48 protein-coding genes and 1 pseudogene (1 of these 49 running past the window's edge) are annotated in these 57,671 nt (G+C 69.3%); 19 read left to right on the top strand and 30 right to left on the bottom strand.

The features are described 5' to 3' along the window. The 5 genes from ABZV40_RS08705 to ABZV40_RS08685 form a co-directional block, all read right to left on the bottom strand. Positions 1-121 carry the 5' end (the start) of a MoxR family ATPase gene (locus ABZV40_RS08705; protein ID WP_355437637.1) on the bottom strand. Its footprint begins 1,070 nt before the window's first position, so 121 of the gene's 1,191 nt are visible here — the first part of the coding sequence; the start codon lies at positions 119-121; its stop codon lies off the left edge, out of view. A 118-nt stretch (positions 122-239) separates the two neighbouring features. Beyond that, entirely contained in the window at positions 240-1,463 is a 1,224-nt protein-coding gene (locus ABZV40_RS08700) for a hypothetical protein (protein ID WP_355437635.1), read from the bottom strand. Between the two features lie 86 nt (positions 1,464-1,549). Then, positions 1,550-1,705, bottom strand: coding sequence for a DUF397 domain-containing protein (locus tag ABZV40_RS08695; protein WP_355437633.1), 156 nt, complete (start codon positions 1,703-1,705; stop codon positions 1,550-1,552). Positions 1,706-1,718: 13 nt separating this feature from the next. Beyond that, the gene (locus ABZV40_RS08690) at positions 1,719-2,537 is read right to left on the bottom strand and encodes a helix-turn-helix transcriptional regulator (protein WP_355437631.1); all 819 of its coding nucleotides are present in this window, start codon (positions 2,535-2,537) and stop codon (positions 1,719-1,721) included. 83 nt (positions 2,538-2,620) lie between these two features. Then, positions 2,621-3,385 (bottom strand): hypothetical protein, encoded by a 765-nt coding sequence (locus tag ABZV40_RS08685; protein WP_355437629.1) that lies wholly within the window; start codon positions 3,383-3,385, stop codon positions 2,621-2,623. Positions 3,386-3,627: 242 nt separating this feature from the next. Between ABZV40_RS08685 and ABZV40_RS08680 the strand changes: the two genes are divergently transcribed. The 5 genes from ABZV40_RS08680 (at position 3,628) to ABZV40_RS08660 (ending at position 10,123) form a co-directional block, all read left to right on the top strand. Next, positions 3,628-5,667, top strand: coding sequence for a hypothetical protein (locus ABZV40_RS08680; protein ID WP_355437627.1), 2,040 nt, complete (start codon positions 3,628-3,630; stop codon positions 5,665-5,667). 73 nt (positions 5,668-5,740) lie between these two features. Continuing rightward, a complete protein-coding gene (locus ABZV40_RS08675; RefSeq protein ID WP_355437625.1) occupies positions 5,741-6,295 on the top strand; it encodes an EF-hand domain-containing protein in 555 nt (184 codons plus the stop codon). Between the two features lies 1 nt (position 6,296). Beyond that, complete coding sequence (locus ABZV40_RS08670; protein WP_355437623.1) at positions 6,297-7,013, top strand: GNAT family N-acetyltransferase; 717 nt, start codon at positions 6,297-6,299, stop codon at positions 7,011-7,013. A 155-nt stretch (positions 7,014-7,168) separates the two neighbouring features. Then, positions 7,169-9,547 carry an excinuclease ABC subunit UvrA gene (locus ABZV40_RS08665; protein WP_355437621.1) on the top strand — a complete coding sequence of 793 codons (2,379 nt, stop codon included), beginning with the start codon at positions 7,169-7,171 and terminating at the stop codon, positions 9,545-9,547. An 18-nt stretch (positions 9,548-9,565) separates the two neighbouring features. Beyond that, a complete protein-coding gene (locus tag ABZV40_RS08660; RefSeq protein ID WP_355437619.1) occupies positions 9,566-10,123 on the top strand; it encodes an EF-hand domain-containing protein in 558 nt (185 codons plus the stop codon). Here ABZV40_RS08660 and ABZV40_RS08655 read toward each other — a convergent pair. Next, on the bottom strand, positions 10,066-10,668 hold the full coding sequence (locus tag ABZV40_RS08655; RefSeq protein WP_355437618.1) for a DUF1062 domain-containing protein: 603 nt from the start codon (positions 10,666-10,668) through the stop codon (positions 10,066-10,068). The genes ABZV40_RS08660 and ABZV40_RS08655 overlap by 58 nt on opposite strands. A 228-nt stretch (positions 10,669-10,896) precedes the next feature. Between ABZV40_RS08655 and ABZV40_RS08650 the strand changes: the two genes are divergently transcribed. The 3 genes from ABZV40_RS08650 (at position 10,897) to ABZV40_RS08640 (ending at position 17,018) form a co-directional block, all read left to right on the top strand. Further along, positions 10,897-12,423 carry a PucR family transcriptional regulator ligand-binding domain-containing protein gene (locus ABZV40_RS08650; protein ID WP_355437616.1) on the top strand — a complete coding sequence of 509 codons (1,527 nt, stop codon included), beginning with the start codon at positions 10,897-10,899 and terminating at the stop codon, positions 12,421-12,423. Between the two features lie 126 nt (positions 12,424-12,549). Further along, a complete protein-coding gene (locus ABZV40_RS08645) occupies positions 12,550-13,038 on the top strand; it encodes an SET domain-containing protein-lysine N-methyltransferase (protein ID WP_355437614.1) in 489 nt (162 codons plus the stop codon). Further along, entirely contained in the window at positions 13,035-17,018 is a 3,984-nt protein-coding gene (locus ABZV40_RS08640) for an amino acid adenylation domain-containing protein (protein ID WP_355437612.1), read from the top strand. Before ABZV40_RS08645 ends, ABZV40_RS08640 begins: the two co-directional genes overlap by 4 nt. A gap of 5 nt (positions 17,019-17,023) precedes the next feature. On the opposite strand, the gene ABZV40_RS08635 is transcribed toward ABZV40_RS08640, so the two are convergent. Next, the gene (locus tag ABZV40_RS08635) at positions 17,024-18,154 is read right to left on the bottom strand and encodes a Glu/Leu/Phe/Val dehydrogenase dimerization domain-containing protein (protein WP_355437610.1); all 1,131 of its coding nucleotides are present in this window, start codon (positions 18,152-18,154) and stop codon (positions 17,024-17,026) included. Between the two features lie 91 nt (positions 18,155-18,245). Here ABZV40_RS08635 and ABZV40_RS08630 point away from each other — a divergent pair, with 91 nt between their 5' ends. Next, the gene (locus tag ABZV40_RS08630) at positions 18,246-19,742 is read left to right on the top strand and encodes an APC family permease (protein ID WP_355437608.1); all 1,497 of its coding nucleotides are present in this window, start codon (positions 18,246-18,248) and stop codon (positions 19,740-19,742) included. On the opposite strand, the pseudogene rho reads toward ABZV40_RS08630, so the two are convergent. From rho to ABZV40_RS08600, 6 genes and pseudogenes are all read right to left on the bottom strand, one after another. Further along, positions 19,723-20,739 (bottom strand): annotated as a pseudogene (gene rho / locus ABZV40_RS08625) (transcription termination factor Rho); the annotation flags it as partial. The gene ABZV40_RS08630 and the pseudogene rho overlap by 20 nt on opposite strands. A 256-nt stretch (positions 20,740-20,995) precedes the next feature. Then, positions 20,996-21,559, bottom strand: a complete 564-nt coding sequence (locus ABZV40_RS08620; protein ID WP_355437606.1) for a DUF4360 domain-containing protein — start codon at positions 21,557-21,559, stop codon at positions 20,996-20,998. A gap of 46 nt (positions 21,560-21,605) precedes the next feature. Further along, positions 21,606-22,196: a hypothetical protein gene (locus ABZV40_RS08615; RefSeq protein ID WP_355437604.1), complete on the bottom strand. Its 591-nt coding sequence runs from the start codon at positions 22,194-22,196 to the stop codon at positions 21,606-21,608. A gap of 8 nt (positions 22,197-22,204) precedes the next feature. Then, the gene (locus ABZV40_RS08610) at positions 22,205-23,806 is read right to left on the bottom strand and encodes a 5-guanidino-2-oxopentanoate decarboxylase (protein ID WP_355437602.1); all 1,602 of its coding nucleotides are present in this window, start codon (positions 23,804-23,806) and stop codon (positions 22,205-22,207) included. A gap of 2 nt (positions 23,807-23,808) precedes the next feature. Continuing rightward, positions 23,809-25,857, bottom strand: a complete 2,049-nt coding sequence (locus tag ABZV40_RS08605) for an acetate--CoA ligase family protein (RefSeq protein ID WP_355437600.1) — start codon at positions 25,855-25,857, stop codon at positions 23,809-23,811. After that, positions 25,854-27,020, bottom strand: coding sequence for an acyl-CoA dehydrogenase family protein (locus ABZV40_RS08600; RefSeq protein ID WP_355437598.1), 1,167 nt, complete (start codon positions 27,018-27,020; stop codon positions 25,854-25,856). Before ABZV40_RS08600 ends, ABZV40_RS08605 begins: the two co-directional genes overlap by 4 nt. Before the next feature lie 292 nt (positions 27,021-27,312). On the opposite strand from ABZV40_RS08600, the gene ABZV40_RS08595 reads away from it, so the two are divergent. Continuing rightward, positions 27,313-30,549 (top strand): hypothetical protein, encoded by a 3,237-nt coding sequence (locus tag ABZV40_RS08595; protein WP_355437597.1) that lies wholly within the window; start codon positions 27,313-27,315, stop codon positions 30,547-30,549. Here the strand turns inward: ABZV40_RS08595 and ABZV40_RS08590 are convergent. The 9 genes from ABZV40_RS08590 to ABZV40_RS08550 all read right to left on the bottom strand — a co-directional run bounded on the left by ABZV40_RS08590 (position 30,528) and on the right by ABZV40_RS08550 (position 41,709). Next, entirely contained in the window at positions 30,528-33,338 is a 2,811-nt protein-coding gene (locus ABZV40_RS08590) for a M48 family metalloprotease (protein ID WP_355437595.1), read from the bottom strand. The two genes, ABZV40_RS08595 and ABZV40_RS08590, sit on opposite strands and share 22 nt — an antisense overlap. 64 nt (positions 33,339-33,402) lie before the next feature. After that, complete coding sequence (locus tag ABZV40_RS08585; RefSeq protein WP_355437593.1) at positions 33,403-33,774, bottom strand: GntR family transcriptional regulator; 372 nt, start codon at positions 33,772-33,774, stop codon at positions 33,403-33,405. Between the two features lie 153 nt (positions 33,775-33,927). After that, positions 33,928-34,299, bottom strand: coding sequence for a hotdog fold domain-containing protein (locus ABZV40_RS08580; RefSeq protein WP_355437591.1), 372 nt, complete (start codon positions 34,297-34,299; stop codon positions 33,928-33,930). Positions 34,300-34,325: 26 nt separating this feature from the next. Continuing rightward, positions 34,326-35,069 carry an OAM dimerization domain-containing protein gene (locus tag ABZV40_RS08575; RefSeq protein ID WP_355437589.1) on the bottom strand — a complete coding sequence of 248 codons (744 nt, stop codon included), beginning with the start codon at positions 35,067-35,069 and terminating at the stop codon, positions 34,326-34,328. After that, on the bottom strand, positions 35,066-36,634 hold the full coding sequence (locus ABZV40_RS08570) for a lysine 5,6-aminomutase subunit alpha (RefSeq protein WP_355437587.1): 1,569 nt from the start codon (positions 36,632-36,634) through the stop codon (positions 35,066-35,068). The genes ABZV40_RS08575 and ABZV40_RS08570 overlap by 4 nt, the downstream gene beginning before the upstream one ends. A gap of 4 nt (positions 36,635-36,638) precedes the next feature. Then, the gene (locus tag ABZV40_RS08565) at positions 36,639-38,186 is read right to left on the bottom strand and encodes an amidohydrolase (RefSeq protein ID WP_355437937.1); all 1,548 of its coding nucleotides are present in this window, start codon (positions 38,184-38,186) and stop codon (positions 36,639-36,641) included. Next, positions 38,179-39,189, bottom strand: coding sequence for an L-erythro-3,5-diaminohexanoate dehydrogenase (locus ABZV40_RS08560; RefSeq protein WP_355437585.1), 1,011 nt, complete (start codon positions 39,187-39,189; stop codon positions 38,179-38,181). The genes ABZV40_RS08565 and ABZV40_RS08560 overlap by 8 nt, the downstream gene beginning before the upstream one ends. A gap of 70 nt (positions 39,190-39,259) precedes the next feature. Continuing rightward, on the bottom strand, positions 39,260-40,753 hold the full coding sequence (locus ABZV40_RS08555) for an alpha-amylase family protein (protein ID WP_355437583.1): 1,494 nt from the start codon (positions 40,751-40,753) through the stop codon (positions 39,260-39,262). Next, entirely contained in the window at positions 40,750-41,709 is a 960-nt protein-coding gene (locus ABZV40_RS08550) for a TIGR03885 family FMN-dependent LLM class oxidoreductase (RefSeq protein ID WP_355437581.1), read from the bottom strand. The genes ABZV40_RS08555 and ABZV40_RS08550 overlap by 4 nt, the downstream gene beginning before the upstream one ends. A 115-nt stretch (positions 41,710-41,824) precedes the next feature. Between ABZV40_RS08550 and ABZV40_RS08545 the strand changes: the two genes are divergently transcribed. Beyond that, positions 41,825-42,220, top strand: a complete 396-nt coding sequence (locus tag ABZV40_RS08545) for an SsgA family sporulation/cell division regulator (protein WP_355437579.1) — start codon at positions 41,825-41,827, stop codon at positions 42,218-42,220. Positions 42,221-42,366: 146 nt separating this feature from the next. On the opposite strand, the gene ABZV40_RS08540 is transcribed toward ABZV40_RS08545, so the two are convergent. Both ABZV40_RS08540 and ABZV40_RS08535 read right to left on the bottom strand, forming a co-directional pair. Beyond that, complete coding sequence (locus tag ABZV40_RS08540; protein WP_355437577.1) at positions 42,367-42,927, bottom strand: GNAT family N-acetyltransferase; 561 nt, start codon at positions 42,925-42,927, stop codon at positions 42,367-42,369. Beyond that, positions 42,924-43,382: an FxsA family protein gene (locus tag ABZV40_RS08535; RefSeq protein ID WP_355437575.1), complete on the bottom strand. Its 459-nt coding sequence runs from the start codon at positions 43,380-43,382 to the stop codon at positions 42,924-42,926. Before ABZV40_RS08535 ends, ABZV40_RS08540 begins: the two co-directional genes overlap by 4 nt. Positions 43,383-43,512: 130 nt before the next feature. Here ABZV40_RS08535 and ABZV40_RS08530 point away from each other — a divergent pair, with 130 nt between their 5' ends. From ABZV40_RS08530 to ABZV40_RS08515, 4 genes are all read left to right on the top strand, one after another. Further along, on the top strand, positions 43,513-44,895 hold the full coding sequence (locus ABZV40_RS08530) for a lysine 2,3-aminomutase (protein WP_355437573.1): 1,383 nt from the start codon (positions 43,513-43,515) through the stop codon (positions 44,893-44,895). Between the two features lie 482 nt (positions 44,896-45,377). Further along, positions 45,378-46,187: a hypothetical protein gene (locus tag ABZV40_RS08525; protein ID WP_355437571.1), complete on the top strand. Its 810-nt coding sequence runs from the start codon at positions 45,378-45,380 to the stop codon at positions 46,185-46,187. Positions 46,188-46,196: 9 nt separating this feature from the next. Further along, positions 46,197-47,990 carry a hypothetical protein gene (locus ABZV40_RS08520; RefSeq protein WP_355437569.1) on the top strand — a complete coding sequence of 598 codons (1,794 nt, stop codon included), beginning with the start codon at positions 46,197-46,199 and terminating at the stop codon, positions 47,988-47,990. A gap of 394 nt (positions 47,991-48,384) precedes the next feature. Then, positions 48,385-49,140 carry a class I SAM-dependent methyltransferase gene (locus ABZV40_RS08515; RefSeq protein ID WP_355437567.1) on the top strand — a complete coding sequence of 252 codons (756 nt, stop codon included), beginning with the start codon at positions 48,385-48,387 and terminating at the stop codon, positions 49,138-49,140. A 144-nt stretch (positions 49,141-49,284) separates the two neighbouring features. Here the strand turns inward: ABZV40_RS08515 and arsM are convergent, their stop codons facing one another. Then, positions 49,285-50,181 carry an arsenite methyltransferase gene (arsM, locus tag ABZV40_RS08510; RefSeq protein ID WP_355437565.1) on the bottom strand — a complete coding sequence of 299 codons (897 nt, stop codon included), beginning with the start codon at positions 50,179-50,181 and terminating at the stop codon, positions 49,285-49,287. Positions 50,182-50,260: 79 nt separating this feature from the next. Between arsM and ABZV40_RS08505 the strand changes: the two genes are divergently transcribed. Beyond that, a complete protein-coding gene (locus ABZV40_RS08505; RefSeq protein WP_355437563.1) occupies positions 50,261-50,608 on the top strand; it encodes a metalloregulator ArsR/SmtB family transcription factor in 348 nt (115 codons plus the stop codon). On the opposite strand, the gene ABZV40_RS08500 is transcribed toward ABZV40_RS08505, so the two are convergent. The 3 genes from ABZV40_RS08500 to ABZV40_RS08490 are packed head-to-tail and all read right to left on the bottom strand — an operon-like array spanning position 50,598 to position 53,029. Further along, the gene (locus ABZV40_RS08500) at positions 50,598-51,572 is read right to left on the bottom strand and encodes an ArsO family NAD(P)H-dependent flavin-containing monooxygenase (RefSeq protein ID WP_355437561.1); all 975 of its coding nucleotides are present in this window, start codon (positions 51,570-51,572) and stop codon (positions 50,598-50,600) included. The two genes, ABZV40_RS08505 and ABZV40_RS08500, sit on opposite strands and share 11 nt — an antisense overlap. Then, positions 51,559-52,662: an ACR3 family arsenite efflux transporter gene (arsB, locus tag ABZV40_RS08495; RefSeq protein WP_355437559.1), complete on the bottom strand. Its 1,104-nt coding sequence runs from the start codon at positions 52,660-52,662 to the stop codon at positions 51,559-51,561. The genes ABZV40_RS08500 and arsB overlap by 14 nt, the downstream gene beginning before the upstream one ends. Positions 52,663-52,699: 37 nt before the next feature. After that, positions 52,700-53,029 (bottom strand): metalloregulator ArsR/SmtB family transcription factor, encoded by a 330-nt coding sequence (locus ABZV40_RS08490; RefSeq protein ID WP_355437557.1) that lies wholly within the window; start codon positions 53,027-53,029, stop codon positions 52,700-52,702. A gap of 204 nt (positions 53,030-53,233) precedes the next feature. On the opposite strand from ABZV40_RS08490, the gene ABZV40_RS08485 reads away from it, so the two are divergent. Beyond that, the gene (locus tag ABZV40_RS08485; RefSeq protein WP_355437555.1) at positions 53,234-53,653 is read left to right on the top strand and encodes a hypothetical protein; all 420 of its coding nucleotides are present in this window, start codon (positions 53,234-53,236) and stop codon (positions 53,651-53,653) included. Between the two features lie 63 nt (positions 53,654-53,716). Beyond that, positions 53,717-54,118: an arsenate reductase ArsC gene (locus tag ABZV40_RS08480; RefSeq protein ID WP_355437553.1), complete on the top strand. Its 402-nt coding sequence runs from the start codon at positions 53,717-53,719 to the stop codon at positions 54,116-54,118. On the opposite strand, the gene ABZV40_RS08475 is transcribed toward ABZV40_RS08480, so the two are convergent. Together ABZV40_RS08475 and ABZV40_RS08470 are read right to left on the bottom strand one after the other, a co-directional pair. Further along, positions 54,115-55,302 carry an MFS transporter gene (locus ABZV40_RS08475; protein WP_355437551.1) on the bottom strand — a complete coding sequence of 396 codons (1,188 nt, stop codon included), beginning with the start codon at positions 55,300-55,302 and terminating at the stop codon, positions 54,115-54,117. The two genes, ABZV40_RS08480 and ABZV40_RS08475, sit on opposite strands and share 4 nt — an antisense overlap. After that, entirely contained in the window at positions 55,292-56,614 is a 1,323-nt protein-coding gene (locus tag ABZV40_RS08470; protein ID WP_355437549.1) for an FAD-dependent oxidoreductase, read from the bottom strand. The genes ABZV40_RS08475 and ABZV40_RS08470 overlap by 11 nt, the downstream gene beginning before the upstream one ends. Before the next feature lie 99 nt (positions 56,615-56,713). Between ABZV40_RS08470 and ABZV40_RS08465 the strand changes: the two genes are divergently transcribed. Then, complete coding sequence (locus ABZV40_RS08465) at positions 56,714-57,550, top strand: GNAT family N-acetyltransferase (RefSeq protein WP_355437547.1); 837 nt, start codon at positions 56,714-56,716, stop codon at positions 57,548-57,550. Positions 57,551-57,671 lie beyond the last annotated feature (121 nt).

Below are 57,671 nucleotides of genomic sequence, written 5' to 3'. Positions count from 1 at the left end.
GGTCGGCGGACACGGCCAGGGTCAGGGCTTCGAGCTGGGTGTCGGTGCGTGGCTCGGTGGTGGTGTCGCCGAGCAGGGCGAGGAGGTCGGCGGCGGTGGCCAGTGGGCGCGCGGAAGTCATGTATGCGTTCACCTTGGGGTCGGGTCGGAGCGCTTGCGAGGTGGATGAAGGGCGCCTTCATCGACGTCAGGTGGATGAAGGCGCCCTTCATCCACCTGACGTCGTGAGCGCTCAGACGTCAGTAGAAGAGGGGTTGGCGCTGGCGAGTGCGTCGGCTCGGACGGCGAAAGTCCTTTGTGGACGGAGGAGGGCAGGTGCCGGCCAGTCCCGTGCGGTACAAGCCGTGCGCCACCTTGCGTTCCGCCGCCGTCTGCAGCTCGTCGCGCAACGCTCCCTCACGCAGGAGAGCGTCCGGTCCGAGCAGCTCTTCGACGACGGCTAGGGCACCGGCGGTGTCGCCGTGGTCGAGCCGGGCGCGCACGTCCACGAGGTTCTCCGGCTGCCGGTGTGCCAGGTCGATCTTCTGCAGGCACGGCAGCGGCGTACCGCCCAGCGCGGCCAGCAGCTCCTCGCGCCGGATCTCGGCGGGGTCGTGGTCCAGCGGGACGAGCACGCCGTTCACGATGCCGATCCGGTGCGTGGCGCCACGGCAGTCGACGAGACGCGAATCCGTTGCGGTGCCGGGACTTCGCGACGTTCCGGCCGCGAGCGCCGACGCGACCAGCGGGTGCAGGCGGTCGGCGTCGATCAACCCGGCGTGCAGCAGCTCGACGTCCGGCGGCAGCCAGGTCGACGCGTCCGGCAGCTCGACCGGGGCACCGGGCGCGTCCGGATTGAGGATCAGCCGGCGCCGGGCGCCGAGCCGCACGACGACGGGTGCGTCGGCGCGCAGCAGCACCGCCTCGGCCAGCCAGCGGATGGCGGGGTCGTCGTCCGGACTGCCGGACCGTTCGCGCAGCTCAGCGGTCCTGCGCGCGTCCCAGAGGTGGCGGTGCAGGTCGAGGCGGAAACGCCGGCTGGGATGCGGATGGGGATGCCCTCGCGCGCCCGACAGAGGGCTGGCCGGATCCCACAGCGCGAGGCTGATCCGCTGACCGGCGTCCGCCCACGCGGGCGGTGTGCGCGCCACGAGGTGCAGAGAGCCGTACCGGGCCAGGGACACGGTGAGGCCGGGGCGCAGCAGGCCGTCAGGGCTGATTCGCGGGAAGTGCCAGCGCAGCAGGTCGGGAGCGAGCTGACGGAGATCGGCGCGGACCATTGCCACGCACTCGCTGCCGTGGGTGCGTCCCACGGCACGCAGGTTCAGATCCACGTCGACCCGCGCGGCAGCGCAGGCCCCGGACCAGTCGCCCACCGCACGGCGGGCGGTCGCGGACTCGATCATCGACGTCGGCACGGCGAACGCGCGCACGTGCGACCAGAAAGTGAGGCGGGAGTGGTCGTTCGCGATCCGGTGGTGCATCAGCACTCACCTTTGGCGAACGAGACCCCCGATCTGCTCCAGGAGGTGATCATCGCCGCAACCGTAGCACCGAGCGCAAGTGCCTTTCAGGCGTTCACGAGGCGAAGGAAAGCCTCCCACGCCTTCGGGCTCACCGGCACGTGGGCGACGGGCGCCTTGGAGTCCCGGATGCCGATACCGCGCCCGACCTCGACGCAGTCCTGGTCGGTCGGGCTGTAGCTGCTCTTCCGCCACTCGGCCATCCGAGTCGCCTCCTCAGGACACGATGCTGGTGATCAACTCCCTCGATTCTTCCTTACCGAGCGCCGCCCGGTCCATGGCCTTCAACACATCCTGGTAGAGCCCGATCGATGCCTTGTCCTCGAGAAACAGTGCCGAGTTCAGGCTGCCCTGGTAGACGACCGGCTCGTACTTGTCGAACTTCAACAGGGTGAAGTCACCAGTGAGCGCACGACCGGCGGGCAGGATCCGAAGGCTGATGTAGGGCCGGACCAGCATTCGCAACAGCTCGTGCAGCTGCTCTGCCAGCACATCGGCACCACCTACCGGCGAATAGAGCACCGGCTCGTACACGTAGAAGACGAACTTCTTGTGTCCCGCCACGATGCCTCGCCGCTCTATGCGAGCCGCCACCCACTCCTCGATGTCCTCGTCCTTGACGAAAGGCGAGTCCTCAGCGGCGGCGCGCGCGTACGACTCGATCTGCAGAAGTCCGGGGAGGAACAGCGAACTCCAGATCACGATCTCCTTGGCGAGTCGCTCGTGCTGGATGAGCGTCCGAACATGTGGCGGCAGCACCGATTCGTAGAGCTGGAGCCAGCCTTTCTCCCGCGACTCCAGGAAGAGCCCCTTCAGGTACTGGAACTCGTCCGGCCCCACGCCACACACGCCCAGCAGGTACGTGAACTCCTCCAGGGAGGTGCCGCCCTTGCCGTTGACCAGATCCGACAGCTTGGCGTGCTCCCAGCCGAGCCGTCGGGCCAGCTCAGCCTCCTTCAGACCGGTCCGGGCGATCATGGCGCGGAGGCACTCGCCGAACTCGCGTCCCAGCACAGTGGACACTCTCTTTGGCATGCCAGGAAAGTAGACCCGCCGCTCCCCCGACCTCCATCATTTCGGGCCCAAAATGACCCGAAGGAAGCAGACGTAGAAGGCTTCTACGGAATTCCGGCCAGCTCGTCCGCGACCTTCGTGAACGAGTCCGGCTCGACCCGCAACGCCCCGCGGAACGGCTGTTGCATCCCGACGCACACCACACACACGAACGCCAACACCGCCGCCGTCACACACATCTGCAGCACGTGCCGCGTTCGCCCGGAAAACCCGATGAGCAACGGGAACACGATCATCCCGACGGCCCCGGCGATCGTCCCGAACAGCATCAGCCTGCCGGTGTTGTCGAGCCCGTCGGCCTGGTCCAGTCGCTGCCGCCGCAGGTCGGTGATCTCCCGCAGCCGCTCCAGGATCCGTTCCCGCGCGCTCTTCACCGAGTCCGGTGCCGAGGGCAGCGCCAGGATCTCCGCGTGCAGCGAGGTCAGCGCCGACGCCGTGCCGGGGTCGGACCCGCCCGCCGCCAGCCGCGGCCACTCGTCGTCCGCCACCAGTTTCGGGTACGACGTCAGCAGCTGACGGACGTGGTCGCGTTGCGGTTGCGGCAGCACGCCGGTCTGCCAGCAGGCGTCCGCGACGGCGGCGGCCTCGCGGGCGGCGTTGTCCTCGGCGGTGCCGTTCTCCTCCCAGACGATCACCACGTAGAACGCCAGCGCGACGATGAACAGACCGCTGATCACCGCGCCCAGGAAGCCGCGTGAGTCCGCGTCGCGGTCGTCGGCCTGTTCGTGCGCACGGGAGCGTCCGAGCAGAAGGCAAGCCACGGCGGTGACGACCACCGACGCGATGACAACAACAAGCGCGGTCCACATGGCGTCCATCTCCGCACAGGGAGGCCGGGTTTGACCATCAAGTCCACGCTTCCCGGCGGTTTCGCCGCCCGTCGAGAGCAACCGCGGTTGATCATGCCCACCAGCGGTCCACATGGGAGCGTTAACAAGAAGTCGTTGGACACGAACAGGAGAACCGCGGCGCGAAAGTCCTCAACGGAGAGTGAGGACGGCTTGATCACCGAGCGGTGACAAGGCGGTGGAAGCGTGTCAACCTGCGTCGCATGCGTGCACCGATCCTCATCGCCGTCGTGCTGCTGGTTCCGCTGTTCACGCCCGGCTCGCCGGTCGCCGCGGCCGAGGTGTGGCACACCCAGTTCGACGAGGCGGTGCGCGGGGACGTCACGGTCGTCGGCAACGCCGTCCTGACCTGTCCGACACCGGAACAGGCCGGACCGAACCCGAAGTACCCGCCGCAGTCCTGTGTGGACGCTCAGAACCGCCGGGGCCACGGTCCTTCGGCGCAGAACAACGGCCACCGCATGTCGTGGGCCGACGTCGACGGCGACCCGTCGACGTTCGACTCCTCGGCGGCGCAGCTCACCCTCCCCGACCACGCCACGATCGCCTACGCCAAGCTCGGCTGGGCGGGCAGTGCGACCTGCCGCGACGCGACGAACCCGCCCGGCAGGCCGCAGGACCCGGTCACCCTCAACGGCGTCAAGATCAGCCCGGACCGGTTCGCCCAGGACGCGCCGGACGGACTCTCCAGCACCGACAACGCGTTCTACAGCGCAGAAGCCGACGTGACCCGGTTGATCAGGAGCGGGGTCGTGACGGTCGGCAACGTCTGGGCGCCGCAGGGGTTCGACTGCTTCGGCGGCTGGTCGCTGACGGTCGTGTGGCAGGAGCCCTCCGCGCCGTTGCGGCACATCGCGGTGCACGGCGGCCATGTACGCCTTCCCACGAAACTGCCGACGCTGCGCACCCCGATCGCCCCCACGCATCCCGCGGGCGGAGTCGTCCGCGTCGGCATCACCGCCTACGAGGGCGACTGGGCCACCGACGGCGACCAGATGCTGGTCAACGACACGTCGATCGGCGGCCGGAACGCCTTCGTCTCCAACGCCCAGGGAGCGCTGCAACCCCACGTTCCCAACAACATGAGCGTCGACGCGCGCACGTTCACCCTCCCCGAGGATGCGCTGACATCCGGCACGAAGAGCGCGGAGCTGACGTTCCGGCGGGCCGAGGACGCCTACCTCGTGCAGAACATCGCCTGGTCGTTCCCGCTGCCCGAACTCGCCCTGACGACCGACCCCGAACACCCGGCCGCCCACTCCGGGGACACCGTCGCCCAGACGGCGACCGTCACCAACACCGGTGACGCCCCGGCGGCCGACGTGACGGTGTGCGGGCAGAAAATCGGCACCGTCGCCGCCAAAGCGAAAGCCTCCCGCACCTGCACGTCGCGAGCGGCCGACGCCGACTACCAGACGACCGTCTCCGCAAACGGCGCGAGCCTCGCCGGAGATCAGCTCGCCGCGCAGAAGACCGCAAAGGTCGACGTGCTGCATCCGTCATTGCGTGCGACCACAACAACCGAACCGATGACCGCTCTCCCGGGACAAGTTGTCAAATTCTCAACAACTGTGTCGAACACCGGCGACACGCCGTTGTTCAACCTCAATGCGCGCACGGCCACTAACGGCTGCACTCCGATGCAAGGCCAGTTGAACCCCGGCGCCACGTCCACTGTCGACTGCACCGCCCCCGCCGGCGACGAGTCCGGCACGCTGACCTCGACCGTCACCGCCGCCGACCGGATCGGCGGCCACGCGGAGGCGTCCGCTTCCGTGCAGGTCAGGGTGATCTACCCGCGGCTGACGATCGCCGCGGTGTGGTCGTCCGACCGCGCGGCGGACGGCGAGCAGGTCACGGTCACGACCACCGTCGGCAACCCCTCCGACCTGCCCGTCGACGACGTGAAGGTCGACGGCGAACCCGCGGCGTGCCACCGGGCGTTTCCCGTGCTGCAGGCCCGCGAGCGCGTCACCTACACGTGCCAGGTCACGGCTCCGGTGAATTCTCGGTTGACGGTGTCCAGCGCGGAGGCCGTGGGCGAAAGCGCTCTCGTCCGGATCGAGTCGCTGACCGTTGACGCTGCCCCGGTGGCGCCGCGGGCTGACGAACCGGCGCCTCCACGCCCGGTCGCAAACGTCGAACAGGTGTCGAAACCCGCCGTTGGTGGGGTGGCCGCGGTAATGGGCGTGATCGGCATGGTGATCGTCGCGAGCGCGTTTTCCGGACTCGGCAGGAGGTGAAGGCGGGAAACGATGCTTTGACATTGTGAAGTCAGGCGTGTTCCAGCGGCCCGGAATGCGGTAGAAGGACCACATGGAGATCACCGCCTTCCTGGATCGCAAGCTGGCTCGCCGGTTCCGGACGTACGACTGCGACGGCGACGGGTTCATCGGGCGCGATGACTTCACACAGGCGGCCGAGCGCACCATCAAGGCGTTCGGGTTGGCCGCCGACGCCCCCAAGGCCGTCCGGTTCCACGACACGTTGATCGAGCACTGGGAGCAGCTTTCTTCCGTCACCGGCCGGGACCACGACGGGCGCATCAGCCTGCGGGAGTACCAGCAGGCGTTCGCGGACGGGCTGCTGAAGACACCCGAGTCGTTCGAGGAGGGGTACGGGCCGTTCCTGGACGCGGCGATGGCGATCGCGGACTCCGACGGCGACGGGAAGCTGACCGTAGAGGAGCACATCACCTGGACGGGCGCGCTGTTGAACCTGTCGGAGAGCGATGCGCGCGTGATCCACGACATGCTGTCCGGCGAGGACGGACTGATGTCCACGGAGGCGTTGCTGGAGGCGATCCGGGAGTTCTACTTCTCCGAGGACCCGGCGAAGGCCGGCAACTGGCTGCTCGGGTCGTTGGACTGACGTGCTGCTCAGGACACTGCAGGAGTACGCGGCACGCGCCCAGCCGGCCGCGCACGTCGAGGAGGCCGGCGGCTGGTGGTTGCGGCACTCCCCCGGCGACGCCTGGTGGGTGAGCGCGGTGCTGCCGCACGACCGCGAGGACCGGGTCGCGCTCGCCGAGGAGTTCTGCGCCGAACGCGGCTCCGGGGTGCGGTTCCAGATCACGCCGGGGGTGTGCGCGGAAGACCTCGACGCGCGGCTCGACGGACGCGGCTACGAGCGCGGGCGCGCCATGTCGCTGCAGATCGCCTCGACGTCGGAGGTGCTGCGGCACGCCCACGCCGACGCGGGCGCGGTGACGACCAGGCCGACCGACGCGTGGCTCGCGGCGTGGCAGACGGTGACCAAGAGGGACGTCAGCGCCGAACGCGACCTGCTCAGCCGGGTCGAGCACCCGAGCGCCTACGCGTACGCCGAGGTCGACGGGCAGGTGGTGGCCGTCGGGCGGGCGGTGGCCGAGCAGGGCTGGGCCGGGGTGTTCGGGATGGCGACGTTGCCGCACGCACGGGGACAGGGCGCCGCACGGTCCGTGCTCGCCGCACTCGCCTCGTGGGCGGCCGCGCGCGAGGCGAACCACATGTACCTGCAGATGGAGAAGACGAACACGGCGGCGTTCCGGCTGTACGAGCGCACGGGGTTCCGCGAGGTCTGCACGTACCACTACCGCATCCGGGGCTGACCCCCTGGGTTGATCATGATGAAGGGCTCCTTCATCCACGTGGGGTCGATGAAGGGACCCTTCATCCCGAACTTGCACGCCGCGCAGGTTCGGCGTCCGCAACCGATCAGGAATCGAGAAGGCGGGACCGGGGGTGCGGAGTTAGGTTTTGCGCCATGACGCATGAGGCCGACACCCACGATCTGATCCGCGTGCAGGGCGCGCGGGTGAACAACCTGCGCGACGTCGACGTCGAGATCCCGAAGCGCCGCCTGACGGTCTTCACCGGCGTGTCCGGTTCCGGCAAGAGCTCGCTGGTGTTCGGCACGATCGCCGCGGAGTCGCAGCGCCTGATCAACGAGACCTACAGCGCGTTCGTCCAGGGTTTCATGCCGACCCTGCCGCGTCCCGAGGTGTACCTGCTGGAGGGCATCACCACGGCGATCCTGGTCGACCAGCAGCGGATGGGCGCCGACCCGCGCTCGACCGTCGGCACCGCGACCGACGTGAACGCGATGCTGCGGATCCTGTTCAGCCGTCTCGGCACCCCGCACATCGGTGGGCCGCAGGCGTTCTCGTTCAACGTCGCCTCGATCTCCGGCGCGGGTGCCGTGACGATCGAGAAGGCCGGCCAGAAGGTCAAGGAGCGCCGCGAGTTCTCGATCACGGGCGGCATGTGCCCCCGGTGCGAGGGCCGCGGCCAGGTCTCCGACATCGACCTCACCGAGGTCTACGACGAGTCCAAGTCGATCCTCGAGGGCGCGATCAAGGTGCCCGGCTACAACGTCGACAACCAGTGGACCGTGCAGACGTTCGCGCAGTCCGGGTTCATCGACCCGAACAAGCCGATCCGCAAGTACACCAAGAAGGAACTGCACGACTTCCTCTACCGGGACCCGGTCAAGATCAAGGTCAACGGCATCAACCTGACCTACGAGGGCCTGATCCCGAAGCTGCAGAAGTCCATGCTGTCCAAGGACCGCGAGGCGCTGCAGCCGCACATCCGCGCGTTCGTGGACCGCGCGGCGACGTTCGGCACCTGCCCCGACTGCGACGGCACGCGGCTCACCGAGGCCGCCAGGTCGTCCAAGATCAAGGGTGTGTCCATCTCGGACCTGTGCGACATGCAGATCACCGATCTCGCCGAGTGGATCCGCGGCCTGAAGGAGAAGTCCGTCGCGCCGCTGCTGGACAAGCTCGCGCACACGCTGGACTCGTTCGTGGAGATCGGCCTGGGCTACCTGTCGCTGAACCGTCCTGCCGGGACGCTGTCGGGCGGTGAGGCGCAGCGGGTGAAGATGATCCGGCACCTCGGGTCGGCGCTGACCGACGTGACGTACGTGTTCGACGAGCCCACGATCGGGCTGCACCCGCACGACATCGAGCGGATGAACAACCTGCTGCTGCGCTTGCGGGACAAGGGGAACACGGTCCTGGTCGTCGAGCACAAGCCGGAGACCATCGCGATCGCCGACCACATCGTCGACCTCGGTCCCGGTGCGGGCCGGGGCGGCGGCACGATCTGCTTCGAGGGGTCGCTCGAGGGGCTGCGCAAGAGCGGCACGGTGACCGGGCGTCACCTGGACGACCGGGCGGCGCTCAAGCCGTCGGTGCGCTCCCGCACCGGAGTGCTGGAGATCCGCGGTGCCAACAAGAACAACCTGCGCGACGTCGACGTCGACATCCCGCTCGGCGTGCTGACGGTGGTCACGGGTGTGGCCGGTTCCGGCAAGTCGTCGCTGATCCACCAGTCGATGCCGAAGGACTCCGGCGCGATCGTGGTCGACCAGACGCCGATCAAGGGATCGCGGCGGTCCAACCCCGCGACCTACACCGGCCTGCTGGAGCCGATCCGCAAGGCGTTCGCCAAGGCCAACGGCGTGAAACCCGCCCTGTTCAGCGCGAACTCCGAGGGCGCGTGCCCGAACTGCAACGGCGCGGGCGTGGTGTTCACCGACCTCGGCATCATGGCGACCATCGAGTCACCGTGCGACGTCTGCGAGGGCAAGCGGTTCGACCAGGCCGTGCTGGAGTTCAAGTTCGGCGGCAAGGACATCGCCGAGGTGCTGGCGATGCCGGTGGCCGAGGCGGTCGAGTTCTTCGGCTCCGGCGAGGCCAAGACCCCGGCCGCGCACGCGATCCTGGCGCGGCTGGCCGACGTCGGTCTCGGCTACCTCTCGCTGGGACAGCCGCTGACCACCTTGTCCGGTGGCGAGCGGCAACGGCTGAAGCTCGCCACGCACATGGCGGACAAGGGCGGCATCTACGTCCTCGACGAGCCCACGACCGGCCTGCACCTGGCCGACGTCGAACAGCTGCTCGGCCTGCTGGACCGGCTGGTCGACGCGGGCAAGTCGGTGATCGTGATCGAGCACCACCAGGCCGTGATGGCGCACGCCGACTGGATCATCGACCTCGGTCCCGGTGCCGGTCACGACGGCGGCAAGATCGTGTTCGAGGGCACGCCGGCCGACCTGGTGGCGGACCGGTCCACGCTGACCGGCGAGCACCTGGCCGACTACGTGGGTGCCCCGGCGCGCCGCCGGAAGCGCTGACCGGGTACCAAGTAGGGCATGGAGATCACGGCGTTCCTGGACCGCAAGCTCACCCGCAGGTTCGAGACCTACGACGTCGACCGGGACGGGTACGTCGAGCGGTCGGACTTCGAGCAGGCCGGTGCGCGCACCACCGCGGCGTTCGGGCTGAGCGACGACGACCTGCGGGCGAAGCGGTTCCACGAGCAGCAGCTGGGCGTGTGGGACCACCTCGTCGCCGTGACCGACACCAACGACGACGACCGGATCAGCCTCACCGAGTACAAGACGGCGTTCGCGCGGCGGCTGATCGGGCGGCCGGAGTCGTTCGACGACAACTACCTGCCGTTCCTCGACGCGCTGGTGGCCGTCGCCGACCACGACGGCGACGGCCACCTCGGCGTGGACGAGTACGTGCGGTGGAGCGAGGCGCTGGTGAACCTGCGCTCCACCGACGCACGCGCGGTGCACGCCCGGCTCGACCACGACGGCGACGGTCTGGTGAGCACCGACGACCTGCTCGCCGCGATCCGGGCCTACTACTTCTCCGAGGACCCGGACGGTCCGGGCGCGTGGCTGTTCGGGCCGCTGGACTGAAACGTGAAGTCCGCGCGGGCCCTGGCGTCCGGTGCCAGCGGCAGGCGGATCCGGCCAGAGTCGACCAGGCGTTTCACCGCCGGCCGGCTCAGGCCGAACCCCTCGGTGAGCAGCTTCTCGACCCTGATCGGCGCCGGCAGCTCGAACCGGACGAAGACGTCCAGCGGCTGGTCGGCCTTCTCGACGTCGTAGAACGACAGGTCGGTCTCCAGCTCCCACGTGCCGGTCCAGTCGAGCCGGGGCTGGGCGTGCACCAGCTCGCGCACGACAGCCGGGTCGTTGTGCTCGAACCGCACCAGCCGGTCGTGGTCGAGCGCGGACACGTGAACCCGTTCGTGGACGGGGATTTTCGACGTGCGGTCGCACCGCGCGCAGCCGACCAGCAGCCAGACGTCGAGCTGCTTGCCGTTGGCGTTGACGCGGATCTTGCCGGTCGCGTGGTGGCGGTCGGTCCGGCAGGAGACGCAGGTCCTGACGATGGCGGGCAGTCCGAGCTCGCGGACGACCCAGAGCGACTTGTTCTCGGCATGACGAAGAGAGCTCATGTGGTTCGGTGATTCCCCAGGAGTCAGAGGCGTGCGGAAGAACCCGCACCGTCCACACGGGTGCGGGTGAGCTGCTCACCGGGTCAGGACCACATGATCGTCACAATGGCCACCCGTCAAGTCGCCGTGCAACGCATTTTTCGAACGGATCGGGTGACCGGACCACGACAGGTGGCGGGGGTGGCCCCTCCGGTCGGCGGATGGTGTGCCGGGAGCGCGCGGAGCAGGGTGATCGTTTTCGACCTGCAGAGCACCGGGAGATCCGGCTTGGCAACGCTGCCCAGCATCCAGCAAGTCCTCGACCTGGAGGGCGTACGGCGGGGAGAGCCGGCGGTGCTGGCCGGCGCGCGGAACCTCGGCCGGACCGTGCGCTGGATGCACGTGGCCGACCGGCCGCGGTCCGGAGAGCTCCTGCTCGTCGTGGACGGCGCTCTGCCGCCGGACGGTGTGCGGTGGCTCGAAGACGTGGCCGCGACCGGCGTCGCGGGCGTCGTGATCGGGTGCGCGACCGTGCTGCCGGAAGCGGTGGTGCACGCGGCGCAGCGGCTGGAACTGCCGTTGGTGCGGTTGCAGCGTGAGATCCAGGTGCCCGGGGTGACCGAGGCCGTGCTCGCGCTCGTGGCGGAAGGCCGGCTCGCCGAGTCACGCCGGTGCGAGGAGATCCACCGGCGTTTCACCGAGCTCGCGCGGGCCGGTGCCGGCGCGCTGACCGTGGTGTCGCACGCGGCGGCCATGGCCAGGTGCCCGGTGGTGCTGGAGAACACCGCTCATCAGGTCATCGCGTTCGCACCGGCGGACGCGGACCCCGGCCTGATCGCCGGCTGGGAGCTGAGGTCCCGGCAGATCGCCGTGAGTGGCCAGACCGGTTGGGACAGCACGGGCTGGCTCGTCACCGGTGTCGGCGCCGGAGCGGTCGAATGGGGCCGGCTGCTGGTCAGGTGCCCCGAACCGGGTACCGCGCACGTGGTCCTCGCCGAGCGGGCCGCCGGTGTGATCGCGCTGGACCTGCTGGCGCACAAGGACGAGGACTCGCGGTCGCGGGCCCAGCAGGCGCTGTTGACGTCGCTGCTCACGGGCGACCTGCTGTCCGCGGAGTTCGCCGCCCGCGCACGGGCGCTGGGGGTGCCGCTCGACGAGTCGGTGCTGGTGGCCGTGGTGATCCGCGGCCTGGGCGACCGGGCCGGCGACCTCCTCCGGGACCTGGCGTGCCTGCACGCGGTCCTCGACGACGGTTCACTCGGTGTGCTGCTGGCCCTGCGACCGGACGACGACGTGCACGGACTTCTGGTGCGGCTGGCGGAGGCGGTGCGGCGACGGGCCCCGGTGATCGTCGCGGCCAGCGAGCCGGTGACATCGGTGAAGGACGCGCGCAAGGCGCTGGTGGAGGCACAACAGGTGGCCGCGGCCGCGAGCGGTGGCCGCTGGGACGCGCCGTACGTGAAGCTGCGCGACCTCGGGCTGCACGGGCTGATGTACCTCCTTCGCGACGACCCGCGCGTACAGGCTCACGTCGAACGGGAGCTGGGCCCGCTGCTCCGGCCGGGACACGCCGACCTGATCGCCACCCTGCGGTCCTATGTGGACAGCGGCGGCAACAAGACGGACGCGGCCGCGGCGACGAACCTGTCCAGACAGGCGCTGTACGACCGGCTGAAGCGGGTCGGCCAGCTGCTCGACGCCGACCTCGACTCGCCTCGGGTGCGGGCGTCGCTGCACGCGGCCCTCTGCGCCCACGACGCAATCGGGCATCCTTGACACAATGTCCATCCGAATACGAAATTCCACCGGATTGTCAATCGCTTCGCGCGGGTGAACCTTTAGCGACTCCACTCCGTACTACCCGGGTAGAGCCAGGCGGAAATCAACGATCCGGGAGTCCACGTGATTGTAGAAGAGCGCGTCAGTGTGCAGAGCGCGGTAGCCGTCGTCCGCGCTGACGGTGAGTACCGGCTGGTGGCGAACCGCCCGATCGCGGAGGGAGAGCTGCTGTTCACCGTCGAGGGCGAGCTGACGACCACCCCGACCCGCTACACCGTGCAGGTCGGCCGCGAGACCCACGTGGACGTTCCCGCCGAATACGACTTCGAGGCAATCCTCGACCGTTTCTACTGGCGCTTCATGAACCACAGCTGCGACCCGACGGTTTTCGTCCGGGGACGCGCGGTGATCAGCCTGAAACCAGTCGAATTCGGACAGGACATCACATTCAACTACAACACCACAGAATTCGACATGGCCGAGCCGTTCGCCTGCCGGTGCGGCAGCGAGGCGTGCACCGGCACTGTCCAGGGCTTCCGGCACCTGTCCGGTGAGGAGCGGCAGAGGCTGCGGCCGTGGCTCGCCGCCCACCTCTCCGCGGAAACGCGGTGACGGCCACCGCCCCGGCCACCGTACGGACCCCGACGGTCTCACTGGTCGACTTCTTCGACAGTGCAGCCAGCCAGTGGCCGGATGCCATCGCTGTGGACGTCCCACCTGCCAGTGGGCGTCCGCAACGCAGCCGGCTCACGTACGCGGAGCTGCAGCAGAAGTCCAGTGCCGTGGCAGGGGCCTTCGAGCGGATGGTCGGGCACGGGCGCGTCATCTCGATCATGCTGCCCCGCACGTCCGTCGCGCTTTACGTGACGCAGCTCGCCGTGCTGAGGGCGAAGTCCGCGCACGTGTGCCTGGACCCGGCGTTCCCGGACGACCAGGTCCGGCACATCCTCACCGACTCCGGTTCCCAGGTGCTCGTCACCAACGCGGAGGGGGCCGAGCGGGCGGCGCGGGTCGGCTTCCGCGGTGCCGTGATCAGGACCGACAGCCCGATGTCGAAGGCGCCCGTCGTCGACGCCCCGCCGGGGCCCGACGGCCTGGCCTACCTGATCTACACCTCGGGTACCACCGGCAAGCCCAAGGGCGTGATGGTCGGGCACGCCGGCATCGCCAACCTGATCAGTTCCGACCTGATGGAGTTCGGCCTCCGCCCTGGAGACCGGGTGGCCCAGGGCTCGTCGGCCGCGTACGACTCCTCGGTCGAGGAGATCTGGATGGCCCTGGCCTCCGGCGCCACCGTGGTGGTGATGGACGACGAGACGGTCCGGCTCGGCCCCGACGTGGTGCCGTGGCTGCGCAACGAGCGGGTCACCGTGTTCTGCCCACCACCGACCCTGTTGCGCGCGGCCGCCTGCCCCGACCCGCAGACCGCGCTGCCCGACCTGCGGCTGCTCTACGTCGGCGGTGAGGCGCTGCCCGACGACGTCGCCGAGCTGTGGTCACGTGGCCGGCGGATGGTCAACGGCTACGGCCCCACCGAGTGCACGGTCACCTGCCTGCGCCAGGACATCGTGGCGGGACAACCGATCGCCATCGGCCGCCCGGTGCCCGGCGCGCGGGCGTGGGTGCTCGACGAGCAGCTCAGACCGGTCGCTCCCGGACAGCGGGGCGAGCTGTGCATGTCGGGGGTCGGCCTGGCGATCGGCTACCTCAACAAGCCGGAGCTGACCGCCGAGAAGTTCCCCGACCACCCGGAGGCCGGCCGGATCTACCGCACCGGTGACCTCGTGCACGCGGAGCCGGACGGGACGCTCTTCTACCACGGCCGGATCGACTCCCAGGTCAAGGTCCGCGGCTACCGGATCGAGCTGGAGGCGATCGAGAGCGTCCTCGCCCGCTGTGACGGCGTGCGCGAGGCGGCGTGCTGCGTGCAGGGCGAGGGCCCGTCCCAGGCGATCGCGGCACACCTGATCGTGGAGGACCGGAATCGCCCGCCGCACGTGGAGAGCCTGCGAAGCAGGCTGCGGGCGGAACTTCCGTCCTACATGGTGCCCGCGGTGTTCGGACTGATCGACGAGCTGCCGCGCAGCGCGGGTGGCAAGCTGCGCCGGGCCGACCTGCCGGTCCTCACCCAGGCCGAGCGCCGCCGCCGCTCTCGCGGTGACACCGGCCGGATGAACCCGGTCGAGATGTCGATCGCCGTCGCGATCTGCGAGGTCTTCGACCTGGCCACCGAGAACCTGTCGGCGCAGGACGACTTCTTCGACGACCTCGGCGGCACGTCGCTGCAGGCGGCGATCCTCATCTCCAAGCTGCGGGCCAACCCCATCACCGCGGCCATCACCGTCCGCGACGTCTACCAGGCGCGCACCGTCAACGGGCTGGCGCAGCTCGTCGGTTCCGGCGGCCAGGCACCGGCGCGGCAGGAGCCGGCGCCGGAACCCCTGGTGGCCTCCGCGCGCGACGCCGCCTCGGTGACCATGGAGCAGTCGTGGTGGCTGCTGCTGGAACTGCTCATCCTCGCGCCCGTCGGCTACCTGGTCGCCTTCGAGCTCCTGCCGTGGGCGGCGGGCCTGATCGGCCTGCTGCCGCTCGTGGTGATCGTGCCGTTCCTCCTGGCTCCGCTGCGCCTGGTCTGGACGCCGATCGCCGTCTTCATCGCCGTGCAGATGAAACGCATGCTGATCGGCCAGTACAAGCCCACGCGCGCTCCCGCGTGGGGTGATCTCCGCGTGCGGATGTGGATCGTGCAGAACGTCGTGCGCGTCATCCCGTGGAAGAGCATCGCCGGAACGGAGTTCCAGTGCATGGCGTTGCGCGCGCTCGGCGCCAGGATCGGCCAGCGCGTGCACATCCACCGCGGTGTCAACCTGACCCAGGGCGGCTGGGACCTGCTGGACATCGGCGACGACGTGACGCTCGGCCAGGACGCGCACCTCGGACTGGTCCAGTTCGAGCACGGCCAGCTCGTCGTCGGCCCGGTCAGGATCGGCGACGGGGCCACCGTGGACACCCGCGGCAGCCTCGGCCCCGGCTCCCGGATGGGACGCGACTCGTGGCTCAGCGCGCTGTCGTCGCTGCCGGCCGGGAAGTCCATCCCGGACGGTGAGATGTGGAACGGCGTGCCGGCGCAGCCGGTGGGACCGGCGCCACGACCGCCGGTACCGGTGCAGGAGGGCAGCCTCTTCTCCCCGACGCTGCACGGAATCGCGATGATGGTGTCCAGGACGCTGCTCGCGTGGGTGCTGGCGCTGCCGGCCACCGCGGTGGCGATCGGCGTCATCCTCTACTTCCGGCTCACGTACGACTCGCTGCTCGTCGTGCTCACGAACCCGCTGAACTACCTGCCCGTCCTCGGAGTGGTCGCGGGGCTGGTCTGCCTGGGTCTGATGCTGACGGTCGCGCTGGAGGCGCTGGTCACGCGGGCGCTGGGGCGGGTGACGGAGAAGGTGATCAGCCGCTGGAGTCCCGCGTACATCCGGGTCTGGTTGAAGGCCGGACTGGTCGACTCCGCCAACAAGTGGCTGTCCGGCGGCCTGTACTGGCCGACCTGGCTGCGCTGGGCCGGCATGGACGTGGGCCGCGGCTGCGAGATCAGCACGATCATCGACGTGGTGCCCGAGCTGATCCACATCGGACCCGACACGTTCTTCGCCGACGGCATCTACCTGGGCGGGCCGCGCATCCAGCGGGGTGCGGTCACGCTGGCGGAGCTGCACATCAGCGAGCGGACCTTCTTCGGCAACCACGCGGTCATCGCCGGTGGGCAACGGCTGCCGTCCGACATCCTGATCGGGATCAGCACCGTCGCCGACGACAAGGTCGTGCGGCAGGGCAGCTCGTGGTTCGGGCATCCGGCGTTCGAGCTGCCGCAGCGCGAGGTGGTGGAGGTCGACCGGTCGCTGACCCACGAACCCTCGCTGATCCGGCGGATCAACCGGCTGTTCTGGGAATGGCTGCGGTTCGCCCTGCCCGTCGCCCCGCTGGTGGTCACGACCGCGTGGTTCTGGGGCATCGCGTTCGCGGCGAAGACCCTGCCGCCCACCGTCTTCCTGACCGTCGGCGTCGCCGCGGTGACGCTGGGCGTCGCGCTGCTGCCGGGCCTGATCGTGCTGGCGATGAAGTGGTTCCTGCTGGGCAAGGTGAAGCCCGGCATCCACCCGCTGTGGTCGTGCTGGTGCAGCCGGTGGGACTTCCTCTACGTCGCCTGGGGTTTCATCGCGAGCGGCACGCTCGCCCCGCTCGAAGGCACCCTGCTGCTCGCGGTGTACCTGCGCCGGATGGGCATGAAGATCGGCAAGCGCGTGGTGCTCGGCGACGGGTTCGCCCAGGTCGTCGACCCGGACATGCTCCAGTTCGACGACGGCGCCACCGTGAACGCCATGTTCCAGGCGCACACCTTCGAGGACCGCGTCCTGAAGACGGACAAGGTCGTGGTGGGCGCGAACTCCACCCTGGCCCACGGCACGGTTCCGTTGTACGGCGCGAACATCGGTGAAGGGACGTATGCGGCGACCCACAGCGTGATCATGAAGCAGGAGCACCTGCTGCCGCACACCCGGTACGAAGGTGCTCCCACCAGGGCGCAGGCGTGACGCGCTCAGAACCTGCGCTCGATCTCCTTCACCGCGGCCGCCGCGATCTCCGCGGCGGCCTGCCGCGGCGACGGTGCGTCGATGATCCGGCCGACGAGGCGGCGCATGTTCGCGCCGATCTTCGCGAACGCCGACTCCGCGCTGGCCTCGATGTCACCGAACAGCGTCCACCACCACCAGGAGTTCGTGGCGGAGTTCGCGACGACGTCCGGGATGATCAGCGCGTCGATCATCTCCTCCGCCTCTTCGGTCACCGGCATGTTGGCGGCCTCGACGATCAGCCTGGCCGTCACCGCGTGCGCGTTCTCGGCGTTGATCGCGTAGCTGGTCGCGGCCGGGACCAGGACGTCCGCCTCGACGTCGAGCCACTTCTCGCGGTCGAGCTCGACGTCGCCCGGTCGCAGCCGGTCGCGGTCGATGCCGCCCTGCGCGTCCCGGGACAGCAGGAGGGACTCCACGTCGAGGCCGTCGGGGTTGGCGATGACACCGTTGACATCGACGAGCCCGACGACCCTGACGCCCGCTTTGGCGAGGTAGCGGGCCGTGGCGCCACCCATCGAGCCGAAGCCCTGGATCAGCGCCGTCGGGTCGCCGAGCCCGAGGTGCTCGATGCCCGCGAGTGCCGCCTCCGCCACGCCGTAACCGCCGACCAGCTCGTCCAGGCTGACGCCGTCGACGTCGACCGCGAAGGCGTCCGCGAGGCGCCGGCGGGCCTTCTGCTCGTCGTCCAGCAGCGGGTAGACGGCCTGGATCGACGACTGCAGCCCGATCTTCTCGATGGCGGTGTCGATCGTGGACTGCCGCAGCCCGAGGTCCTCCCCCATCGTCCAGAAGCGCTCGATGTAGGGCCTCATGGCGAACAGGTAGGCCGTGAGGACCTCTTCGGCGCGCGGGTCGTACGGGTCGAAGTCGATGCCGCCCTTGGCACCGCCGAGCGGCACGTACCGCGCCTCGGGGTCGTAGTTGAGCGCCTCCTTGGCCGTCATGCCCTCGGCCAGCCCGCGCACCTCGTCGAGGGTGCAGCCGGCGCGCATCCGCAGGCCGCCGCTGCTCACCCCGCGCACCAACCGGTCGATGACGAGGTAACCACGCGCCTGGGTCGCCGGGTCGGTCCACGCGACCTGGAGATAACTCATCGAACACACCTCTTGACTGAAGCCTATGACCGCGGTCACATGGTCCGTCCAAATAACTGACTGACGGATCAGTTAACCATCTGGAGGGCCCGTGAGCGAGGTACAGCCTCTCAGCGGCAATTGGCTCAGCGAACGCACCCACCTGCGCACGTCGCTGCGCCGCGTGGACGTGACGTTCTACCTGCTCTGCACCCTCGTCGGCCTGGACACCATCGGCAGCGTCGCCGCCAACGGCCCGCAGGGCCTCGTCTGGATGGTGATCCTCGCGGTGGTGTTCTTCCTGCCGTACGGGTTCCTGACCACCGAGCTCGGCACGGCGTTCCCCGTCGAGGGCGGCCCGTACGTGTGGACCAAGCTCGCGTTCGGGCGGCTCGCCGCAGGCGTCAACCAGGTGCTCTACTGGCTGTCCAACCCGTTGTGGAACGGCGGCACGCTGGCGATCATCGCGCTGACCACGTTCGAGAAGTTCTTCCTGCCGCTGGGCCTGGCCGGCAAGCACGTCGCGGGCCTGGCGTTCATCTGGACCGGTGTTCTCACGGTCGCGGCGTCGTTGCGGATCGGCAAGTGGGTGCCCATCGCGGGCGCGTTCGCGCGGATCGTGCTGCTGGGCTTCTTCACGATCTCCGTCGTGGTGTACGCGGTGAAGAACGGCGTGCAACCGTTGTCCGGCAAGGACTTCGTACCCACGTGGACCGGTTTCGTAGCGCTGGTGCCCGTGCTGATCTTCAACTACGTCGGCTTCGAGCTGCCCTCGGCAGCGACGGAGGAGATGAAGGACCCGCAGAAGACCGTGCCGTTCGCGATCCTGCGGGCGGGCGTCGCGTCGTTCCTGCTGTACGGCGGTCCGATTCTCGGGATCCTGCTGGTGGTTCCGTCCTCACGGATCCAGGGACTGGGCGGGTTCATCGACGCCGCCAAGCAGGTGCTGACCGTGTACGGCGGCTCGGTGGCTCCCGACGGGACCGTGACGCTGACCGGCGCGGGTGCCGTGCTCGGGTCGGTGTGCGCGGCCGGGTTGATCATCGGGGTGCTGACCTCCGGTGTCTCGTGGGAGATCGGCGCGCACCGGGCGCAGGCCGTGGCGTGTGCCGACGGTGCCGGACCCGCTTACCTGGGGCGGTTTTCCCCACGCCTGGGCACGCCGCTGCGGGTGAACGTCCTTTCCGGACTGATCGCGACCGTCGTGCTGGTGACGGCGTTGAACCTGACGGACGGCGACTCGGAGAAGTACTTCACCGCCGGACTCGCGCTGGTGATCTCGACGACGTTCATCAGCTACCTGCTGACGTTCCCGTCGATGCTCGTGCTGCGCCGCCGCCTGCCGGAGGTCTCCCGGCCGTTTCGCGCGCCTTTCGCCGTGCTGACAACGGTTCTGACGACCGGGCTGGTGGCCTTCACCGTAATCGTGCTGATCTGGCCGGTGACACTGCCGTCGGCGTTCGAGGGTGAGCGGACGGCCTACACGCTGTCGCAGGTGGTGCCGTTGCTGATCGTGATCGGCGTCGGGTTGCTGTTCTACGCGCTGGGCGCGCCTACGCGTGCGCTGGACCGGGAGCTGCGGCGGGACTTCATCTCGCCATCTGCATGAGGAACTCGGCGTTGCTCCGGGTCTTGCGCAGTCCTTCGAGAAGCACGTCGATCTCGCGGTCCGCCATGGCCCGGCGCACCGCGTCGGTGATGGCGAGTTCTTGTGGTGAGACCAGCAGTTCCGCCTTGCGGGTGCTGGACTGGTGCAGGTCGATCGCCGGGTAGATCCTCTTCTGGGCGGCCTTGCGGTCGAGCTTGAGCTCGGCGTTGCCGGTGCTCTTGAGCTCCTCGAAGATCACCGTGTCGGCCAGCGACCCGGTCTCGACGAGCGCGGTGGCGAAGATGGTGAGACTGCCGCCTTCCTCGATGTTCCTCGCGGCACCGAGGAACTTCTTCGGCGGCGTGAGCGCGGTCGAGTCGACACCACCGCTCAGGATGCGCCCGCCGTTGGGCGCGGCGAGGTTGTAGGCACGCCCGAGACGCGTGAGCGAGTCGAGCAGGATCACGACGTCCTGCCCGTCCTCGACGAGCCGCTTGGCCCGTTCGACCGCGAGCTCGGCCGTGGCGATGTGTTCCTTCGGGTGCTCGTCGAACGTCGAGGTGAACATCTCGCCCGGGATGGTGGTCCGCATGTCCGTGACCTCCTCCGGCCGTTCGCCGACGAGCGTGACGATCAGGTGGACCTCGGGGTTGTTCTTGGCGATGGCCTGCGCGATCTGCTGCAGCACGATCGTCTTGCCGGCCTTGGGAGGCGCGACGACGAGCGCCCGCTGCCCCTTGCCGACCGGCATGACCAGGTCGATCGCGCGGCTGGTCAGCTCGTCGGGGTCGTGTTCGAGCCGGAGGCGCTCGTTGGGGTAGAGCGGCGTCAGGTCCTCGAACCTGGGCCTGCGGTGCGGCTTGCGCCCGTTCACGGTGTCGACGCCGACGAGCTTGCCGTCCTGCGCCTCCCCGCTGATCTGGTCGCCGCGGCGCAGGTCGTGCTGCTTGACGAGACTCTGCGGCACCTGCGGACCGTCAACGAGAAAAGCCTTGTGGTTGCGTATGTCGAGTACACCGATGTGCATCGGGTCTGTCCTTTCAGGAGGGTTGAGTGAGATGCGCTTCATCGACTCCGCGCACGTGCCGTGCGTCGGAGGAGAGCGCTTGCAGATGCTGTTTTCAAGGCATCTGGTGTGGGTCCGCCAGCCGTCAGAAGCCGGGGGCGTTCGCTGCGGAGCTGAGATGGTCCAGCAGCTGATCGGAACTTACGTGCACCTTGTGCGCACTGCCGTTACAAGCGGACTGTAGCAGACAACGTCAACGGCGCGCTTGTTATTCCGCGCACTTCTGCCACGAGAGCCGGTAGGTGGTGCTCACGCTGCTGTCCGTCGAGTCCATGGTCATGAAGCTGGTGTTCCCCTTGCCGTTGACCTTCAGCTCGGTCTCGATCGTCAACGGCTTGCGGTCCTTGCACGGCCCGCGCACAACCCCGTCCGGCGTGTCGGTGACCTGCCAGTTGTCGCTCATCGGCCCCTGGAACGTCCGCGAACTGTGCCGCGTCGGGAACCCCGGGAAGTGGTAGTCGTTGCGCACGACACCCTTGTTCTTGTCCGCCAGGTTCGCGAACCCGCGGTAGTCGGTCGCCGCGATGCCGTACGTGTACCCGGCCGCGTGGTTGAGGCGGAGGGTGATCGTGCAGCTCTTCTTGGCCTCACTGCCGTTGCCCTGCACCAGGAAGTCGCTGTAGTTGATGGTGAAGGCCTCGTTGTCCAGGGACATGGCGACGGTGGTCGTGCCGGCCGGGCAGCCTGGGCCGGTCGTGCTCTCCACGGTGATCGTGACCGGGCCGGGAGGCGGCACGAGGGAAGCGGCCAACAGTGCCACCACAGCCAACATCGAGGCCTCCTCACATCGCTGCAGGAGAACCTATCGGGCCCCGCAATCACGCGAACGGCTCAGCGCCTCGGTCTTCCCGGCCGATCTTCTCGACCACCGCACGCGCCAGTTCCTCCGGACTGCGCCCTTCCCGGTGGAAGTGCTCGACGACCTCTCGGCCGTGAGCGTTCTCCACGCAGACCTGAAACCGTTCCGGGTGCTCCCAGTCGGCACCGGCCCACACGACCTTCCGCCCGGCCAGTCCGGCGAACACCAGCCGTGCCGCGGTCCGGTCGGGCGTCTCCCACGAGAAGTCGCCGCCGATCCGCTCGACCTCGCGGTCGTACGCCTCCGCGTCGAACACGGCGTCGTCCTTCATCGGCTTCTCGTACAACCACTTCCAGCGCACGATGTCCGCCTCGCGCACGATCGTCACGTCCGTGCGGCCGCAGCCGTACTCGCCACACTCGCACGTCGCGATCACGACCTCCCGCGGCTCCTCGGTCGCGACGAGCAGGTTGTCCGGCAGCAGCAGGTGGTGCGGATCCCGCCCGATGCCCGCGCCCGCCGAGGTGATCTCGACGTCGTTGACGTGCACGCGCAGCTGGAAGTCCCGATACCGCTCGGGCGCGATCTCGAACCGGACGATGTCACTCACACCGCCCATTATCCGCCCGCCAGGTCCCCCACCACGTGGATCACCGTCGGGCGGTCGGCGGTGAAGGCCTTGCCCAGGGCCGCGGCGAACCTGTCCTGGTCATCCACGGTGAGTCCGTGGCAGTTGAGGCCCTCGGCCACCTTGGCGAAGTCGACGCCGGGCAGGTTCACGCCGTGCACGGGGTCGCTGCGATCCGCCATCTCGCGGCGGATCTCGCCGTAGCCGCCGTTGTCGCAGATGATCACGGGGAGCGGCAGGCGTTCCTGGGCCGCGGTGGCGAGTTCGGGGAGGGTGAACATCACGCCGCCGTCGCCGTGCAGGGCCACCACCTGACGGTCGGGGGCGCCCATTTTCGCGCCGATGGCGGCCGGCAGGCCGTAGCCGAGGGTGCCGAAGCCCGTGGGGTACAGGAAGCTCGCCGGGCGGTCCAGCCGGAGGTTGGACAAAGTGCCGTAGTAGCAGGCCATTGCGCTGTCGGCGGCGACGATGGCGCCGGGGGCGAGGACTTCCTGCATGGCTTCCACGAGTGGGAGCCATGCGGCGCCTTGGGCGCGTGCGTGTTTGCGGAAGAGCTTTTGCCGGCGTTCGGCGCGTTTTGCGGGCTCCTGCGTGGTTCTGGCCTTGCCCAGGCGTTGGTTCAGGGCGGCGACGGTGGCTTGGGCGTCACCGACGAGGCGGTAGTCCGGGAGGGCGTTGGTGATCATCTGGGCCGGGTCGACGTCGATGCGGATCAGGTCGCCGGTGAACCTCAGCGGGCCGTTCCAGAGGTCGGTGGAGGCCAGTTCGGTGCCGATGGCGATGACGGCGTCGCATTCGGCGACGAACTCGGCCACGGCTTTGTGGTGCAGGCCCGCGCCGATGGAGAGCGGGTGGTGTTCGGGGAAGGTGCCTTTGCCGTTCGCGGTGGTGACGACCGGGGCGCCGAGGCGTTCGGCGAGGGTGGTGATCTCCTCGGCCGCGCCCTTCGCGCCGCCGCCGACGATCAGGCCCGGCTTTTCCGCCGCGTTGAGGCGGCCGGCCGCCGCGGCGATGGTGACGGCGTCGGCCGGTGGGTGCGCCACCAGGACCGGGGCCACCTCGCTGATCCTGTCCACGGCGTCGAGGAGGTCCAGCGGGATCTCCAGGTGGGCGGGGCGGGGGCGGCCGGACGTCATGTGCGCGAACGCCTGGGCCACGGCCAGCGGGATTTCGGCGACGCTGTGGACTCGGTTCGAGTAGCCGATCGCGGCTTCCAGTGCGGCGCTTTGGTGCCTGACCTCGTGGAGGGTGCCGTTGCCCCGGCCGGGGTGGCGCAGGGGCATGCCCGGCGAGATGAGCAGGACCGGTACGGAGTCGGAGTACGACTGGGTCACCGCGGTGAGCGCGTTGAGCACGGCCGGGCCGCTCGTGGTGAGGCAGACGCCGACCTTGCCGGTCACGCGGGCGTAGCCGTCGGCGGCGAAACCGGCGCCCTGCTCGTGGCGGGGCGTCACGTGCCTGATGTCGTGCTCGGCGAGGTGGCGGTAGATACCGAGGTTGTGGGTGCCGGGGATGCCGAACACCAGCTCGGTGCCGTGCGCGACGAGTGCGCGCACGAGCGCGTCACCCCCGCTGATGCGAGGAACGGTCATGCTCATGCCACGCGTCGTCCGCCCGTATCGTTCACCGTGTCCCCCGAAGGGATGATCAGCGCGTCGACGGCCATCACGCCGTCGGGCCCCACGCGCACGGGGTTCAGCTCGATCTCGGCCAGGTCCGGTCTGGCCGCGAGCGTTGCGGAGATCCGGGCGATCACCTCGGCCAACGCCGTCACGTCGGCCGCGGGGGCGCCGCGCCAGCCCGACAGGAGCCGGGCGGAGACGAGGCGGGCCAGCATCTCCCGTGCGGTGGCCGATGTCACGGGTGCGAGCTCGAGCGCGGTGTCGTTGACCAGCTCCGCGTGCACGCCGCCGGCGCCGACGAGCACCACCGGGCCGAACGACGGGTCCCGGCGCGCGCCGACGATCAGCTCGACGGTGTGCTCGCGGGTGTCCATCTCCTCGAGGACGTAGGTCCCGGGGCCGAGCCTGGCCTCCATCTCCTCGAACGCCGTGGCCGGGTCGGTGAGGTTCAGCCGCACTCCGCCGTGCTCGCTCTTGTGGGCCAGCCAGTCGGCTTTGAGCGCGTACGGGCCGTCGAGGGGCGTGGCCTTGACCTCGGCGGCGCTCGTGACGGCGTGCGCCCTGGGGAACCGGACGAAGCTCAGCAGCTCGCGGGCGGCGAGGTAGCCCGCCTGGTACGGCAGGCTCGCGCAGGGGTCCCCTCCGCAGGGGTCCCCTGATTCAATTCTCCCAGCCGGCACCGACAGTTCCGGGCCGCCCGCACGTCCGCCGCCCGGCCGCGACAGCGCGCCGAACCGGGTCGCGTCACCGAGCGCGGTCACGGTCCGCTCGATCGTGTGGTGCACCGGCACGCCACCGGCCCGGAGCGTCCGCACCGCCGCGGAGTCCGGGCACATGCTGTGGACGGCGACCAGAACACCGGTTTCCCTTGCCACCGAACACATCTGGTCCGCCACCGCGACCTCGACGGCCTCCAGGGACGGCGTGTCCGCTCCGTAGCTGCCGAAGTAGCCGGACAACACGACGGTGTCGACCTCACCTCCGCGCGCGAGCACCTCCACCGCGCGGGCGTAGTTCGACAGGTCCCGCTCCCCCGCCCCGGCCAGGTCGACCGGGTTCCGCGCGGCCGCCGGCAGTCCGTCCACAGAGGACAGAGCAGGAACCGCGAGTCCCGCCGCCACGGCCAAATCCGCCGCGATCGCACCCTGACCGCCGGAGTCGGAGATGATCCCGACCCGCCGCCCGCGCGGCACCCCCGAGGACAGCACCGCAGCCAGGTCCACCAGCGCGGCGGGCGTCGCCACCCGCACGGCACCGGCACGACGGCACGCCGCGTCCACGACGTCCAAAGAGGACGCCAGCGCACCGGTGTGCGAGCGGGCCGCTGCACGGCCGGCGGAAGAAGACCCGACCGTCAGCAACACCACCGGTTTCCCGGCGGCGCGCAGTTCGGACATCGCCGCGACGACGCCCGGACCGAAGCTCTCCAGGTACACGCCGACGACCGTGGTCAGGTCGTGGGAAACCAGGTCCAGCAACGCTTCCGCGACCGTCACGTCGGCCTGGTTGCCGACCGACACGAACCGCGACACCCCGATGCCGGACGCCGCCGCGAGTCCCGCGATCTCCAGCCCGACCTGCCCGCTCTGCGACACCACCCCCAGCGAACCGGGCTGGAACCGTCCCCACGCGAGGTGCAACGACGTCGCCGCGTCGAACACGCCCAGGCAGTTCGGCCCGAGCAGGCGCGCCCCCGCCGCCCGGATCCGGCCGATCACGCGGTCGTCGATGCCGGACGTGATGCCGACGAACCCGCGCACGCCGACGGCCAGCGCCTCGTCCACCACGGCGGGCACGTGCGCCGCGGGCACCGCCAGCACGACGAGTTCGGGTGCCTCGGGCAGCTCCGACAGCGACCGCACGGTCGGCACCGACAGCACCGGGCCGCCACCGCGGTTCACGAGGTGCACGGCACGCCGCGACCGGCCGGTCAAAGCGCCGCGAGCCAGCCAGTGGCCCCACTTGGCGGGATCGTCGCTCGCCCCCACCACGGCGACGGACGCGGGATCGGAGAAGATCATCTCGCACCGACGCCGCGCGAGATGATGAGGCGCTGGATGTCCGACGTGCCTTCCTCGATCTCCTCCAGCTTGGCGTCCCGCATCCAGCGCTCGACGGGGTAGTCGCGCGAGTACCCGTAGCCGCCCAACGTCTGCACGGCCGCGTGCGTGCACCACATGGCGTTTTCCGAACCGACGAGCTTCGCCATCGCGGACTCCTGCGCCACGGCGTGCCCCTCGTCGTACAGCGTCGCCGCGCGCACGGTCAGCAGGTGCGAGGTGTCCACGCGCGTGGCCATGTCGGCGAGCCGGAACGCCACCGCCTGGTGCTGGATGATCGGCACGCCGAACTGCACCCGTTCGCGCGCGTAGTCGGAGGCGAAGTCCAGCGCGGCGCGCGCCAGCCCGGTCGTGGCGGCACCGATGAGGATCCGCGAGGCGTCGAACGTGCGCATCAGGCCGGCGAACCCCTGGCCTTCGTCACCGAGCCGGTTCCCGACCGGCACGCGCACGTCGTCGAGGAACACCTCGGCGTTGACGATCGCCCGCTGCCCCATCTTGCGAAACGGCGGCCCGACCGCCAGCCCCGGCGTGTCCCGGGGCACCACGAACGCCGTGACGCCGCGCGAGCGCAACGACGGGTCCACGGTCGCGAAGATCACGAACATCTCGGCGTAGGGGGCGTTGGAGATCCAGGTCTTCTGTCCGTTGAGGACGTACGAGTCGCCGTCGCGCCGCGCCGACGTCCGGATGCTCGCCGCGTCCGACCCGCTGCCGGGCTCGGTGACGGCGACGGCGGTCAGCGGCGGCTGCCCGGTCGCGAGTGGACTGAGGAACCGTTCCTGCTGCTCGGGCGTGCCGAGGTGCTCGACGGGCGCGCTGAAGAAGCCGTTGGACGTGATCAGGTTGCCGATGCCGATGTCACCGTGGCACAGCTCCTGCTGCACGAGCACCTGGGTGAGCAGGTCGGTGACGCCTCCGCCGCCGAACTTCTCCGGGATCATGAACGAGGTCAGGCCGAGCCGCGACGCCTTCTCCCACACGTCGAGCGGCGACTCGGTGTCGGCCTCGTCGACGGCGCGCCCCCGCGGACGGATCTCCTCGGCGGCGAACCTGCGGGCCAGTTCGACGAACTGCTGCTGTTCGGCCGTGAGCCGCAGGCCGTCCCTGACGGTCCGCCCCATCTCGCACCCCTAAATTGACTGACGAATCAGTTATTCACGATCCACGGGGCAGCCTAGCTCTGTCAAGACGCATCAGCAGGGTCGCGAACGGGTGACTGACCACCTCTTTCAGGGCGCGTTCGAGTGTGTGCGGTGAGCGTTCGCGGACGCGGTGATCACCTGCATGGAGCATCCCGCGACACGACTGCCACTCAGGCTCGGCCAATCGGTGGAAAGCGCCCCCGCGGAGGTATCCCACCGTGCCATGGTCCTTCTTGATCACTGCCGGGGGATCACGCTGGGGAGGAGATCCGTGAGTCCGCACCTGGGGCCGGACGCGTTCGATGCCGACGACCTGCGAGCCGCGGCGGTGAGACCGGGCCGGCTGATCCTCGTCGGCCCGGCCGGCTCGGGCAAGACGACGTTGCTGCACACCGCGCTGCTGGCCGAGCAGGAGCGGTCCTGGCGGTTGGTCACGCCCCTCACCGGCCCGCCCGAACCCGCCGACCTGCTGGTCGTCGACCAGCTGGAAGAGCTGTTCGCGCTCGGCCGGGACGAGCGCGAGGCGTTCCTGCGGGCCCTCGACGGCAGCACCACGGTCGTGCTGGCCCTCGACGCCGACTTCTACCGCCCGGCGGCGGAGCACCCGGAGCTCGCGAAGACGTTGCGGGACAACCAGTTCCTGGTCGAGCCGAGCACACCGGAAGAGCCGGGCCCGGACCCCGAGCAGCTGTACGCGGAACTCCAGGCGCACGAACAGGAAGCCGCGCGGCGCATGCTGCCCCGGCTGGTCCGGCTCGGCGACGGGAGTCCGGACCTCAGGATCTCCGCGCCGCCCGGCGAGCTGACCGCCGGTCTGCCGGACGTGCGGGCAGCGCAACGGGTTCTCGACCTGCTGACGGAGGCGGGTTTGCTCACCAGGACCGGGAACGCGGTGCGGATCAGTCGCACCTGGCCCCGGCTCGCCGAGTGGCTCGACGCCGAACGGGACTGGCAGCACGCACGCCGTCAGTTCACAGCTGACGCGAACCGGTGGCACGACGCCGGACGCCCGAAATCCCTGTTGTACCAAGGGGACCAGCTCGCGGAGGCGAACCGGCGCGCCGCGGCGTCACCGAGCCGCGCCACCGACCTCGATGCCGTCACCACCGCGTTCATGGACGCGTCCTGGCGCGGCGGGCAAGGGAGGCGGACGCGTCGGCGGACCGTCATCGCGGTGCTGGCGGTGCTCGCGGTGCTGGCACCCGCCGGGCTGGTGGGCGCGGCGAAGTTCGCGCGGCAGGCCGAGCAGGCCCGCGACCGCGACCTCGCGCGGTTCCTCGCGGCCGAGGCGGAGTTCCTGCGCGACCGCAAACCGGGGCTGGCCAAGCAGCTCGGTGTGCAGGCCTACCGGCTCGACCGCGACGCGGGCCGGCGGGCGATGCTCGACAGTCAGCGCACGCCCGGCGTCATCGCCGACGAGAAGGTCGTCACGGACGTCGTCGGCAACGGCGAGCTCATGGCGATCGTCGCCGTCGACGAGATCATGTTGCGCGCCAACGACCGGCGGGGCCGGATCGGCGACATCACCAGCGGCGCCGTCGCGGTGAGCGAGGACGGCACCAAGCTCGCGGCGGCGCACTTCACCGGCACCGACGCCAGGCAGGGAGTGCTGCGGTTCTACGACGTCGGCGACCTGTCGCGCCCGCGGCAGACCGCGGAGGTGCCGATGCCCGCGGTGGTCCGTGCGCTCGCGTTCAGCGACGACACCCTCTACGCGGGCACGGACGCGGGGGCGATCCTGATCTGGGACCTCGCCGACCCGGGCGCACCGAAACCGCTGCCGAAGCTGGAGGGACATGGCGCACCGGTCGACTCGCTCGCCGTCGCGGCACGGGGCGGCCTGCTCGCGTCCACGAGCACGGACGGGCAGATCCGGCTCTGGGACGTCGTCGACCCGGCCCGCCCGGAACCCGTCGCGTCGCTGTCCGGAGAGCCGTTCACGATCCGCCGCAACGCCAGGGAGCCGCTGCACCGCGTGGCGTTCGACCAGACCGGGCGACTGCTGGCCACCCCGGCCGCACCGGACACGCCGGGCCCGAACGTGTGGCGCCTCGACAAACCTGCCGCACCGCAACGGATTCCCTACGAGGACGACGGCAGCTTCAGCCCCGGCCCGTGCCGCGGTGACCCCGTGCTCTCACTGGCGTTCAGCCCGCACGGCAACCAGTTGGCCGTCGTGTGCGGCACCAAGTGGACGGTGCTGAACCACACCACCGAACCGGCGCCGGGACTGCTGTCGAAGTCCACGGCCTCGGACCGCGGCGACCTCCAGCCGGGTCCCGTCGTGTTCGACCCGCACGGACGACGGCTGTTGCAGGTCGACGCGGTCGGCGTCTACGTGTGGGACCTCGGCAACCCCGACCAGCCGGGCGCGAAGGGCTTCCTGCCCAGCGTTCCGGGAACCGGCGCGCAGCTCGCCTACCGCAGGGCAGGTGACCGGCAGCTCGTCGCCGTGCAGAACCCCGGCGCGAACAGCCTGTGGGACGTGAGCGACCCGGTCAAGCCGCAGAAGCTGTACACCGCACCGGCACCGGACATGTTCACCGGCGGCTCCATCGCGTTGAGCGCGAACGGCGAAATGCTCGCGATGCCCGAGTTGTACGACAACGGCAAGTCAGTCGGCGTCAGCCTGCGCAACACAGACAACCCCGGCGGCCCGCCGCTGGCCATGATCGACGACCTGGACAACGGCATCGGTGCGATCGCTTTCAGCCCCACCAAGCCGTTGCTGGTCATCTCCGACGTCAACGGCCTGACGAAGAGCAACAAGACGCCGGCGAGCCTGCGGTTGTTCGACCTCGCGAACCCCGCGCAGCCCCGTCAGATCGCCAAGCTGCCGATCGAGGCGTGGAGCGTCCAGTTCTCCCCGGACGGCGCGGTGCTCACCACCGTGGCCCACGGCGAGGTCGCCGCACTCCCCTACGACCCCGACGCGGGCAAGCAGCTGCGCACCCTCGACCTCAGCGATCCCGCGCACCCCACCGAACTGTGGCGCAAACCGCTGCCCCAGGGGCTCACCGTCGACTTCGCCTACAGCCCCGACGGATCGCTCTTCGCCGCCTTCGACTCCACGCAGACCCTGCGGCTGTGGCGGGTGAAGGACCACCGGTTGCCGGGCGACGCGGTCAAGGCGTCCGTCGGCAACCGGAAGGTGGGCGGCGGCAGACTGGCGTTCAGCCCCGACGGCAAGCGCGTGGCGTTGGTCGGCATGGAACAGCACGGGTCGACGTTCACCACCCGCCCGGAGATCTGGGACGTGTCCGACCCGGACGACCCCGTCCAGCAGTTCTACCTGCCGGGCGGCGAGTACGAGCACTTCTACGACCTCGCGTTCAGCCCGGACGGGACCACGCTCGCCGTCGTCCGCGCCAATGCCGGTGTCGACCTCTGGGACACCGATCCCGACCACGTCATCACCGGGATCTGCAACGCGGCCGGCGACCCCATCACCGAGCAGCAGTGGCGGCACTACCTGCCGGGCAGGGACTACCGGCCGCCCTGCGCCTGATCCCAGGCGTCGTGGATGCGGGTGAGCCGCGCCAGCGTGGCGTTCGCCGCCGACATGGCGTCCGTCAGCTCGTCCGACGAACGGAGGAGGAGCTTGTCCGGGCCGTCGTCCAGGGCGGTCAGGCAGTTGGTGCTGCCGCGCTTGGCCAGCTCGATGTACCGGCTCCAGTGCTGCTGGGCTTCGGCGTCGGGAACGCGGAAGTACCGCTCCGCGTCCCGCGCGATCCGCCCGAACTCCGTGCAGGTGGGCCGCAACGGCGACACGTCGACCGGGCCGGTGCCGGAGCCGAGCTCGGTCAGCGTCGCCACGTGCCGCTTCATGGTGTCGGCCAGGCGCCGGTTGAGCTCCAGGCCGCCGTAGCGGTTCCACGCGTACACCTGTGCCGCGTGCGTGCGGGCGCTCACCTGCGCGGCCGCCGGAGCCGCCAGCACCTCCACCACCTGAGCCTCGGTCACCTCGCCGTTGCGCTGAGGCCACAGCACGAGGCCGGTGGCGGTGATCGCGGCCGCGGCCACGCACAGCACGGCGACCACCCGCCGCCGCGCGGTCAGCGTGCCCGGTGCCCGTGCCGGCAAGTCGCGCGCACCCCGGACGACGCCCGCGACGACGAACGCGGCGATCGCGGCGACCAGAACGGCGGGAACGAGCGTGAACTGCACGACGAAGGAGGACATCGCGAGGTGCGGGCGGCAGACCGCTTCGGTGTTCATCCTCAGCGGTTCGACGCAGCCGTCGAAGGACGTGAACACGAGCGCCACCGCGAACCCGGTCACCACCGCCGTCTGGGCGGCGATCAGCGCGACGGGCAACCGGTGGCGGCCCGCCCGCGCGGCGGCCACGACCGCGGACAGCACGGCCGCCACGACGATCACCACCAGCACGGACGCCTGGTACGTGAGCACGAACAACGGGCCCGCTCCCCTGGCCACCGGCAGCCAGGTGTGCAGGTAGGCCTGCAGCACCAGCACCGCGGCACCGGCCAGCGCACCACCGGCCAGGCCCGGCCGCACCACCCGGCGCAGCGGCGGTATCGGTGGCTCTTCGACGGCGACGACTCCCGCGTCGTCGAGAACGGGACGCAGCCAGCGCGGTGTGCCGTCCGGCGGACGCACGGTCCACGCCAGCAGCGGCACGATCCACAGCGCGCTCACCGCCACCAGGCCCAGCACCGGGTCGTACAGGCCGCCCAGCACCGGGAAGACGGCGGCGAGCGCGGACACGATCAGCGCCTGTCCCGCGGAAGGCTCACCCAGGCCCCGCAGGAGCACCTCCCGCACCTGACCGGTGTCCATCAGCAGGCCGAGCAACGCGTGCACGGCGCCACTGCTCTGCCACCAGGCGAACCACGACGCCAGTGCCAGCCAGGCGGCGACCAGCGCGGCGATCATCGCCCACCTGGTCGCGCGCCGGACCGCGGCCCAGAGGTGCGCGCACTGACCGATCCACCAGCTGACCGCCACCCCCGCCAGAGCGACGAGCACCAGGAGCTCCGGGTGCGGTGGCAGCCACTCGGTGACCGCGACCCGGTCCAGGAACAGCTCACCCACCGCGAGCCCGCAGCCGAGCCACCACCCGATCCGGGCACCCGAGGGCGCGGGCCGGGAGGTCAGCACCGCGTGCGCCACGGCGCGCCACAACGCGATCCCGACCACCCCGACGACCAGCCCAGACGACACCAGCACCAGCGACTGGCTCGCCCACCCCAGCAGACCGCTCTCGGCCAGGTAGTTCTGCAGGTACGCCAGCACCTGCCGGTTCACCAGCGTCGCGGCGACGCCGGTGAGGAACATCGGCAGGGCCCGCAGGCCGAACAGCTCCCCGGTGCCCGCCAGCGCGGCACGGCGCAGGTCCAGCCGCGGGTGCGTGCGCCACAGCTCGGTGAACGACGCGAGCCACCGCCTGGCCGGCACTGGTGCCTCGGCCTCCCAGACGCGGTCCGGCGCACCCCAGCGCGCGGCGGCGAGGTCGGCGCACACCTCGCGGCTGCGCAGCACGTCCGCGCGGGCCAGGTAGACCAGCACGACCAGCAGCACCACCAGGAGGATCCGGCGCACCTCGACCGGCTGCTCGCTCGACCACCAGGTCGGCTGGACCAGCGACGCGACCGCCCAGACCGCGTACGGCACCAGCACCGCGCCGAGGAACATCCGCCACAGCGCGGCGGTGACGTAGTGCAGGGTGACGTCGCCGTTGCGGACGTGTGCCAGCTCGTGCAGCACCACACCCCGGAAGCGCTCCGGGTCGGTGGTGGCGCGGGTCAGCAGTTCCGCGCTCAGTCTCAGCGTGGGCCGCCGGTTGCTGCCGTACACGGCCACGCCCCTGGTCGGATCCACCACCAGCCGCGGTGGTGCGGCCAGCCCCGCCGTCTCGGCCGCCTCGGCGACCAGCCGGTGCGCCGCGTGATCGTCGTCCAGTGGCTTCACCCACCGCGAACGCGTGCGCCACGCGGGAATCGCGCGGAACAGCAGAAGGGCGCCGAGCAGCACGACGACCGGCCACCCCAGCACCACCCACCACGGCGGCGGTGGCTGGTACCGGGCCATGCACTCGTTCATCGCCGAGGACTGCTGCAGCAGCACCAGTTCCACCTGGACCGCGCCCGAGTCGGGATCGGCGCCACCGGCCAGCACGCACCCCACGCCGTCCGAACCGGAGACGCCGCCGACGACGTCGCGCATCATCGCGCCGCTCGCCACGAACAGCAGCACCATCAACAGCACGAACCGCACCGTGGTGCCCGCGCCGATCACCCGTTCGTCCCCGCGCCGCGGGACCGCCCCCACCGTCACCCGAGCCAGTGTGCTGCCCGCACCGCGCGAGGAAGCGGGTTCGGCGGCAGAACACCCCAACGGATCAAGGCCTCAGGGCCGCGCGGACGATCTCCAGGGCTTCCTGCGACGACAGGCCCAGTTCCGCGGACATCGACGCGTACTGGGCCGCCGCCGCACGGACGCGCTCCCGGTTGTTGTCGCCGTTGGCGCTCACCACGGTGCCGGCGCGGCCCCTGGTTTCGACGAGGCCCGCCTCCTCCAGTTCGCGGTAGGCGCGGGCCACCGTGTTGACCGCCAGACCCAGGTCTTTCGCCAATGCCCGCACCGTGGGCAGTTTGGCGCCCACCGGCAGTTCCCGATTTGAGATGGCGTGCGCGTAGTGCACTCGCACCTGCTCGTACGGAGGCATGTCTCCTTGGTAGTCGATCTTCACCGCGTCCCGTCCTCCCCGCATGTAACTACCTCTGTGTTGACCAACGGGGGAATGCGGCTGAGGTTGCGGTCGAATCAGCGGAGATTGGTCTGGTCCGCGCCCATCTGCACGTAGAGCTTTGTGCCATTGGGCGTGTAATGACGCACGATGGGCAACGAGACGACAGTGTCTCAATTACCCTTCCGCGGCTTTCGGTGCGACGACCGTGCCGCGGGCGCGCGTCACGACGATCGGCTCAGCCAGCACGTCGGCAGCCGAAGGGCCGCGATCGGGCGCCGACCGGCACACCACGCGCGCCTCGAACTCGATCTCCCGCGAGCGTTTTCCGATGCGCACCAACGTCGCCGTGGCCTCGATGACGTCACCGGCCTGGATCGGCGCCGCGAACTCGACCGAGCTGTACCCCGCGAACAGCCCCTCGTCGGAGTCCGTGTGGATCAGCAGCTCGGTGGCGACGTCACCGAACATGCCGAGCCCGTAGGCACCGTCGACCAGGTTGCCGCCGTAGTGCGCATGCGAGTGCGGCACATAACGGCGGTGTGTCACCGAAAAACCTTCGACCAAAGCCCCGCTCACGCGGCGACCCCCTTCTTCTCCTGCACGGCGTGCACCAGGTAGCTCGCGACCTCACCCGGCGTGGTCCCGCGCGAGAACACCCTGTCGACCCCCAGCTCCGCGGCCATGAGCGGGTCGAACCGCGGGCCGCCCGCGACGAGCAGCGGCCGCCTGTCCCCCATCGCCTCCCGGAACGCCGCGGACATCTCCTGCGTGTTCAGGATGTGCGCGTCCCGTTGCGTGACGACCTGCGAGATCAGCACGGCGTCGGCCTTCTCCGCGCGGGCACGGCGAACCAGCTCGGGCACGCTCACCTGCGCGCCGAGGTTCACGACCTTCAGCTCGCGGTAGTACTCCAGGCCCTTCTCGCCCGCGAAGCCCTTGATGTTGAGGATCGCGTCGATGCCGACGGTGTGCGCGTCCGTGCCGATGCACCCGCCGACCACGACCAGCTTGCGCCGCAACACCTTCTTGAGCGTCGTGTTGACCTCGGCCGGGCTGAGCAGCGGGTACTCGCGCTCGACGACCTTGACCTCGTCCAGGTCGACGATGTGCTTCACCGAGCCGTAGACGACGAAGAACGTGAAGTTGTCGCCGACGGGATGCGAGTGGACCACCATCGCGGGGTCCACGCCCATCTTGTTCGCGAGCTGCTGCGCGGCGCCGTCCGCCTTGGGGCCGAAGGGAATCGGCAGCGTGAACGACGTCTGGATCATGCCGTCGCCGGTGGTGTCACCGTACGGCCGCACGTACCTGGTCACTGCGAGGCCTCCAGCATCTCCGAAGCCGGGTTGAAGTAGTCGTCGGCCTTCTCGACCACGCCGTCCGCACCCTTGCCCTGGTCCGCCGGGCGCTTCATCAGACCGAACGTGCCGTCGGCGATGGCGTTGAGCAGGCCGTCGTCCACGATGCGTGCCAGCAGGTCCACGGCCTCGCCGAGGACCTGGTGGGCGCGCTTGACGATCAGGCCGTCCGGTGCGGGGCGGAAGTCCTCGGCGAGGTTGCCCGCCGCGTTGAGCACGTACCGGACGTTCCGCAGGGCCAGGTCGCGGTCGGACAGGAACGGCGTCACGACCGCCTCGGTCATCATGCCGACGAGCAGAATGGACTGTCCTGTCAGGACACCCGCGAGGTTGAAGAACCCGTCCAGCAGATAGCCGTTGAACACGTCGCCGGTCATGTGCTTGGTGGGCGGCATCCACTTGAGCGGCGCGTCCGGGAAGAGCTCGCGGGCCAGCAGCGCGTGCGCGAGCTCGAGGCGGAACGAGTCCGGCACCTTCGGGTTGATCTCGAAGGCGTGGCCGAGGCCCAGCAGGTGGTCGGGCAGTCCCGCCTCGTGGGCGAAGTGCTCGTTGAGCAGCTGGCTCACCGTGACGGTGTGCGCGGCGTCGACGGCGTCCGCGGTGGTGAGGTAGTTGTCCTCGCCGGTGTTGATGATGATGCCCGCGCGGGCGTGGACCTGGCGGGAGAAGCGCTGGTCGACGAACGTGCGGATCGGGTTGATGTCGCGGAACAGGATGCCGTACATCGAGTCGTTCAACATCATGTCGAGCCGCTGGAGCCCGGCCAGGACAGCGATTTCCGGCATGCACAGCCCGGACGCGTAGTTGGTCAGCCGCACGTACCGGCCGACCTCCTTGGACACGTCGTCCAGGGCCGCGCGCATGATGCGGAAGTTCTCCTGCGTGGCGTAGGTGCCCGCGAACCCGTGGTGCGTGGCGCCTTCCGGCACGTAGTCGAGCAGGCTCTGGCCGGTCGACCGGATCACCGCGATGACGTCGGCGCCCGCCCGTGCCGCGTTCTGGGCCTGCACGACGTCTTCGTCGATGTCGCCGGTCGCGACGATCAGGTAGATCCACGGCCGCTGCGCCGGGTCGCCCAGCTTGGCGACGAGCTTGTCGCGCTGGGCCCGGTTGCGGTCGACGGTCCTGATGCCCTTGGCGACCGCGGACGTGGCGGCCTTCTTCGCGGCCGTCAGTTCCTTGCCGGTGGGGATCCTGAACTGGATCTGTCCCGCCGCCGCGGCCTCCGCGAGCTCGGTGAGGGTGCCGAGGTCGTGCTGCTTGAGCGCGTGGAACGCCGGCAGCACCACGCCGTGCTCCAGCCCGCACTGCTCGCGGACCGTGTCGATCACGCGGTTGACCCACGGCACGTCACCGGCGCGGTGGGTGGAGTCCGCGCCGGTGATGCCGGCCAGGCGAAGCGTGGCGCGCTCGACGGCGACGGTGGTGTGCGCCTTCGCGATGGACACCACCGGTTCGGCCGCCCGCGCCGCCAGTTCGCGCGCGGTGGCGACCACTTCCGGGTCGAGGTCGAGCAACGCCATGAAGTCACTTCCTTTCGTAGATAGTCCGGCCGTTCAGCACAGTTCGCACGCAGACGGGCGCGGGCCCGGTCAGGTCGGGCAGTCCGGGCACGCCGGAACGCGGGTCGAGCGACCACCGCTGCACCCGCGAGTCGCTCCCGGCGACGACGAGGTCACCGGTCTCCCACACCGCGTACGTCGCGGGCGCACCGGGCTGCAGCGTGCCGGTCAGTCCGTCGTCCACGCCCGCCGCACGCCAGCCGCCACGTGTGTGGGCGGTGAAGGCAGCCCGTGGCGAGATGCCGTGGCCCTCGGTCTTGTGGTGCACCGCGGCGCGCACGGCAGCCCACGGATCGATGGCCGTCACGGGCGTGTCCGAACCGAACGCGAGCACCACGCCCGCCGCCGCGAGCCGGGAAAAGGGGTTCAACCCCACTCCGCGTTGGGCACCGAGGCGCTGCGCGTACATGCCGGTCGGGCCGCCCCACTCGGCGTCGAACAGGGGCTGCACGGAGGCGATGACGCCCCACCCGGCCAGCAGCTCGGCCTGCTCGGCGGTGACCATCTCGACGTGTTCGAGGCGGTGCCGCGCGGACGCCAGCGCGGGCGTGCCGAGGCTCTTCTCGGCGATCGAGAAGCCCTCGACGACCGCGGCCATGCCGGCGTCGCCGATCACGTGGAAGCCCGCCTGCACGCCCAGTTCCGCGCACTTGACCAGGTGGTCGGCGATCTGCTGAGCGGTCAGGTAGAGCGCGCCGCACGTGTCCGCGTCGGCGTAGGGCTCGACCAGCGCGGCGGTGCGGGAGCCGAGCGCGCCGTCGACGAAGTGGTCACCGGCCAGGCCGCGCACCGGAACGCCCGGCAGCTCGTGGGCACCCCAGTAGGCGACGACCTCGGGGCCCTCGTCGTGCCGGAGCAGCTCGCGCAGGTCGTCCTCGCCGGAGATGTCCGGACCGGCGCACTCGTGCACGGACGCGATGCCCATCGACGCGGCGTGACGCAGGAACGCCAGTTGGGCGGCCTGGCGCTGTTCCGGCGTGATGACGGCTTTGGCCGTGCGACGCACGTGGTGGTGGGCCGCACGCGAAAGAGGGCCGTCCTCGGAGAAGCCGTCAGACGTGCGGGCCTCGTCGGTGATCAGGTTTGACGAGACGAGGGCCGAATGCACGTCGATGCGCGACAGGTAGACGGTCTTGCCCTGAGCCGCCTCGTCGATCTCCGCGCGCGTCGGCGGCCGGTTCTCCGCCCAGCGGGTCTCGTCCCAGCCGTGCCCCCACACCAGCGGCCCCTCTGCGGAGCGGACCTGCTGGAGCAGATCGTCCACCGAGGACGTCCGGGTCAGGTCGAGGCCGGTCAACAGCAGTCCGGCGCTCGTGGCGTGCACGTGGGCGTCGACGAACGCGGGCGCGACGAAGGCACCGTTCAGCTCGACGACCTCGGCGCCGGGGTGCAGCGCGCGGCCGACCGAGTCCTGTCCGATCCACACGACGACGCCGTCCGTGACGGCCATGGCGGTGGCATCCGGTGCGTAGATGCGGCCACCGACCAGAAGTTGCGTACTCACGTCACGCAGTCTGCCGTTGCTCGAACAGCGCCCGCACACCCGGTTGGGTCCTGATCAGGTCCAACGCGAAAGCGGCGTGACCGGGCACATACCCGTTGCCGACCAGCATCTCGACGTCCGCCGCCAGACCCTCCGCGCCGAGTGCCGCCGCGCTGAAGGAAGTCGCCATGGAGAAGAAGATCACGGTGCCGCCGTCCGCCGTCGCGAGGATGGCGCCGTGCTCGCACCCCGGCACGTCCACACACACGACCGTGACATCGACCTGCTTGCCGACCGCCTCGGCCACGGCGACGGGGTTGCGTGCGTCCGCGATGACGACCTCGTCCGCGAGGCCCGCCGCACGGACCTGCGCCGCCTCACGCTCCGTCGGCACCAACGCCACGAGGCGCGACGCACCGGCCTGACGCGCAGCCGCGAGAGAGAGCGAACCGGACTTGCCGCCACCGCCGAGCACCAGCACGGACCCGCCGGGGTGCTTGCGCACGACACGGTCGGTCAACGCCGGAGCACCGCACACGTCCAAAACGGACAGCGCCAGCTCGTTCGGCAGGTCGTCCGGCAGCACGGCCGCGATGGAGCGACCGAACAGCACCGCGGTCCCACGGCACGGCACCTGCTCGTCCTCGCCGTCCCAGTCCTGCAGGCCGTCGTTGATCTTCAACGGCGTCAGCGTGAGGCTGACCAGCGTGGCGATCCGGTCGCCCGCCTTCAGCCCGAGCGGCGACTCCGGCCCGACCTCCAGCACCGTGCCGAGCAGCATGCCGCCCGATCCGGTGACCGGGTTCTGCATCTTGCCGCGCTCGGCGACGATGTCCAGCACGGCCTGCCGCACCGCGGCGCCACTGCCGTGCTGCTCCCTGAGCTGCCGGAACGAGGCGGCGTCCAGGTTGAGCCGCTCGACCGCGACGATCACCTCGTCGGCGGCGGGCACCGGTTCCGCGTCGAGCCGCCACGCCTGCTGCGGCAGGACGCCCTGAGGCTCGACGACGCGGTGCAGTCCGTACGCGCTCACCTGAAAATCCTTCGGTCGACGACGCTGTCTCGACAATATCTTCACGTAGCGCGTAAAGATCCCGCAAGCTTCACTCTGAAACCAGTCGGAACCACCTGCAGTCGTACGGGTCCAGCTCCAGCTGCGGCAGGCACGGGTCACCGGTCAGGACGTCGGTCAGGGACCCGTCCACGTCCAGCCGCACCGACAGCGGACGGCCGGCGAAGTTGTGCACGGCGATGACGGTGCCACCGTCGCAGTCGGCGCGATGGGCGAGCACGCACGGGTCGCCCACGTCGAGGACCTGGAAGGTGCCCCACGCCAGCTCGGGACACTCGCGGTAGGCCTCGATCAGCCGCCGCATCCAGGACAGCAGCGAGTCCGGCGCGTGACGTTGCCGGGCCGCCGCCTCCCAGTCCATCGGCACCCGCACCGCGAGCCGGCCTTCCAGCGACAGGTCCTCGACCAGGCCGATCTCCTCGCCGTAGAACAGCACCGGCGTGCCCGGCAGCGCGAACAGCAGGCTGTAGACCATGCGGATGCGGCGGTAGTCGTCGCCCAGCATCGACGGCAGGCGACGGCGCAGGCCACGGCCGTAGAGCTGGTGCTCAGGTTCGGGACCGAACGCGGCGAAGACCTCGGACCGCTCGTCCTCGGGCAGCTTGTCCAGGGTCAGCTCGTCGTGGTTGCGCACGAACGTCGCCCAGTGCCCGTCGCGCGGCGGCTGCGGACGTTCCTGCAGCGCCTTGACCAGCGGGCCGCTCGACCGCCGCGCCAGCGCCAGGTACATCGCCTGCATGCCCACGAAGTCGAAGCACATGGTCAGCTCGTCGCCGACGCCCTGGCCGAAGTAGGCCATCGTGTCCTTGTACGGCAGGTTCACCTCGCCCAGCAGGACGCTGTCGCCGTTGCGGCGGTTCATGAACGCGCGCAGGTCGGTGAGGTAGTCGTGCGGGTCGGGCAGCGCCAGGGCGTCCAGGCGGTCGGTGTGTTCGAGCAGGAACGGGACGGCGTCGACGCGGAAGCCGCTCAGCCCGAGCTCCATCCAGAAGCCCATGATCCGCGCGATCTCGTCGCGCACCTCGGGGTTGGAGACGTTGAGGTCGGGCTGGTGCTTGTAGAAGCGGTGCAGGTAGTACTTGCCGACCTGCTCCGAGTACTCCCAGAGGCTGTTCTCCTCGTCCGGGAACGTGATGCCCTGCGGGCCGTCGGCGGGCGGCTCGTCGGCCCACACGTACCAGTCGCGCTTGTCCGGGTCGTGGAACCACGGGTGCTGGTCGGAGGTGTGGTTGACGACGAGGTCGGCGATCACGCGCAGGCCCCGGTCGCGGGCGGCGCGGACGAACTCCACGAAGTCGCCGAGCGAGCCCAGCCGCGGGTCGACCGAGTAGTAGTCGGTGATGTCGTAGCCGTCGTCGCGTTCGGCCGTCGGGTAGAACGGCATCAGCCACAGACACGTGACGCCGAGCTCGTGCAGGTGGTCGATGCGCTCGGTCAGGCCGCGGAAGCCGTTGTCGGAGAACGTCTCCGGGTCCAGGCAGTACAGGACGGCGTTCTTCCACCAGACGTCGGACGTGCGGATCATCTCGTCACCTCCGGAAGCACGTGCTCGCCGAACGCGTCGACGAACGGGATCAGGTCCTGGCCGACGTGGTGCAGGTAGATCTCCTCGAAACCGAGTGAGGCGTAGGTGTGCAGGTTCTCGATGTGCCACTTCAGGTCCGACGACACGTCGACGACCTTCGCCACGTCGTCCGGCGTGACGTTCTCGGCGACGACGTCGAAGTGCTCGGCCAGCTCCAGGTCCCAGCAGACCGGCGGGCGGAACACGTTGGTGCGCCACTGCTCGTGCGCGATCTTGAGCGCGGTGTCCTGGTCGGAGGCCCAGCTCAGGTGCACCTGGAGGTGGAGCTTGCCGCGGCCGCCCGCGTCGCGGTAGGCGTCAACGAGCGAGTGCAACCGTTCAGGAGGCGCGTTGACGGTGATCAGGCCGTCCGCCCACGTGGCGCACCAACGCGCGGTCTCCGGGCTGACGGCGGCGCCGATCAGGTGCGGGGGTTCGTCCGGCAGGGTCCACAGCCGGGCGCGGTCGACCGTGACCAGGCCGTCGTGGCTGACCTCCTCGCCGTTGAGGAGTGCGCGGATCACGTCCACGCACTCGCGCAACCGGGCGGCGCGGACGTCCTTGCGCGGCCAGCCGTCGCCGGTGATGTGCTCGTTGCTGGCCTCGCCCGTGCCCAGCGCGGCCCAGAACCGGCCGGGGAACATCGCGGCGAGCGTGCCGATCGCCTGAGCGGTGATCGCCGGGTGGTAGCGCTGGCCGGGCGCCGTGACCACGCCGAACGGCAGCGACGTCGCCTGCAGCGCGGCGCCGAGCCAGGACCAGGCGAACCCGGAGTGGCCCTGGCGCGAACTCCACGGTGAGAAGTGGTCGGAGCTCATCGCGGCGGCGAACCCGGCGTCCTCGGCCCTGCGCACGGCGGTGAGCAGGCCGTTGGGGTGGATCTGCTCGTGCGAAGCGTGGATGCCGTAAACGGTCATGCGCCTTCAGGTACCCCGCACAACACACGAGCGAACTTTCCTCGCTGAACCGTTGAACCGATCCCGAACGGCATCCGTGTGGATGTCAGCACCCTCGCAGCGGAGGAGAACGGCGATGTTCAACGAGACCCGGATCGGCACCGCCACCGTCGTCGAGTTCATCCGGCCGGACGGCACGGTCGAGCCGATGAACGTCGACCTCCATTACCGTTCGGACGATCCGCACGCCGTCACGCTGCGGTTCCACACCAGCGACCAGGAGTCGACGTGGCTGGTCGGCCGCGAACTCCTGTCCGACGGCCTGCTGGCGCCGGCGGGCCTCGGCGACGTGCGGCTGCGACCCGACCACGACGACGTTCTCGTGCTGGACCTCTTCACCGAGGACTCGCACGCGGTGTTCCACCTGCCCGCCACCGATCTGCGCCGGTTCCTGGAGTCGACCTACGCGGCCGTGCCTGCCGGGCGTGAGGTCGTCGACTTCGACCTGCTGCTGAAGGACCTGCTCGCCTGAGCAGACAGCCGGAAGTCGGGTCCGCAACTCGCCGTCTGGTGGGGTGGATGAAGGGCGCCTTCATCCACCCCAGGTGGAGGAAGGCGCCCTTCATCCACGTAACTGCCCGGTAGACGGGGGCGCGGACAAGACCGCCGGCAAGCCGCTCAAAGCCGCAGGCCCAGCACCAGCTTGTCCGCGGAGTCGATCACGCGGAAGCCGAGGTGTTCCCAGAAGCCGATGCCTTGCTTGTTGTGGTGCCGCACATGCACATGAACGCCCTTCTCCAGACGTTCGAGCACGGCGCGGACGAGCTTGCCGCCGAGCCCCTTGCCCTGCGCGCGGGGCAGCAGGTTCGCGTGCATGTGCGCCGGATAGTCCAGCGCCAGCAGCGGATTCACCCGCACCGGCTCGTGGATGTGCCGCACGACCCGGTTCGCCTTGGGCGTCAACGGATAACGGAGGCGCAGGTCAGGCCACCAATCGCGTTCCATCCGCTCCTCGAAGGCCTCGCTGTCGGCGGCCGCGATCGCGTACCCGCAGACACCTTCGTCGTCCTCCGCGACAAACGCGAGATCCGGCGCGAACGCCACATACGGACCGACGTACGCGTGACCGAGCAGACGCGGGTCATCGAACAGATGGCGCGCGCCCAGCCCACCGTTGCCGGTGTCCAGGCAGATGTCGTACAGCGCGTCCAGGTCAGCGGGCCGGTACGCGCGGATCACGTCAGCTCGCGCCGATCCGTGACCACCACGTGGTCGACGTCCACGACCTCGCCCTCGACGACCTGACCGGGCCCGAAGCGCCGCTCGTGCTCGAACTTCAGCGCCGCCGCCTCGGCCCTGCGCGCGATCCGCCGGCTCACCAGCCTGCGCGTGGGCGGGAAGAGCAGGAACAACGCGGCCACGTCGCTGATGAACCCGGGCACCATGATCAGCACACCGGCGGCCGCGATGAGCACGCCGTCCGCCATCTCCTGGTGCGGCTGCCGCCGCTTCCACACGGCCTCGGAGAACGCGGCCATCGTCTGCGCCCCCTGCCGCCGCACCAGCTGCAACCCGACCAGGGTGCCGACCAGCAGCAGCGCGATCATCCACAGCCCGCCGATGGCGTTGCCAACGGCGATCATGACCGCGATCTCGGCGAACATCCCCACGAGCACCAGGGCGAAGACAGGCATACCCGGACAACGCGCGAGCCGCCCGAATTGCTCCCGCACCGCCCTCCACCAGGCCTCAAGCAGAAATATTTACGGCAAGCTAGCGGTATGACAGGATATCTTTACGCGACCTCGACGCAGAGGAGTACGGATGACTGCGCTGCACGACGCCCCCACGGCGTTGGAACGGCTGGACCGCCAGCCGTACACGTACGTGCGCCGTGAGCTGGTCGAGCCCGACTGGCGGCGCTTCCCGGGCTGGTCCCACGTGACCGAGGCGCAGTGGCGCGACGCCCAGTGGCAGCGGGTGAACTGCGTGAAGAACGTCAAGCAGCTCCGCAAGGTCACCGGCGACCTGCTGACCGAGAAGTTCTACGACGACCTGGCCGCGGACCAGGAAACCTTCGCGACCATGTCGATGCTGATCCCGCCGCAGATGCTCAACACCATGGCGGTCGACGCGGCACCTTCCGACTTCACCGACGCCTTCCTCGCCGACCCGGTCCGCCGCTACATGCTCCCGGTCCGCTCGGACCGGGACCCGCAGTGGCCGTCGCACCCGCACTCCCAGCGCGACTCGCTGCACGAGGCCGAGATGTGGGTCGTCGAGGGGTTGACCCACCGCTACCCGACCAAGGTCCTCGCCGAAATGGTGTCGACCTGCCCGCAGTACTGCGGGCACTGCACCCGCATGGACCTGGTCGGCAACTCCACGCCGTTGATCGACAAGCACAAGCTCTCGCTGAAGCCGGTCGACCGCCAGGACCAGATGATCGACTATCTGAAGAAGACGCCAGGCGTGCGCGACGTCGTCGTCTCCGGCGGTGACGTGGCCAACGTGCCGTGGCCGCAACTCGAGTCGTTCCTCATGCGCCTGCTCGACATCGAAACCGTGCGCGACATCCGCCTCGCCACCAAAGCCCTGGCCGGCCTCCCCCAGCACTGGATCCAGCCACGCGTCGTAGAAGGCCTGGAACGAGTGGCCCGCACCGCCTCCCGCCGCGGCGTCAACCTCGCCATCCACACCCACGTGAACCACGCCCAGTCCGTGACCCCCCTCGTCGCCGAGGCCGCGCGCACCGCGCTGGAAGTCGGCGTACGGGACGTGCGCAACCAGGGCGTCCTGATGAAGGGCGTCAACGCGACCCCGGACGACCTGCTGGACCTTTGCTTTGCGCTGCAAGGGGAAGCGAACATCCTGCCGTACTACTTCTACATGTGCGACATGATCCCCAACGCCGAGCACTGGCGGGTGGCGGTGTGGGAGGCGCAGGAACTGCAGCACGCGATCATGGGCTACCTGCCTGGGTACGCGACGCCACGCATCGTGTGCGACGTTCCGTACGTCGGGAAGCGGTGGGTGCACCAGCTCGCCGAATACGACCGTGAGCTCGGGATTTCCTACTGGACCAAGAACTACCGGACCGGGATCGAGCTCGAAGACCCGGAGGCACTGGACCGCCGGTACCCCTACTACGACCCGATCTCGACGCTGGGCGAGGCCGGCCAGAAGTGGTGGACCGACCAGACCTGACAGGGTCACGACGGGGTCGTTTTCGGAACATCTTCCGAAGGCGACCCCATCGGCATGTTTTGCCTGGTCAGGACCCGCAGAGTCGCATTGGGCCCAGACGTCAAACGCCCCCGGTTTCCGCAGGGGTCCACAAAGGACAGTGACGATCGTTCACATCGGACGGTCAAACTCGTGGGATCGGTCCATCGTCGGGCGGACACGCCCCAAGCTGACTCAGCCCCCTCACCTCGCAGGCGAGGCTGAGCAACGAGCGCCAAGTCTTCGGCGACGAGCTTGCCGAGTTCTTGTGGTGGCTACCGGCACGTTCGTGAACTGGTTGCCGACCTCGACTTGTGGGTTGGTCCTGGCGGGGCGGTGGCCGCGGTTGGCGCCACTCTCCTGCGATGCCGGACGCCTGCAACGACTGACGTGCTTGTGGCGATTTGTCTTGGTAGCGCCGCAGTCTGCCGATCGGCGCTGACTTCGACGATCGAGGAGCGCACATGGCGGAGCTGGTCGAACTGTATTCGAAGGGCATCAAGCGAAAGCTCCAGAACTACTGGCCCGCCTGGCTGCCTGGAACGCACTTCGCGATCGGCGACATCGGAGTTCTGAACGGATACCTGTTCGAGAAGGTCGGCAGTCTCCGCGAACTCGGCCTCAAGTACTACGAAGAGGTGGACGCCGACTCCAGTTCGCTGGACATCTCCTCCGGGTCCGAAGTCTCGGTTTCGTTCAAAGCGGCCGGCGAGGTCAATCCGTCGTTCGCTCATGTCGGTGCCGCCGAGGTCGGTTTGAAAGTAGAGCTCGGAAGCACGGGTGCTTTCGTCGTTCACGCACCGGAAACTTTTGAGTCGGAAATCGGAGATCGGCTGAACCTGCGCGGTCAGGTCATCGACGCGTTCAGAATGGGGCGCTGGGAGAAGGACTGGCTGGTCGTCATCCGGCTGCTGAAGGCGCCCAGTGCGACCGTGCTGATCTCGAGATCGAGCAATTCGCTGCTTGAGCTCAGCTCCAGGGTCGACCTGTCCGGTGTGGTCGCGGCCTTGGGCGCAGCGGACGCCGGTGTCACCATCAAGTACAAGAAGGGCGACACGGTGAACATGATCGGCGGCAAGAACGTGACACCGCTGTTCCAGCTCGCCCGGCTCAAGACCAGCTTCTTCTCGGAGCCGAAGCTCGAAACCAGGAGTTTGCGAGCCAGTGATCCTTCGCTGGCCGACTTGACGCCGTCACTCGTCCGAGCGGATCGAGAGCTCGAACAGTCGCTGACCTTCGAGACCCTGACCGACGGCGAGCTGACCCGGGGCTGAGGTGGAGAGGTGAACGAGAATCTCAGGGCCGAATACGAGAAGTATCTCGCTCGGCACGGGCTCAGACCGAGAAGATTGCCATCGCTGCGCACCAGGGAGGCTGCAGAGCGCGAGATGGTTCGCATCATGTACGAGGAAGCCAGGTCGCGTGACGATCCCATGGCGGAAATGATCCTGGCGAGCTATGAACGGATGCGGAAGTCCGGTCATGCCGAGACCCGGCACACGGCGACGATCATGATCGAGAGTTCGGCGGCAGAGGTGGAGGCGACGATCAGGTCGTTGCCGAAGTTCGCTGAGATGTTTCATCACGACGTCTTCGTGGGCGAGTTCCCCACCGGGTCCATCAATTGCGCGACCGTGAAGGTCGACGGTGGCTTCCTGGTGCTCGTCAACTCCGGGATGATCTCGATGTTGGGGCAGGTCGTGAACTTCCTGTGGCGTGGAGATCCGGACGACTCCGATTCGATCCGGAGCATGCAGGCAGCCGACGGCGTGGCAGAAGTGCTCGCCAGCTATCTCAGAAACGGGGACCCGTTCTACGGCCCCCGGCCGGTCAACGGCGGAATGATCGCGATAGCTGTCAAGTGCATGGTGGACGCCGCGCTGAAATTCGTCGTGGCACACGAGTACGGCCACGTTCTGTTGGGTCACCTGTCGGGAACCGCCACTGAGACGCTGCCGGTCAACACCGAGGTCGGCGCGATAGAGGCGCTTCGCAAGAGTCATGACCAGGAATTTCAGGCAGACGAAATCGGTTACGACCTGACTCTTGGCGTGGCCCGTGAAGAATTTGATCTCGCAGTGATCGATGCCGCGCGTTCGGACGATCGTGCGTTGCTTCCGGCGACCAAGCAGAAGAGTCTGATCGCTGCTCCCTTCGTTTCGCTCGCCGTCGACGTGGTGCTGGAAAAGTTCTTCGCTGAAACAGCTCCTGCCGGCAACGCTTCGAGAGTGCGCGGGACTCATCCGCCGGCTGTCGAGCGTGTGGTGCGACTGCTGAAGCAGCGTCCGAGCGAGAGCAACGATCACTGCAGTTTCATCAATCGACCGTTCATGCTCCTGCCATCGGCCGAACGGATTGTGAAACGGATGACCGATCGCCTTCTTGCCGCATCCGCTGAAACCACGGAAAGTGACAGTGGAACGCAAGAAGAGTTCGAGGCGAGCTGGCTCGACGACATCATCAGCTGTGTCGACGCGATCCGCAGCGTTGATGCCCGGACGGCCGCCCTGGTTCTGGCCGACGCGTTCGAGCGGCAACGAACGTTTCTCGAGAGAGATTCAGACGTGGTGTTGCGCGAACTGGTGAGGGCGACGCTGGGGCAAACAACGAACATCACGGAGACGCTGCTGGGCCGCCATCGACTCAGGAGAGCCCTCGATGCGGTGATACCTGACCAGCAGCCCAAAGGTCTTGAACTGGTCAGAACCGTGCTGAACGAGCAAACTCAGACCCTCGCGAGCGTTCCGGCAGAATTCAACCTCGTTGAAGCCATGATTTTCGCGTGGCAAGGCGAGCGCGCACAAGCGATGTCTTCGGTTCGAGCCGCCCTCGCCGCCGGTGTTTCGGATCCCGACGGCCGAATGGCGCGCTTCGCGTCACTGGAGACGAAGGCCTTGGAACTGGACGTGAGGCTTGACGTTCAGGAGATGCTCAGCGCCGTGGCCCTGAGGGCTGTGCGCGGTGACACGACAGCCGCTCGTGAGGTTGCCGCGCTGGTCAATGCCTACACAGAATATCTCGGCATCACCCTTGGCCCGGTCGATCAGCGCATGATCGAGACACAGCTGAGAAGGTGATCGATGAGTGACACGTGGATTCTCGATCCAGCGGTCCGTCATGTGGTGCTGTGCACGAGCGCGGAGCAGCCCGGTCTGTGGGAGCGATCCCATCGGACATGCCGGACATACCCGCGAGTGTTGATCTTTATGAAGGGCTCTTTCATCCACTCCAGGTGGATGAAAGAGCCCTTCATAAAGATCAGGCCGTGCGTCAGTTCGCGATCAAGAGCCACTGGCCAGGAGCTTCCCGACCAAGGTTGTCGCGCTGACGATTGGCGAACGCTGCGTTCCCGTACAACCGAAATGCGGCATGCGCGGACGCGTTGCCCTTGCGAAAACCGTTGGTGACCGACTTGCTCCGCTGATGTACTGATGGCCACCGTGAATCTGCTGCGTGACGGAGGTAGTAGGTGTGAGTGGCTATAACTCGCTTGCCGAGGTGTACGAGTGGCTCATCTCAGATGCAAAGCTGGCTCCGGCCGAGTTCGCCGCGTCGTTCGATGACGTCCTCAGTCTTCTGCCGCCGAATGCTCACGTCCTCGATTGTTCGTGCGGGACCGGGCAGTTGGCGGTTGGCCTCGCCGGTCTTGGCCTGCACGTTGTCGCAACTGACGCCAGCGAAGCGATGGTTCGCCGGACTGCGGAGTTGTCCGAGGAGTTCAGGACATCTGTCCGGACGGTGCGGGCGGACTGGCAAGAGTTGCCCGACCATTTCGATGACGACACCTTCGACATGGTGTTCTGCGTTGGCAACTCGCTGCACCACGCCGAGGGCGCGCGAGGCAGAGTCGCTGCTCTGGAGTCGATGTCACGGCTTCTGCGCCGTGGTGGGCGCTTGGTGCTCACCTCCCGCACGTGGGAACTCGTGAGGGCCAGAGGTTCCCGGCTGGACATCAGTGACCGACTCGTCCGCCGGAACGGTCGCGATGCCGTCGTGGTCTACCGCTGGGACATTGCGCCGAACTGGGAGGACGAGCACCACATCGAGATTGCGATCGCGCAAGTGGATACGGCTGGGTCGGTTCTTGCCCGCTCGGAACTGCTGTCGAGCTGGCCCTACCGATACGAAGAACTCGAAGTCGAGTTGCACCGGGTCGGACTCCAGCCGGAAATGAGCACGTTCAACCCTGAGGCCGAGAACTACATGGTGGTGGCGAGCAAGGTATAGACAACGGGCTCTCAGTCCGTGGCCGGACCGCGCGGTTGCGACCAGGAGGCTTGCGTCGTCTCGTTGGCATTTCCGAACCTGTTCTCTCAGTGGATCACCTGCAGTCGGTGGTCCCACGACGGTGGCAAACGACAGTTCCTGCCGTCACCCCTGGCAGCCACACCCCGAGGCGGTCTTCGCTTCGGCCACGGTGACGCCTGGGTCGACAGCCCGTTCGTCGGTTGTGCAGCAAGCGCTCACGCCACAGCACGAGTCTGCTTCCCGAGTAGGCGCGGTTGAAGTCACGGGCTTGATGTCGAGGGGCTTCACGGCGCGGACGATGGCGGAGTGCATGCCGTCGGCTGCCTCGGAGGTCGGGGTGATCTCGACATCGGCGAAGCCGGCGGCTTCCAGTCCTTCGCGGTACTCGGTGAAGGTGAGTGCGCCGGCGATGCAGCTGACGTAGGAGCCGCGTTCGGCTCGTTCAGCGGGCGTGAGGTGGTCGTCGGCGACGACGTCGGAGATGCCGACGCGGCCACCGGGGCGCAGGACGCGGAAGGTCTCGGCGAACACGGCGGGCTTGTCGACGGAGAGGTTGATGACGCAGTTGGAGATCACGACGTCGATGGTGTTGCCGGGCAACGGGATGGCTTCGATGTTGCCCTTGAGGAACTCGACGTTGGTGGCGCCGGCCTTGTCGGCGTTGGACAGGGCGAGCGCGAGCATCTCGTCGGTCATGTCCAGGCCGTAGGCCTTGCCGGTCGGGCCGACCCGGCGTGCCGAGAGCAGGACGTCGATGCCGCCGCCGGAGCCCAGGTCCAGCACCCTCTCGCCCTCGCGCAGTTCGGCGACGGCGATGGGGTTGCCGCAGCCGAGCGAGGCCGCCACCGCCTCGGCGGGCAGCTCGTCGCGCTGGGCCGCCGGGTAGAGCGTGGCGCCGAAGGTCTCGTCGACCTCGACTGCTTGCGGTCCGCAGCAGCCGCCTCCGCCCTGGGTGACGGCGGTCGCGGCTGCGGCGTAGCGGGCGCGGACGGTCTCGCGCAGGTCGGTCTGCTCGCTCATGAGCGGTCCACCTCCAGGCTGTATTGAACTCTGTCTATGCAGTGTTGCGCAGAGCCCGAAGTGCCGTCAATATTGAAATATGTCGAAGCAAGCGTCGGGCTGCTGCGAGCCGCTGTCAGAAGAGCCGTTGGCCGCAGAGGAGGCTGCCGAGCTGTCGGCGATGTTCAAGGCGCTCGGCGACCCGGTGCGTCTGCGACTGCTGTCGATGATCGCGTCACGCACCGAGGGCGGGGTGTGCGTCTGCGAGTTGACGCCCGCGTTCGAGCTGTCTCAGCCGACGATCTCGCATCACCTCAAGCTGCTGCGTCAGGCGGGTCTGGTCGACTGCGAGCGCCGGGGCACGTGGGTCTACTACTGGGTGCGTCCGGAGACCACTGACCGGATGGCCGCGATGCTGAGCAGCGTGCGCCGGCCCGTCACGGCCTGATCGACGCGGCGATCTTCGCGACCGTCGCTTTCGCGGTCGGCCCGACGCCGATGAGGGTCGCGGAGGCGGGGCCGGTCCAGCCGCCGTAGCCGAGCAGGTGCAAGCGCGGCTCGTCCACGGCGGTCGTGCCGTCGACGGCGAGGCGGCCGTCGGCGTCACGCAGTCGCAGCGGGGCGAGATGGCTCACGGCGGGACGGAACCCGGTGCACCACACCACGACGTCAGCGCCGGACAGCGCTTCGGCATCCATCGGCGTGGCGACGAGCAGTCCGTTGTCGCGGGCTTCGCGTACCGGTGGGACGGCCACGATGTCGCCGAGCTCGCTGACGCTGCCGTGCCGGGTGGCGATGTCGAACAGCGCTTTGCCGTCGATCTCGTCCGGCATGTACCGCGGTGGCCGGCGGGTCGTCCAGGTCAGGTCGGCGTGCGGCACCAGGTCCGCGGCGATCTGAGCGCCGGAGTTGCCGCCGCCGACCACCACGACCTTCCGGCCGGCGAACTCGAGTGGGTCGCGGTAGTCGACGGTGTGCAGCTGAAGACCGGGCAGGTCCATCAACGGACGGAAGGGCCGCCACCAGGTTCCGGTCGCGCTGATGACGTGCCGCGCCGACCAGGTTCCGGAGTCGGTGTGCACCAGCAGCCGATCACCGTCGCGCGTCACCGACGACGCCCGGACTGGCCGTTGAACGGGGATGTCGTAGCGCTTCTCGTAGGCGGCGAGGTAGTCGGCCACATGCTGCGCGGTCGGGTATCCGTCCGGAAAGGACGGCATCGGCCAGCCGGGCAGCGAGCTGTGGCGGGTGACGGAGAACAGGCGCAGCGAGTTCCACATCAGCGGCCACGCCCCGCCCGGCACGGGTTGCGCGTCCAGCACCACGTGGTCGATTCCAGCGCGGCGCAGGTAGAAGGCGGCGGCCAAACCTGCCTGGCCGCCGCCGATCACGACGACGTCAGAGCTGAGCACGTGCTACCCAGCGGCGCCGGAGCCACAGGCTGACGTAGACGAGGGCGACGAGCACCGGCACCTCGATCAACGGGCCGACGACACCGGCGAGCGCTTGGCCGGAGGTCACGCCGAACACGCCGATCGCGACGGCGATGGCGAGCTCGAAGTTGTTGCCCGCCGCGGTGAACGCCAGCGTGGTGGTGCGCTCGTAGGAGAGTCCGGACGCCTTGCCCAGCGCGTAGGAACCGGCCCACATGATGGTGAAGTAGACCAGCAGCGGAACGGCGATGCGGGCGACGTCGAGCGGCCGGTTGGTGATGGTCTCACCCTGCAACGCGAACAAGATGACGATCGTGAACAGCAAGCCGTACAAGGCGATCGGGCCGACGCCGGGCAGGAACCTCGACTCGTACCAGTCCCGCCCTCGGGACCGCTCGCCCAGCTTGCGACTGAGGTAGCCGGCCAGCAATGGGATGCCGAGGAAGATGAGGACGGACTTGGCGATCTCCCACGCGGAGAAGCCGACCGACGCGGTGTCGAGGCCGAGCCGGCCGGGCAGCAGGTCGAGGTAGAACCAGCCGAGCACGCCGAACATGACGACCTGGAACACGGAGTTGAGCGCGACGAGGACCGCGGCGGCTTCGCGGTCGCCGCAGGCGAGGTCGTTCCAGATGACGACCATGGCGATGCAGCGGGCGAGGCCGACGATGATCAGGCCGGTGCGGTACTCGGGCAGGTCGGCCAGGAAGATCCAGGCCAGCGCGAACATCAGCGCGGGACCGAGAGCCCAGTTGAGCACCAGCGAGAGCAGCATGGTGCGGCGATCACGGGTGACGGTGTCGAGCTTGTCGTAGCGGACCTTCGCGAGCACCGGGTACATCATCAGCAGCAGGCCGAGCGCGATGGGCAGCGACACCTCACCGATCTTGACCGCGTCCAGCACGCCCTGCAGGCCGGGGACGAACCGGCCGAGCATCAGGCCGGCGACCATGGCGACGCCGATCCACACCGGCAGCAGCCTGTCCAGGAAGGACAGTCGGTGCAGCACGTCCGGTGCCGCGGTTTCGGTGGTGCTCAACGGGTTCTCCTCGGTGTGGGCAGGCGTCATCACCCGATGGCGGCCATCGGCGCGAGGTGTTGTCAGGTCAGTCACAGCAGGCGCTGGTGTCGCGCAGCGGCCCTCCCGGCGCCAGCACCGCGGCGAGGGCGTCGATGGCGGCGTTGTCGATGCGGTACCAGCTCCAGGTGCCGCGGCGTTCCCGGCTGAGCACGCCGGCGTTGACGAGGATCTTGAGGTGATGACTCAGCGAGGACTGCGGCATGTCGAACTGGTCGGCGAGGTCGCAGAAGCACGCCTCCTGCCCCTCGGTCCGGCGCACGAGGCCGACCAGCTCGACGCGGATCGGGTCGCCGAGCGCCTTGAACAGGCGGGCGGCGGTCGCCGAGTCGAGCAGGGTCTGGTCCGGGCTGGTCATGGCGATGACCATAGCCGCTTGGATTGACAAAAGTCGATACACGGGGGTGTGATATGCATCGACGAACTTCGGTCCAAGGAGATCTGATGTCCCGCACCCGCGGACTTCCCCAGCACGAGCTCACCGCCCAGCTGCTCCGGATCACCGACGAACTCTCCGACCGCTTCCACGGGCGCGTTCAGCCGCGAGACCGTCGCCGAGGTCGTGGACGAGACCTACGACCTGCTCGCCGAGAACGCCACGGTCACCACCTGCCTGCCGATCCTGACCGCGCGGTTCGCCAAGCAGAGGCCCACCGGCCAGGGCCGCGCTGACGGCCTGACCACCATCACCGTGCCGCAGGTGCTGTTCATCTGCGTGCACAACGCCGGCCGCTCCCAGATCGCCGCCGCGCCGCTCGCACACCACGCGTTCGGCAAGGTGTCCGTGCGCTCGGCGGGCAGCAAGCCGACCGGCACCACCGACGCGCCGGCCGAGCTCGGCGTCGAGCTGACCGAGGCGTTCCCCAAGCCGCTGACCGATGAGGTCGTGCGGGCCGCCGACGTGGTGGTCACCGTGCGCGACATCCGCGGCGACATCGACCGCCGGGTGCGCGGCCTGCTGTCCGAACTTCTCCAGGGCTGAGACGCCACCCCGCTGTTCACCTGGATCACGCATGATGAGAACCACCGCGACAAGGAGATGACCGTGTCCAAGACGCCCGAGGTGCTGTTCGTCTGCGTGCACAACGCGGGCCGCTCCCAGATGGCCGCAGCACTGCTGCAGCACTACGGACTGGGCCGCATCGCCGTCCGCTCAGCGGGATCCGCGCCCGCGGAGAAGGTGAACCCGGCCGCCGCGGAGGCGCTGGCCGAATGGGGTCTCGACATCACCGCCGAGGTGCCCTCGAAACTCACGACCGAGGACGTCGAGGCCTCCGACGTGGTGATCACCATGGGCTGCGGCGACACCTGCCCGGTGTTCCCCGGCAAGCGCTACCTGGACTGGCAGCTCGACGACCCGGCCGGCCAGGGCATCGACGCAGTGCGGCCGATCCGCGACGAGATCGACCGCCGCGTCCGCGGCCTGGTCGCCGAACTGCTCGGCTAACGCGGCACGCTGGCGGTCGACAGCACGCCCGCCAGCACCCCGATCAGGCCGAGCACGACGAACACCGCCGGGAAGCCACCGAGCACCGCCGCCAGGGCGCTGCCCGCCCACGGTGCGACCGCGGCTGTAAGCATGACCGGTGCGATGAGCAGACCGTTGAGCTGTCCGTAGTGGACCGGGCCCCACCGGTCGGTGATCGCGGTCGCCTGCACCAACGTGAAGATCCCGCGCGCAACGCCCGCGAGGACCGAGCCGGTGATCAGCAGCAGGGCCGGGCCGGGCACGACGCCCAGCAAGGTCGTCACGACCGCGCTGATCAAGAGGATCAGCAGGGTGCGGGTGCGCACCGACGTGTTCGCGGCCAGCCGGGCGTAGCCGAGCCGGCCGAGCACCTGGCCGACGCCGCCCAGACCGAGCGCGATCGCGGCGGCCGAGGTCGTCATGCCGCGTTCGGTCAGCAACGGGACCAGGTTGATCACCACGGCGTACACGCTGAACGCGGCCAGGCTCATCGCGACCACGAGCACCAGGAACGGCCTGCTCCGCGCCACCGCCGATGGCGCGTGAACGGCTTCGTGCTCGATCGCCGGCCACGGCAACCGCAAACCCCACAGGTGCAGCGGAATCGTCGTGACAGCGAGGAACCCGGCCAGCACGAGGTAGGTACCGCGCCAGTCCAGGCGGTCGTTGAGCACGGCGGTCAGCGGCGCGAACACGGTGCTGGCCAGCCCGGCCACCAGGGTCAGTGCGGTCAGCGCGGACACCCGGCGCGGCCCGTACCAGCGGGTCAGCGCGGCGAACGCGGGCGCGTAGAAGACCCCGGCCATCGCGGCACCAGCGAGCAGCCACGCGGCGGTGAACCACACCAACGAGTCCGCGGTCGCCAGCCCGACGAGGGCGAGCACCGCGACGACGGAGCCGGTGGTCATGACGGCGCGCGGGCCGTGCCGGTCGAGCAGCTTGCCCACCGGGATGCCCACCAGGCCCGCGACGATCTGGCTCGCGGAGAACCCGGCCGTGATCGCCGCGTACGACCACCCGGTCCGCGAGCTGATGGTCGGCAGCAGCACGGGGAAGGCGTAGTAGAGCACACCCCAGCTGATGATCTCGGTGGCGCACAAGACGATCAGCACACGGCGCAGTCCGGCACCGGTGCCGGGCTGCGCCGTCGTGTCAGCGTGCACTGGGCGCAAGACCGATCGTCACGTCAACTGCCTCTGGTGCACCGCAGCAGCCGCCGCTGTTCTTCTGCTCCGAGGGAGCGTCGAACACGCCCGCACCCCCGCAGACTCCTGTCTCCGGCAGCACGAGCTCCACCCGCCCCGCCGACTCGTGATCACCGGCGATGGCGGCGACGACGGAGCGGACCTGCTCGTAGCCGGTGAGCGCGAGGAACGTCGGTGCGCGGCCGTAGCTCTTCATGCCCACCAGGTAAACACCCGGCTCGGGGTGGCGCAGCTCGTTCTCGCCATGCGGGTAGACGGTGCCGCAGGAGTGGACGTTCGGGTCGATCAACGGCGCGAGTTTCGCCGGTGCCTGCAGCACCGGGTCCAGGTCCAGGCGGATCTCCGACAGCCACGACAGGTCCGGCCGGAATCCGGTCAGCACCACGACTTCGTCGATGCCCTCGACGCGGTGGCCGTCGAACGACTCCAGGATGAGCTTGCCGTCCTCGCCACGCTCGACCGCGGCCGTGCGGAACCCCGTGACGGTCTCGATGTGACCGGCCTCGGCCGCCCGCTTCGCCCGCAGCCCCAACGCTCCGCGCGCGGGCAGTTGGTCTGCCTCACCGCCGCCGAAGACGTTCCCGACGGCACCTCGCCGCAGCAACCACACGATCTTCGTGCCCGGCTCCTGCTCGGCCAGGTCCGCAAGCGCGACCAGCGCGGTGAGCGCCGAGTGCCCGCTGCCCGCGACGGCGATCCGCTTGCCCGCGTACCGACCGCGCTCAGCCGCCAGGTCCGGCACCCGGTAGTTGATCTGCGCGGCCGCCGCCTTCTCCCCCGCCGCAGGCAGCCCGTCTCCGCCAAGCGGATTGGGCGATCCCCACGTGCCAGAGGCGTCGATCACCGCGCGGGCGGTGATCCGTTCCCCGCTCTGCAGGTGCACGGTCAGCGGCTCGTCCTCACGGCCCGCGTCGACAACCCGGTCCCGGCCGCGCCGCGCGACACCGACCACGCGCACCCCGAACCGCACCCGGTCTCCAAGTGCCTCGGCCAGCGGCGTCAGGTAGAGGTCGGCCCACTCCGCGCCGGTCGGGTAGCGGTCGCCGTCCGGGCGCACCCACCCGGTTCTGGCCAGCAGTCGCCCGGCCGCCGGGTCGACCAGCTCGCTCCAGCGCGAGAACAGCCGCACGTGATTCCACTGCGACACGGCCGCACCGGCCCGGTCGCCCGCCTCCAGCACGAGCACCCGCTCGCCTCGCTCGACCAGATGGGCCGCCGCGGACAAACCCGCAGGTCCGGCACCGACCACGACGACTGGCAACTCGCTCACCACACACCCCTTGTATCGAAGTTTCTCGAATCAGCACCAGGGACTGTATCGACCGCGATCGATTGACGCAACCATCGATTTGCGTCGATACTTCACGGCATGACGACCACAGCGGCCTCCCCAGCCGCGCTGCCCGCCGACGACGCCGCGACCTGCGCGGGATGGTTCGCGTGCCTGGCCGAGCCGACCCGAGTGCGGCTGCTGCACGCCGTCGCCACCTCGGGCCGCACGATGACCGTGGGCGAGCTGACCGAACTGCTCGTCATCAGCCAGTCCACCTGCTCACACCACGTGCGCAAGCTGGCCGAGGTCGGCTTCGTGCGGGTGCACAAGGAAGGCACCGCCACCCGCGTCAGCGTGAACCCGTCGTGCCGCACCGGCCTGCCGCACGCCGCCGAGGTTGTCATGGGCGTGCTCGCACCCCGCCCGTGCTGCCCGGAGAACCTGCCGCTCGACGTGACCGTCCGCGCGATGCGCGGCGAGGACTGGACCGCCGTGCGCCATATCTACACCGAGGGCATCGCCACCGGCGACGCGACGTTCGAAACCGAAGTCCCCCAACGCAGAGCGCTTGACGCCAAGTGGCTGCGCGACCACCGCTGGATCGCCGAGATCGACGGCACGGTGGCGGGCTGGGCGGCCGCCGCACCGGTGTCCACACGGGACTGCTACGCGGGTGTCGCAGAGCACTCCGTCTACGTCGCCGCCGACTTCCGCGGCCGAGGTGTCGGCAAGGCGTTGCTGCACAAGCTGGTCACCGCCGCCGACGCCGCAGGCCTGTGGACGTTGCAGACCTCGATCTTCCCCGAGAACCGCGCCAGCCTCGCCCTGCACCACTCCGCGGGCTTCCGCACGCTCGGCGTCCGCGAACGCATCGCCCAGCACCACGGCGTGTGGCGCGACACCGTGTTCCTCGAACGCCGGGCAACCAACTGAGCAGGTAGCCAGAAGTCGTGTTCGCGACTCGCCGTCTGGTGAGGTGGATGAAGGGCGCCTTCCTCCACCTGACGTGGATGAAGGCGCCCTTCATCCACCTAACTGGCCGGCCGGGCGAGTT

The sequence above is a fragment of the Lentzea sp. NPDC004782 genome (genome assembly GCF_040609115.1).
Lineage (GTDB): Bacteria > Actinomycetota > Actinomycetes > Mycobacteriales > Pseudonocardiaceae > Lentzea.
The sequence above is the reverse complement of the archived record's forward strand: the minus strand, read 5'-3'. Positions and strand labels throughout refer to the sequence as shown.

Coding starts and splice junctions, on each gene's coding strand:
- ABZV40_RS08535 (WP_355437575.1), bottom strand. CDS start 43,382: ATGCCTGTCTTCGCCCTGGTGCTCGTGGGGATGTTCGCCGAGATCGCG.
- ABZV40_RS08620 (WP_355437606.1), bottom strand. CDS start 21,559: ATGTTGGCTGTGGTGGCACTGTTGGCCGCTTCCCTCGTGCCGCCTCCC.
- ABZV40_RS08605 (WP_355437600.1), bottom strand. CDS start 25,857: ATGATCTTCTCCGATCCCGCGTCCGTCGCCGTGGTGGGGGCGAGCGAC.
- ABZV40_RS08665 (WP_355437621.1), top strand. CDS start 7,169: ATGACGCATGAGGCCGACACCCACGATCTGATCCGCGTGCAGGGCGCG.
- ABZV40_RS08610 (WP_355437602.1), bottom strand. CDS start 23,806: ATGACCGTTCCTCGCATCAGCGGGGGTGACGCGCTCGTGCGCGCACTC.
- ABZV40_RS08570 (WP_355437587.1), bottom strand. CDS start 36,634: ATGGCGTTGCTCGACCTCGACCCGGAAGTGGTCGCCACCGCGCGCGAA.
- ABZV40_RS08525 (WP_355437571.1), top strand. CDS start 45,378: ATGGCGGAGCTGGTCGAACTGTATTCGAAGGGCATCAAGCGAAAGCTC.
- ABZV40_RS08700 (WP_355437635.1), bottom strand. CDS start 1,463: ATGCACCACCGGATCGCGAACGACCACTCCCGCCTCACTTTCTGGTCG.
- ABZV40_RS08530 (WP_355437573.1), top strand. CDS start 43,513: ATGACTGCGCTGCACGACGCCCCCACGGCGTTGGAACGGCTGGACCGC.
- arsM (WP_355437565.1), bottom strand. CDS start 50,181: ATGAGCGAGCAGACCGACCTGCGCGAGACCGTCCGCGCCCGCTACGCC.
- ABZV40_RS08600 (WP_355437598.1), bottom strand. CDS start 27,020: ATGGGGCGGACCGTCAGGGACGGCCTGCGGCTCACGGCCGAACAGCAG.
- arsB (WP_355437559.1), bottom strand. CDS start 52,662: ATGACGCCTGCCCACACCGAGGAGAACCCGTTGAGCACCACCGAAACC.
- ABZV40_RS08490 (WP_355437557.1), bottom strand. CDS start 53,029: ATGACCAGCCCGGACCAGACCCTGCTCGACTCGGCGACCGCCGCCCGC.
- ABZV40_RS08545 (WP_355437579.1), top strand. CDS start 41,825: ATGTTCAACGAGACCCGGATCGGCACCGCCACCGTCGTCGAGTTCATC.
- ABZV40_RS08555 (WP_355437583.1), bottom strand. CDS start 40,753: ATGATCCGCACGTCCGACGTCTGGTGGAAGAACGCCGTCCTGTACTGC.
- ABZV40_RS08690 (WP_355437631.1), bottom strand. CDS start 2,537: ATGCCAAAGAGAGTGTCCACTGTGCTGGGACGCGAGTTCGGCGAGTGC.
- ABZV40_RS08660 (WP_355437619.1), top strand. CDS start 9,566: ATGGAGATCACGGCGTTCCTGGACCGCAAGCTCACCCGCAGGTTCGAG.
- ABZV40_RS08505 (WP_355437563.1), top strand. CDS start 50,261: ATGTCGAAGCAAGCGTCGGGCTGCTGCGAGCCGCTGTCAGAAGAGCCG.
- ABZV40_RS08695 (WP_355437633.1), bottom strand. CDS start 1,705: ATGGCCGAGTGGCGGAAGAGCAGCTACAGCCCGACCGACCAGGACTGC.
- ABZV40_RS08655 (WP_355437618.1), bottom strand. CDS start 10,668: ATGAGCTCTCTTCGTCATGCCGAGAACAAGTCGCTCTGGGTCGTCCGC.
- ABZV40_RS08585 (WP_355437593.1), bottom strand. CDS start 33,774: ATGCGGGGAGGACGGGACGCGGTGAAGATCGACTACCAAGGAGACATG.
- ABZV40_RS08465 (WP_355437547.1), top strand. CDS start 56,714: ATGACGACCACAGCGGCCTCCCCAGCCGCGCTGCCCGCCGACGACGCC.
- ABZV40_RS08550 (WP_355437581.1), bottom strand. CDS start 41,709: ATGACCGTTTACGGCATCCACGCTTCGCACGAGCAGATCCACCCCAAC.
- ABZV40_RS08685 (WP_355437629.1), bottom strand. CDS start 3,385: ATGTGGACCGCGCTTGTTGTTGTCATCGCGTCGGTGGTCGTCACCGCC.
- ABZV40_RS08635 (WP_355437610.1), bottom strand. CDS start 18,154: ATGAGTTATCTCCAGGTCGCGTGGACCGACCCGGCGACCCAGGCGCGT.
- ABZV40_RS08680 (WP_355437627.1), top strand. CDS start 3,628: ATGCGTGCACCGATCCTCATCGCCGTCGTGCTGCTGGTTCCGCTGTTC.
- ABZV40_RS08675 (WP_355437625.1), top strand. CDS start 5,741: ATGGAGATCACCGCCTTCCTGGATCGCAAGCTGGCTCGCCGGTTCCGG.